The sequence below is a fragment of the Sphingomonas yabuuchiae genome (assembly GCF_001477495.1).
Classification (GTDB): domain Bacteria; phylum Pseudomonadota; class Alphaproteobacteria; order Sphingomonadales; family Sphingomonadaceae; genus Sphingomonas; species Sphingomonas yabuuchiae_A.
The window spans coordinates 1-42,150 of the sequence record NZ_LDTF01000016.1 but is presented as its reverse complement, the minus strand read 5'-3'; the positions used below and the strand labels follow the sequence as shown (position 1 = coordinate 42,150).

The 42,150-nt window shown below is 66.4% G+C and carries 33 protein-coding genes; 20 read left to right on the top strand and 13 right to left on the bottom strand.

Annotation, left to right across the window (positions count from 1 at the left end; translation table 11 throughout):
• Both NS355_RS04990 and rnr read right to left on the bottom strand, forming a co-directional pair.
• On the bottom strand, nt 1-326 hold a 326-nt coding region (locus NS355_RS04990), incomplete at its 3' end, for a transposase (RefSeq protein ID WP_167345403.1).
• Nucleotides 327-408: 82 nt separating this feature from the next.
• Nucleotides 409-2,607: a ribonuclease R gene (gene rnr, locus NS355_RS04985; protein ID WP_058744689.1), complete on the bottom strand. Its 2,199-nt coding sequence runs from the start codon at nt 2,605-2,607 to the stop codon at nt 409-411.
• A gap of 244 nt (nt 2,608-2,851) precedes the next feature.
• Between rnr and NS355_RS04980 the strand changes: the two genes are divergently transcribed.
• Nucleotides 2,852-5,344 (top strand): family 20 glycosylhydrolase, encoded by a 2,493-nt coding sequence (locus tag NS355_RS04980; RefSeq protein WP_244489561.1) that lies wholly within the window; start codon nt 2,852-2,854, stop codon nt 5,342-5,344.
• Here NS355_RS04980 and NS355_RS04975 read toward each other — a convergent pair.
• Together NS355_RS04975 and NS355_RS04970 are read right to left on the bottom strand one after the other, a co-directional pair.
• Nucleotides 5,328-7,253: a beta-N-acetylglucosaminidase domain-containing protein gene (locus NS355_RS04975; RefSeq protein ID WP_244489560.1), complete on the bottom strand. Its 1,926-nt coding sequence runs from the start codon at nt 7,251-7,253 to the stop codon at nt 5,328-5,330. The two genes, NS355_RS04980 and NS355_RS04975, sit on opposite strands and share 17 nt — an antisense overlap.
• A 256-nt stretch (nt 7,254-7,509) precedes the next feature.
• Complete coding sequence (locus tag NS355_RS04970) at nt 7,510-9,303, bottom strand: ABC transporter transmembrane domain-containing protein (protein ID WP_058744686.1); 1,794 nt, start codon at nt 9,301-9,303, stop codon at nt 7,510-7,512.
• 225 nt (nt 9,304-9,528) lie between these two features.
• On the opposite strand from NS355_RS04970, the gene NS355_RS04965 reads away from it, so the two are divergent.
• Complete coding sequence (locus NS355_RS04965) at nt 9,529-10,761, top strand: polyhydroxyalkanoate depolymerase (protein WP_058744685.1); 1,233 nt, start codon at nt 9,529-9,531, stop codon at nt 10,759-10,761.
• Between the two features lie 194 nt (nt 10,762-10,955).
• Here the strand turns inward: NS355_RS04965 and NS355_RS04960 are convergent, their stop codons facing one another.
• A complete protein-coding gene (locus NS355_RS04960; protein WP_058744684.1) occupies nt 10,956-11,435 on the bottom strand; it encodes a pyridoxamine 5'-phosphate oxidase family protein in 480 nt (159 codons plus the stop codon).
• Between the two features lie 576 nt (nt 11,436-12,011).
• On the opposite strand from NS355_RS04960, the gene NS355_RS04955 reads away from it, so the two are divergent.
• Complete coding sequence (locus NS355_RS04955; RefSeq protein ID WP_084787536.1) at nt 12,012-14,942, top strand: L-glutamate gamma-semialdehyde dehydrogenase; 2,931 nt, start codon at nt 12,012-12,014, stop codon at nt 14,940-14,942.
• 125 nt (nt 14,943-15,067) lie between these two features.
• On the opposite strand, the gene NS355_RS04950 is transcribed toward NS355_RS04955, so the two are convergent.
• Both NS355_RS04950 and NS355_RS04945 read right to left on the bottom strand, forming a co-directional pair.
• A complete protein-coding gene (locus NS355_RS04950; RefSeq protein ID WP_058744682.1) occupies nt 15,068-16,234 on the bottom strand; it encodes a mechanosensitive ion channel family protein in 1,167 nt (388 codons plus the stop codon).
• A 26-nt stretch (nt 16,235-16,260) separates the two neighbouring features.
• The gene (locus NS355_RS04945; RefSeq protein ID WP_058744681.1) at nt 16,261-17,262 is read right to left on the bottom strand and encodes a DNA topoisomerase IB; all 1,002 of its coding nucleotides are present in this window, start codon (nt 17,260-17,262) and stop codon (nt 16,261-16,263) included.
• 124 nt (nt 17,263-17,386) lie between these two features.
• Between NS355_RS04945 and NS355_RS04940 the strand changes: the two genes are divergently transcribed.
• Together NS355_RS04940 and NS355_RS04935 are read left to right on the top strand one after the other, a co-directional pair.
• The gene (locus NS355_RS04940) at nt 17,387-17,959 is read left to right on the top strand and encodes a type 1 glutamine amidotransferase domain-containing protein (protein WP_058744680.1); all 573 of its coding nucleotides are present in this window, start codon (nt 17,387-17,389) and stop codon (nt 17,957-17,959) included.
• A gap of 131 nt (nt 17,960-18,090) precedes the next feature.
• The gene (locus NS355_RS04935) at nt 18,091-19,017 is read left to right on the top strand and encodes a hypothetical protein (protein WP_058744679.1); all 927 of its coding nucleotides are present in this window, start codon (nt 18,091-18,093) and stop codon (nt 19,015-19,017) included.
• On the opposite strand, the gene NS355_RS04930 is transcribed toward NS355_RS04935, so the two are convergent.
• A complete protein-coding gene (locus NS355_RS04930; protein WP_058744678.1) occupies nt 18,992-20,377 on the bottom strand; it encodes a putative O-glycosylation ligase, exosortase A system-associated in 1,386 nt (461 codons plus the stop codon). The genes NS355_RS04935 and NS355_RS04930 overlap by 26 nt on opposite strands.
• Complete coding sequence (locus NS355_RS04925; RefSeq protein ID WP_058744677.1) at nt 20,370-20,615, bottom strand: hypothetical protein; 246 nt, start codon at nt 20,613-20,615, stop codon at nt 20,370-20,372. Before NS355_RS04925 ends, NS355_RS04930 begins: the two co-directional genes overlap by 8 nt.
• A 97-nt stretch (nt 20,616-20,712) precedes the next feature.
• Between NS355_RS04925 and NS355_RS04920 the strand changes: the two genes are divergently transcribed.
• Both NS355_RS04920 and NS355_RS04915 read left to right on the top strand, forming a co-directional pair.
• On the top strand, nt 20,713-21,915 hold the full coding sequence (locus NS355_RS04920; protein WP_058744676.1) for a TIGR04063 family PEP-CTERM/XrtA system glycosyltransferase: 1,203 nt from the start codon (nt 20,713-20,715) through the stop codon (nt 21,913-21,915).
• A gap of 4 nt (nt 21,916-21,919) precedes the next feature.
• Nucleotides 21,920-22,600, top strand: a complete 681-nt coding sequence (locus tag NS355_RS04915; RefSeq protein ID WP_058744675.1) for a hypothetical protein — start codon at nt 21,920-21,922, stop codon at nt 22,598-22,600.
• 246 nt (nt 22,601-22,846) lie between these two features.
• Here the strand turns inward: NS355_RS04915 and acnA are convergent, their stop codons facing one another.
• Nucleotides 22,847-25,534, bottom strand: coding sequence for an aconitate hydratase AcnA (gene acnA / locus NS355_RS04910; RefSeq protein ID WP_058744674.1), 2,688 nt, complete (start codon nt 25,532-25,534; stop codon nt 22,847-22,849).
• 392 nt (nt 25,535-25,926) lie between these two features.
• On the opposite strand from acnA, the gene NS355_RS04905 reads away from it, so the two are divergent.
• The 6 genes from NS355_RS04905 (at nt 25,927) to NS355_RS04880 (ending at nt 28,684) form a co-directional block, all read left to right on the top strand.
• A complete protein-coding gene (locus NS355_RS04905; RefSeq protein WP_058744673.1) occupies nt 25,927-26,127 on the top strand; it encodes a hypothetical protein in 201 nt (66 codons plus the stop codon).
• Between the two features lie 152 nt (nt 26,128-26,279).
• Nucleotides 26,280-26,840, top strand: coding sequence for a helix-turn-helix domain-containing protein (locus tag NS355_RS04900; RefSeq protein WP_084787538.1), 561 nt, complete (start codon nt 26,280-26,282; stop codon nt 26,838-26,840).
• Between the two features lie 51 nt (nt 26,841-26,891).
• Nucleotides 26,892-27,239 carry a hypothetical protein gene (locus NS355_RS04895; protein WP_056434369.1) on the top strand — a complete coding sequence of 116 codons (348 nt, stop codon included), beginning with the start codon at nt 26,892-26,894 and terminating at the stop codon, nt 27,237-27,239.
• A 52-nt stretch (nt 27,240-27,291) separates the two neighbouring features.
• Entirely contained in the window at nt 27,292-27,750 is a 459-nt protein-coding gene (locus NS355_RS04890) for a hypothetical protein (RefSeq protein WP_058744670.1), read from the top strand.
• Nucleotides 27,747-28,205 (top strand): hypothetical protein, encoded by a 459-nt coding sequence (locus tag NS355_RS04885; RefSeq protein WP_058744669.1) that lies wholly within the window; start codon nt 27,747-27,749, stop codon nt 28,203-28,205. The genes NS355_RS04890 and NS355_RS04885 overlap by 4 nt, the downstream gene beginning before the upstream one ends.
• A gap of 110 nt (nt 28,206-28,315) precedes the next feature.
• The gene (locus tag NS355_RS04880) at nt 28,316-28,684 is read left to right on the top strand and encodes a phasin family protein (RefSeq protein ID WP_056434363.1); all 369 of its coding nucleotides are present in this window, start codon (nt 28,316-28,318) and stop codon (nt 28,682-28,684) included.
• Nucleotides 28,685-28,741: 57 nt separating this feature from the next.
• Here NS355_RS04880 and NS355_RS04875 read toward each other — a convergent pair whose 3' ends face one another.
• From NS355_RS04875 to NS355_RS04865, 3 genes are read right to left on the bottom strand one after another with little or no spacing between them, the layout of a single operon-like run.
• Complete coding sequence (locus tag NS355_RS04875) at nt 28,742-30,343, bottom strand: efflux transporter outer membrane subunit (protein ID WP_084787534.1); 1,602 nt, start codon at nt 30,341-30,343, stop codon at nt 28,742-28,744.
• Nucleotides 30,343-33,570, bottom strand: a complete 3,228-nt coding sequence (locus NS355_RS04870) for an efflux RND transporter permease subunit (RefSeq protein WP_058744667.1) — start codon at nt 33,568-33,570, stop codon at nt 30,343-30,345. Before NS355_RS04870 ends, NS355_RS04875 begins: the two co-directional genes overlap by 1 nt.
• Before the next feature lie 7 nt (nt 33,571-33,577).
• On the bottom strand, nt 33,578-34,762 hold the full coding sequence (locus tag NS355_RS04865; RefSeq protein ID WP_058744666.1) for an efflux RND transporter periplasmic adaptor subunit: 1,185 nt from the start codon (nt 34,760-34,762) through the stop codon (nt 33,578-33,580).
• Between the two features lie 264 nt (nt 34,763-35,026).
• On the opposite strand from NS355_RS04865, the gene rpiA reads away from it, so the two are divergent.
• The 7 genes from rpiA (at nt 35,027) to NS355_RS04830 (ending at nt 42,103) form a co-directional block, all read left to right on the top strand.
• On the top strand, nt 35,027-35,698 hold the full coding sequence (gene rpiA, locus NS355_RS04860) for a ribose-5-phosphate isomerase RpiA (RefSeq protein ID WP_058744665.1): 672 nt from the start codon (nt 35,027-35,029) through the stop codon (nt 35,696-35,698).
• Nucleotides 35,699-35,770: 72 nt separating this feature from the next.
• Nucleotides 35,771-37,858, top strand: coding sequence for a transketolase (gene tkt / locus NS355_RS04855; protein ID WP_058744664.1), 2,088 nt, complete (start codon nt 35,771-35,773; stop codon nt 37,856-37,858).
• Nucleotides 37,858-38,979: a transaldolase gene (gene tal, locus NS355_RS04850; protein ID WP_058744690.1), complete on the top strand. Its 1,122-nt coding sequence runs from the start codon at nt 37,858-37,860 to the stop codon at nt 38,977-38,979. The genes tkt and tal overlap by 1 nt, the downstream gene beginning before the upstream one ends.
• Nucleotides 38,980-39,052: 73 nt before the next feature.
• A complete protein-coding gene (gnd, locus tag NS355_RS04845) occupies nt 39,053-40,036 on the top strand; it encodes a phosphogluconate dehydrogenase (NAD(+)-dependent, decarboxylating) (RefSeq protein ID WP_058744663.1) in 984 nt (327 codons plus the stop codon).
• Nucleotides 40,033-40,854 carry a Cof-type HAD-IIB family hydrolase gene (locus NS355_RS04840; RefSeq protein WP_058744662.1) on the top strand — a complete coding sequence of 274 codons (822 nt, stop codon included), beginning with the start codon at nt 40,033-40,035 and terminating at the stop codon, nt 40,852-40,854. The genes gnd and NS355_RS04840 overlap by 4 nt, the downstream gene beginning before the upstream one ends.
• Nucleotides 40,851-41,597, top strand: a complete 747-nt coding sequence (locus tag NS355_RS04835) for an HAD-IIB family hydrolase (protein WP_058744661.1) — start codon at nt 40,851-40,853, stop codon at nt 41,595-41,597. The genes NS355_RS04840 and NS355_RS04835 overlap by 4 nt, the downstream gene beginning before the upstream one ends.
• A 53-nt stretch (nt 41,598-41,650) precedes the next feature.
• Nucleotides 41,651-42,103, top strand: a complete 453-nt coding sequence (locus NS355_RS04830; RefSeq protein WP_244489559.1) for a biliverdin-producing heme oxygenase — start codon at nt 41,651-41,653, stop codon at nt 42,101-42,103.
• The last annotated feature ends 47 nt before the right edge of the window (nt 42,104-42,150 follow it).

Sequence of the window (42,150 nt, the reverse complement as noted above, 5' to 3'; positions counted from 1 at the left end):
CCCAGTTGCCGTTTTCGAAACCGGCAGACTGTGCGTGTGTCGACCGGCGTATTCTCCTGCGACAGCCGGCCAGAGCGGGGAAACGACACCCGGTCGTCCAGCGCTTCCTCCAGCCCATGGTCCGACAGCGCATAGATACGCTGCAACACCAACGCCTTGACCATCAGCAGCGCATCATAGGGCGGGCGACCGCCCCGCTCGGCACGCAGCGGCGACAACAGCGACCCCAGATCGGCCCAGTCCACTTCCCGCGCCAACCGCTCCAGCCGGACATTGCGACCCAGACGCGGCGACACCAGCCCATCCACCAGGCAACCCTGATCCATCGCTAACGCCCCCCACCAGCTCGCGATAATGAATCACCCGCGCAGGTTTTTTGCAATAATCCCCTTACAGGGGAGGAATGAATTAACGTCGTTTGCCGTTGTGGCGGATGTTCGCCGGCCGTCCGCGCCGTTTCAGCACCCGGCGCGGCTCCGGAGCCGCACCCTTGCCGTCGGGCAGTTCGAAGCGCAGCGCGCCCGATACCGGGTTCGCCTCGGCGAGGCGCAGCGGCAGGCGCTGGCCCAGCTTGTAGATTTCGCGCGTCTTCTCGCCGAGCAATTGCTGCGACGACTCGTCATAGTGGAAATAGTCGCCGCCCAGATCGCGGATCGGCATCAGCCCATCACCGCCCACCCCGTCGACGGTGGCGAAGAAGCCGAAATTGGTGACGCCGGTGATCCGCGTCTCGACCACCTGGCCGACATGCTCGGACAGATAGGCCGCGACGTAACGATCGATCGTCTCGCGCTCCGCCTCCATCGCGCGGCGCTCATATTGGCTGATCGACGTGCCCAGCCGCTCCATCTCTTCGCCCTCGGGCAGCAGGCCTCCGTCACCCAGCTTGTACGCCCCGACCAGCGCGCGGTGGACGACGAGGTCGGCATAGCGCCGGATCGGCGAGGTGAAATGGGCGTAGGAGCCTAGCGACAGGCCGAAATGCCCCTGGTTGACCGGCGCATAATAGGCCTGGGTCTGCGAGCGCAGGATCTGCTCCATCACCTGCGGCTTGAAATCGGCATCACCGATCTTGTCGATGATCCGGTTGAAGGTCGCCGGGCGGATCACCTGGCCCATGGCGAAGGGGATGTCGAAGGTTTCGAGATATTCCTTCAGCGCGACCAGCTTGGTGCGGCTGGGCACCTCATGGACGCGGTACATGACCGGGGCCTTCTTCGCCTCCAGCGCCTTGGCGGCGGCGACGTTGGCGGCGATCATGTAATCCTCGATTAGCCGGTGCGCATCCAGCCGCGCGCGCGGCGCGACCGACAGGATGCGGCCATTCTGGTCGAGCACCACCCGCCGTTCGGGCAGGTCGAGGTCGAGCGGCTCGCGATCGTCGCGCGCCTTGGCCAGTGCTGCCCAACAGTCCCAGAGCGGGCGCAGCGCCGTCTCTGTCAGCGGGTGCGACAACTCGCCATCGATCGCGGCCTGCGCATCCTCATAGGCAATATTCGCCGCCAGCCGCACGACCGCGCGGGTGAAGCGGAAAGACTTGAGCTTGCCATCCTTCGTCAACTGGAGGTGGCAGGCGAGCGCGGCGCGGTCCTCGCCCTCCTTCAACGAACAGACATCGGCCGACAGGATTTCGGGCAGCATCGGCACCACCCGGTCGGGGAAATAGACCGAATTGCCCCGCCGCCGCGCATCCTTGTCGATGGCCGAACCGGGGCGGACATAGAAGCTGACGTCCGCAATGGCGACGATGGCGCGCCAGCCTTCGGGATTGGCGGGATCGTCGTCGGGCGCGGCCCAGACCGCGTCGTCATGGTCGCGTGCGTCGACGGGATCGATCGCGACGATGGGCAGGTCGCGCAAATCCTCGCGGTCGTCGCCCAAAGGCTGGCGCGCGACGCGCGCGGCCTCTTCCAGCGTTTCGGGCTGGAAGCGATCCGGAATCTCGAACTTGTGGATCGCGATCAGCGAGAAGCTGCGCGGGGCGAAGGGATCGCCCAGCCGCTCGACCACACGCGCGGTGATGCGCGGCGGGCGGCCCGCCTTTTCGGCCAGCACCAGGTCGCCCGCTTCGGCGCCGCCGGTGTCCGACACCATCATCTCGCGCCGGTCCTTCTTGTCGACGCTGGTCAACCAGAAACGCCCCGCCTCCTCGCGCAGCACGCCCAGCACCTGTTCGGAGGCGGGCGCGATCGTCTTCATGACATGCGCGATCCAGCCGCCGCCCGCTTCCTCGGTGCGCGCCAGCACCCGCTGGCCGATACCGAGGCTCCCGCGCTTGCGCTCGCGGATGCGCAGCCGGGGGATGGGCACGCCGTCCGCTTCCCAGCGTTCGGGCTGGCCCCAGACATTGCCGCCGTCATCGACATCGACGACGCGCAGCACCGTCACCTTGGGCAGGCCGCCCATCTTGTGAAAGGCGCGGCCGGGCGCGCTGTCGATCAGCCCTTCATCGGCCATATCCTTGAGCAGCGCCTTCAGCCCGATCTTCTCCTGCGCGGAGAGACCGAAAGCCCGCGCGATCTCGCGCTTGCCAGCGGGCTGGTCCGACTGTTCGATGAAGGCGAGGATTTGCTCACGGGTCGGCAGACCCGGCTTGGGTTTTTTCATGGGCTTGAGATAGGGGGTAGGGGCGGCGGCGTCACCCCCGGACGTCTATTCCTCCCCTGCAAGGGGAGGGGGACCAGCGAAGCTGGTGGAGGGGTGTCACCCGTGGGAAGGGTAGGCCAAACTCGCCGAGCGGGACACCCCTCCGTCAGGCCCTCGGCCTGCCACCTCCCCTTGCAAGGGGAGGAATATCATGGTCATGATCCAATGTAATACCAGTACGGCGTAGCGGGACGGGCAGAACATGATGACATTATGGGCTTCGGCCGCGATCCTGGCAGCGGCGCCGAGCGCGCAGGCCGATCTCGACCGGCTCGCGGCGACGCTCGGCTATCGCTATACCATCCTGACCAATCGTCCCGTATCCTGCCCGACCGGCACGCCGCGCTGTTTCGAGGCGGATATCGCCATCGCGGTGCCCGAAGGCGCGCCGAGCCTGCCGGTCGAGATTCGCTACAGCCTGGTCAACCCGGTGCTGAAGATCGACAGCGACATTTTCGACAATCGCACGATCAATGGCGATCTGAACGTCCTGACACTGAAGCCCGGCCAGCAGTTGAAGCCGGGCCAGACCTATCATGTGAAGCTGACCGGCCTGGGTGCGTTCTTTTCGCGCAATCACATGATGCCCAACGCGATGCTGGCGGTCGAGGGCCTTACCCCGCGCGTGATCGCCGCGACCCGGACGGGGACCGACGCCGAGACCGGGCTGGAGACGCTGCCCTTCGTCGCACCGATGACCGACGAAGCCGCGCTCGCCCGCAGCGCCCCCGACGACCAGACTGTCTGGCGCACGCCCGAGCGCGCCTTTGCGCTCTATGCCGAGCGGGGGGGCGCGACGCCGGTCGATGTCGCAATCCTGCCCCGACCTGCAAAGGCAGAGCGCCCTGCCGGTGCGCCGGTCGATCTGTCCAAGGGAATGCGCGTCACGACGCAAGGCTTCACCCGCGCCGCCATCGCGCCCGCGCTGGCCGGATTGCCGATGGGGACGGTTCCGCTGACGATCCGCAAGCAGGCGGGGATCGCACCTGAGGGCTATCGCCTGAGCATCGGGCAGGGTGGCGTAACCGTCGCGGCGGCGGATGCGGCGGGGGCCTCCTATGCGCTTCGCTCGCTGGCGCAGCAGCTGGCGGCGGAGGGGGCGACGCTTCGCCCGCTGATCGTGGAGGATGCGCCACGCTACGGCTTTCGCGGGCTGCACATCGATCTCGCGCGCAACTTCCACAGCAAGGCCGAGATATTGAAGCTGATCGAGCAGATGGCGGTGTACAAGCTGAACACGCTGCACTTGCATCTGGGCGATGACGAGGGCTGGCGGTTGCAGATCGCTGGCTTGCCCGAACTCACCGAGATCGGGGCCTATCGCTGCACCGACCTGTCCGAGAAGACCTGCCTGTCGCCGCAATTGGGGGCAGACCCCGCCAGGGATGCGGCCACCAACGGCTATCTGACCGCCGCCGACTATACCGACATCCTGCGTGCCGCCGCCGCGCGCCAGATCGATGTCATTCCGTCCTTCGACATGCCCGGCCATTCGCGCGCGGCCATCCGATCGATGGAGGTGCGCTATCAGCGGTTGATGGCCAAGGGCGACACGGCGGGGGCCGAGCGTTTCCGGCTGGTCGAGCCGGGCGACACCACCCGCTATTCCAGCGTCCAACATTATGACGACAACACGCTGAACGTCTGTATCCCCAGCACCTATCGCTTCATCGACACGGTGATCGACGCCATTGCCGGGCTGCACAAGGCGGCGGGGGTACCGTTGACGACCTATCATATCGGCGCGGACGAGACGGCAGGCGCCTGGGTCGAATCGCCCGCCTGCAAGGTGATGATGGGCAAGACGGGCCTGCAGCCCAAGCAGCTGGGGGCTTATTTCATCGAACGGATTTCCGCCGACCTCGCCAAGCGCGGCATCGCGGTCGCCGGATGGAGCGACGGCCTGGCTCATACCGACCCGGCCAAGATGCCACCCAAGGTCCAGACCAACATCTGGAGCAAGCTGCACGCGGGCGGCGTCGCCGAGGCGCATGGCCAAGCCAATCGCGGGTGGAAGACCGTGTTGTCGATCCCCGATCTCGGCTATTTCGACATGCCCTATGCCGCCGATCCCAACGAGACCGGCTATGACTGGGCCTCGCGCGGGGTGGATAGCTTCCAGGTGTTTGGCTTCATGCCGGGCAATTTGGCCGCGAACGCCGCGCTGATCCCCAATATCCTCGCCCAGCCCAAGGCCATTGCCGACACCGTGCCGCTCCAGCCGGGCCGCGGCATCGCCGGAATACAGGCGCAGTTGTGGAGCGAGACGGTGCGCCGCGACAGCCAGGTGGATTACATGCTCTTCCCCCGCCTGCTGGCGCTGGCCGAGCGGGCGTGGAGCAAGCCGAACTGGGAGCCCGCCTATGTCGCGGGCACCGGCTATCAGCCGAACGATCCCCGTGTCGACCGGACGAAGCTGTCGGCCGGGTGGCAGGATTTCGCAGGCCGGATGGGCGCGCAGATGCGGCTGCTCGATCGGGCGGGCGTGACCTATCGCCTTGCGCCACCGGGGGCGCGGATCGTGGGCGGCAGGCTGGAGGCGAACACCGAGTTCGCCGGAACGCCGATCGAGTATCGCAGCGGCGGCTCCGCCTGGACCCGCTATACCGGGCCGGTGGCGGTGACGGGGGCAGTCGAGCTTCGCACCCGCACCCCCGATGGCCGCCGCGCCAGCCGGACGGTTACGGTTTCGCCGTAACCGCGATCAGGCCGGGCGCGTCGGCGATGAAGCGGTCGAGTACGCCATCGGCGATCTTGATCGGTCCGTCGAAGCGCACCGCACCCTTGATGCTCTGAACGGCGGCCGCCTGATCCGCGATGCGCTTGGCATCGGCGAAGTAGCGCGTCGCCGCCGCATTGCCCTGCTCGGCGGCGTCCAGTCCGGCGGCCGTCTGCTGCAGCGCGCGGCCCCAGAGCTGCATCGCCTCCAGCCAGGGGGCGGCCTGTTCGGCAAAGGCCGGATCGACCACGCCCGCGCGGATCGTGTCGGGCGCGTCGGCCAGCGAATCGGCCTTGGCATGGAGGTCGGCCAGAGCCGCACGGCGTTCGGCCTCGTCACCATTTGCCAGCGCCTCGCGCACGTGGTCGAGCAGCGCCTTCAGCTTGGGGGCCTGTTCCTGCCAGGGCTGGCTGCCGAAGGTGGGGGCAAGATGCTGGGTGTCGAACATTTCCAGCAGCGCCGCCGTTGCGCGGGCATCTCCTCCGACCAGATCGCGCGCCGCGTAGTGCCAGGTGCGGTCGGCGTCATAGCCCTTGTCGTTCCAGCCGAACGCCAGCACGCCCGTCACCGCGACCCGGCTGGGCGCTTCCTGGTTCATCGGGTTGGACAGGATGCCGGTCAGCTCGGACGACAGCCCCGCCTCGCGCTTGGCATAGGGGGCAAGCAGCAGCCGCCCGGCCGAACTCGCATAGTCGTTGACCGGATAATTGTCCCACAGCAGCGTCTTGCGCCCGAACGCCTTGGTCGCGGCCTTGGCATCGGGGACGGAAATGGCGGGCGGCACGACGTCGGTGCCGGTCCATTGCACGACGATGCGCGGGTTCAGGTTGGCGCGCAGGGCCGCCTTGTAGGGGCTTTCCTTCGCATCATAATATTCGGTCGGCACCATGATCAGCGGACGCGAGGCGGGGTCCTGTTTCAGCAGGTCGGACTGCACCGCATTCAGCAACTTGGACTGGGCGACACCCGCCGCCTGTGCGCCCGAGGGGCCGAACGCCGTCTTGTCGGCCTCGCAATTCCACTTCTGATATTCGATGTCGTCCAGCGCGACATAGAAGCTGTGTACGCCGATCCCGCGCAACGCCGCGAACTTGCGCAGCAGCGCCTGCTCGTCCGCCGGATCGGAGAAGCAGATGCTCGGCCCCGGCGAGATGGCGTAGACGAAATCGACATGGTTCGCCCTGGCGCGCGCCGCGAGCGTACCCAGCGCGCTCAGCGTCGCGGCGGGATAGGGATCGCGCCACTTGTCGCGCGCGAAGGGATCGTCCTTCGGGCTGTAGACATAGGTGTTGGCCTTCATCTGGCCGAGGAAGTCCAGATGCTTCGTCCGGTCGGTCATCGACCAGGGCTTGCCGTAGAAACCTTCGATCGTGCCGCGGATCGGCATGGCGGGATGATCGCGGATGGTCAGCGCCGGGATGGTCTGGCGGGCCAGCAACTGGCGGAGGGTTTGCGCCGCGTGGAACAGTCCATCCGCGTCATGCCCGGCCAGCGTGATGAGGCCGCTCCGACCCGTGGCGAGGACGGTCAGCGTATAGCCTTCGCGGGCGTCGTCGGCGCTGGCGTCGCTACGCGACAGGGCCTCGCGGACCGGGGCGGCGCTGTCCGGGCCGATCACGATGGTCGGTCGGTCGGGTGAGGCGGGCAGGCGCTTCGCCGTGGCGATGTCGGTGACACCGGCCTTTGCCAGCAGGTCGCGGACCAGCGCGGCCGTTTCCGGCTCGGTGCCGGGTGCGACGATCAGCGTGACCGCGCGGCCCAGCGTCATCTCACCGTCGCCCAGCGTCATCGCAACAGGAACGGGGAAGATCGCGGGCAGGGTGGCGGGGTTCGCCTGAGCCGCCGGGGTCAGCGTCGCCAGCGCGATCGCCGCCAGGGCCGCCCCCATTCCCTTATTTGCCGCCCTCGTCATCCTCAATCTCCGGTATTGAACTGGTATTGTCGAAGCCTAGGGGAGTGGGGGGCGGGCTGCAAGCGCGATTGCGGGTTGCATTTCAATGACTTGCGGAGAGGTGAAGCGTGGCCTTCGACTTCGCTCAGGCAGAACGGTGTAACGGATGCCTTGGTGCCCGCGCCCGTTCAGCATGAGCGAAGTCGAAGGCAAAGAAAACCCTCACGCCAAAACTGGTACTAAACCGGCTATATCAATCATGAAATTGCAGGCTCGCCAGCCGCGCATAGAGCCCGCCGCCCGCGATCAATTCGGCATGACGCCCCTGTTCGACGATTCGGCCGCCGTCCATCACCACGATCCGTTCGGCCGCGCGGACCGTCGCCAGCCGGTGCGCGATGACCAGGGTGGTCCGGTTCGCCATCAGCCGTTCCAGCGCCTGTTGCACCAGTTGCTCGCTCTCGGCATCGAGCGCACTTGTCGCCTCGTCCAGCAATAGGATCGGCGCATCGCGCAGCAGCGCGCGGGCGATGGTGATCCGCTGGCGTTGTCCGCCCGACAGTCGCGCACCGCCCTCACCCAGGAAGGTGTCCAGTCCCTGCGGCAGCGCGCGCAGGAAATCGGCGGCGTTGGCCGCTTCGGCGGCGGCCCAGAGCTCGTCGTCGCTCGCCTCCCAGCGGCCATAGCGCAAATTGTCGCGCGCCGAGGCGCCGAAGATTACCGTCTCCTGCGGCACCATCGCGATACGTGCGCGGATCGCCGCCGGATCGGCATCGCGCAAGGACACGCCATCGAGCGAGATGCTGCCGCCCTGCGGATCGTAGAATCGCTCGGCCAGCTGGAACAAGGTCGATTTGCCCGCACCCGACGGGCCGACCACCGCCACCGTCTCGCCGGGGCGGATGTCGAGCGAGAAGTCGTTCAGCGCAGCAACCTCGGGCCGGGTCGGATAGTGGAAGACGACATGGTCGAACCGCAGCGCACCCATCGGGATGACCGGCAGGACAGCGGGGGCGGGGGGCGGTGCGATCTCCGGCTCTTCGGCCAGCAGCTCGGCCAACCGCTGCGCCGCGCCCGAAGCGCGCAATATGTCGCCCCAGACCTCGGTCAGCGCCTGAAACGAGCCCGCGACCAGCATGCCCGTCACGACGAAAGCGGTCAGCGATCCGCCCGACAGCCGCCCGCTGGCGACATCGGCGACCGCTTCCCACAGCAGCAGCGTCAGGCCGCCGAAGAACAACCCGATCACCATCGCCGTCATGATGGCGCGCAGCAGGAAGCGCTTGCGCGAGGTCGCGAAGCCGTTGCTGACCGCCAGTTCGAAACGCTCGGCCTCGCGGCGTTCCTGGCCGAAGGCCTGCACGACCTTCATCGCGCCCAGCGTCTCCACGGCGGTCGCGCCGATATCGGCCAGCCGGTCCTGGCTGTCGCGCGAATAGCTGCGCACCTTCTTGCCCAGCACCACGATCGGCAGGACGATGAGCGGGATGCATACCAGCAGCGACAGGGTCAGCTTGGGCGACAGCGCGAACAGATAGATGGTGCCGCCGATGCCGATCACCGTGTTGCGCAGCGCGATCGATACGGTCGAGCCGACGACCTGTTCGATGATCGCGGTGTCGGCGGTCAACCGGCTGGCGATCTCGGACGGGCGGTTCTCCTCGAAATAGCGGGGGGCGAGGCGCAACAGATTGGCCTGCACCGCGATGCGGATGTCGGCGACCGTCCGCTCGCCCAGCCACGACACGAAATAGAATCGGAACGCGGTGGCGATCGCCAGCATCAGGACGACCGCCAGCAGCCCCTGGAAATAGGGCGCGATATCGCCAGTGTCGGCGATATTGCCGAAGCCGTGGTCGATCACCTTCTGGAAGGTGCGCGGGATGAACAGCGTGGCCAGCGCCGCGACCGCCAGCGACACGGTGGCAGCGGCCAGATGCCCCGGATAGCGCAGCGTATAGCGCCAGACCATCTTTAAGTTGCTCAGGCGGCGGCTGGCCGGGACGGGGGGCTCGGCGGATTTGCGGGACGCGGCGGATCTGGCCATGCCGGGGGCCTAGCAGCGCGGGCGCATCGGCTCAACGCCGGGCGAAGCGCCGGACGCATCGTTTGGGCGCTTTGGTGCGTTCAGGGGATGTAATGGAGATCATGAACCTGTCATCGGTTCGGCACTATGACCGATCGGCCATATTCCGGTCATCATGCGCAAACGGTTTCGTGATAGATAGACGCCAATCACGGCTCCGTCCGGCGGAGCGCAGGGGAATCGACGATGTTGTACGACGCCTATGAAATGCAGCGCTCGATGCTGGCGGGCGCAAGCGCGCTGGCCAATTTTGGCGCGGGGCTGCTCCAGAATCCGGCCAATCCCTTCGCCTATCTGGGCGGCGGCGCGATCATGGGATCGGCGCTGGAGGTCTTCGCCCATGCCGCCGCGCCGCGCGGCAAACCCGCTTTCGGCCTCACCAAGACCGAGATCGACGGGCGCGAGGTGGCGGTCCATGAGGAGATCGTGCTCCGCAAGCCCTTCGGCCAGCTGAAGCGCTTTCGCCGCGAAGGCGTCGAGGGCAGCCCCAAGCTGCTGATCATCGCGCCGATGTCGGGCCATTATGCCACGCTGCTGCGCGGCACCGTGCAGCGGATGCTGCCGACCTGCGAGGTGTACATCACCGACTGGCGCGACGCGAAGCTGGTGCCGCTGTCCGATGGGCGATTCGATTTCGACGATTATGTCGATTACATCATCGACTTCCTGACCGAGATCGGGCCCAATAAAAATGGAGGGGGCGCCCATGCGCTGGCCGTGTGCCAGCCCTCCGTGCCGTCCTATGTCGCCGCAGCGGTGATGAGCGCGGAAAAGCATCCCTGCACCCCGCGCACGCTGACGCTGATGGGCGGGCCGGTCGACACGCGCGAGGCGCCGACGGCGGTAAACCTGCTGGCGACCGATCGTCCGCACGCCTGGTTCGAGCAGAATGCGATCGCCACCGTGCCCATGACCTATCCGGGTGCCGGGCGGCGGGTCTATCCGGGCTTTCTGCAGTTGGCCGGGTTCATGTCGATGAACTTGGGCAACCACATGATTTCGCACTGGGAAATGTTCAAGCATCTGGTCCAGGGCGACGGCGAAAGCGCCGACTCCACCAAGCGATTCTATGACGAGTATCGCGCGGTCTGCGACATGACGGCGGAATTCTATCTCCAGACCGTCGAGCTGGTGTTCCAGCGCCATGCCCTCCCCAAGGGCGAGATGCTGCATCATGGCAAGCGGGTCGATCCGGGCGCGATCACCGATATCGGCATCCTGGCGATCGAGGGCGAGCGCGACGATATTTCGGGCCTCGGCCAGACGCGCGCGGCGCTGACGCTGGCGACCAATCTGCCGGACGAGAAGAAGCGTTATTACATGGCCGAGAAGGTCGGCCATTACGGTATCTTCAACGGCTCCAAATGGCGCAACAAGATCGCGCCGGTGGTCGAGGATTGGATCAAGGCCAACGGGTAGGGGACTTCCTCCCTTCCCTCCGTTCAGCCTGAGCGAAGTCGAAGGCCACGCGGTACCCTTTGCCCAATGCGTGGCTGATGTTTTTCCTTAGCCTTCGACTGCCCTCAGGCTGAACGGCGTGGGGGGGGGACGGAAATAGAAAAACGCCCGGAAGCCCGAGGCCTCCGGGCGTTTCGCTTTACGATGACCGTGCGTTACGCGACCGAGCCGACCACCGCATGGCTGGACGACTCGTCCGAGCGGATCGTGCCGCCGAACAGCATCTTCACCCGACCCGACAGCGAGATGTCGGTTTCCCACAGCTCGGCCGAATTGATGTCGAAGCGCAGCAGCGTCAGGTTCGGGTCCGACTTGCCCTGCGGGAACCAGGCCTCGACCTGATTGCTCCACAGCTTGTCGATCTGCGCCGGGTCGTTGTCCTTCGACACATGGCCCGCAAGGCAGGCGAAGAAGTCGTGGCCCTTGCCGACGAACTGCGCCATCGCCTCGCCACCGCTCGCAATGCGGTTGTCGCGACCGGCGAAGAAGAACAGCGTGTTGGGCTGATCGTCATCGATCTGCGCCGTCATCGGTTCGGAATGCTGGCCGTCGTTCAGGCCGATCATGACGAACGGGCTGCTCTTCAGCTTGTCGAGGAACTTGGCGGCGATTTCCTGGGGGCTGTCATCGGCCATCACGGCTCTCCTTTCAGTGGTTTGGCTGGAGAACGACGCGGGGGCAGGGATGGTTGCGAATAAGATCTCCTGTAATCGAACGCCGATTTGACATGATCTTGTATGGCCGTTCGAGTTAGTGATCGCTCGACGGCAATTCCGCCGTCACTCACAGAAAGGACCACGGATGTCCGTAGCCGATCTGTGCCTGATCCTGGGCGTCATCATCGCCTTCGCGACCTTGGTCGTGAAGATCGTTGAGGTACGCAACAGGTAAGGTGCCCGGCGGGGCTCGGGTAGCAGCCTGAGCCCCAAAGGATTTGAGCCCCGGCCGTAGCAGCGACCGGGGCTCTACAGAAAGGCGGATGTCCTCGCCTGCGAGTCATATACGCCAATGCCGTCAAAATTTCAATTCTGATGGCAATCGCGAACCGTGCCCCACATCGTATCAAACGATACCCATTCCCCAGATTTCCCGCTAAGCGCTGGTCCATCACCGCATAGCCATGCGACCCGCCAGCGCATCGTCGCGCGCCGGGCCGCCCGACCGGACGAAGACCTATGACCTCTGCCGTTACCGCCGATGCGCGCAAGACCATGAAATCGCTGTACCGCGCGCCCGAACCCGATGTCCTGAAGCCGCTGCTCGACCGCGCCGCCGCGACGCCGGAAGCGCGGGAGCGGATCATGGGCCATGCCTCCGGGCTGCTCGCCGATCTGCGGGCGGCGCAGAATCGCGGCTGGGTGAACCAGTTCCTCCAGGAATATCGCCTCAACTCGTCCGAGGGCGTCGCGCTGCTCAGCCTCGCCGAGGCGTTCCTGCGCGTGCCGGACCCCGAGACCGCCGACCTGCTGATCGCCGACAAGCTGGGCGAGGCGGATTGGCGCGCGCATACCGGGCGGTCGGCGTCAAAGCTGGTCAACTCGGCCACCTGGGGCCTGGTCGTCGGCCGCGCTTTGGTGGGTGAGGGTGAGGCGGGGCCGCTGAAGCGCCTCCTGTCGCGCGCGGGCGAGCCGTTCGTCCGCCAGGCGGTCGGTGCCGCGATGCGGATGATGGGCGAAATCTTTGTGATGGGTCGCACCATCGAGGAAGCGATGCGCCGCATGAAGAAGCCCGAGAACAAGGGCTTCACCGCCAGCTTCGACATGCTGGGCGAGGCGGCGCGGACGCATGAGGATGCCGAGCGTTATTTCCAGGCCTATGTGAAGGCGATCGACGCGGTGGGTTCGGACCCGGCGGCGGGCCATTCGATTTCGGTCAAGCTGTCGGCGCTCCACCCGCGCTACGAACTGCCGCGCGCCTATGAATGTGTGCCCGCGCTGACCGACATGCTGGCGCAGCTGGCGCGGCAGGCGGCGGACAAGGGCATCGCGCTGACCGTCGATGCCGAGGAATCCGAGCGGCTGGAGATGAGCCTCGACATTATCGGCGGCGTCGCGGCGCTCCCGGCGCTGAAGGGCTGGGACGGCTTCGGTATGGCGGTGCAGGCCTATGGCAAGCGCGCCCGCGCGGTCATTGCCTGGGCCAATGGCCTCGACCGGATCATGAACGTGCGTCTGGTCAAGGGTGCCTATTGGGACAGCGAGATCAAGCGCACCCAGGTCGAGGGGCTGGCCGATTATCCGCTCTTCACCCGCAAGGCGGCGACCGACGTGTCCTATCTGGCGGTCGCCAAGGACATGCTGGCGGCCGAGAATATCCGCCCCGCTTTCGCCAGCCACAATGCGCTGACCGTCGCGACCATCCTGGAATGGGCGGGCAACAGCCACGACTTCGAGTTCCAGCGGCTACACGGCATGGGCGACGGCCTGTACGAGCGGCTGGTGCGCGAGCATGGTCACAAGTGCCGCATCTATGCGCCCGTCGGCGGGCACCGTGACCTGCTGGCCTATCTGGTCCGCCGCTTGCTGGAGAATGGCGCGAACTCCAGCTTCGTGCACCAGCTGGCCGATGCGCGGCTGACCGAGGCGGAGATCCTCGCCGATCCGGTCGCCAAGATCGCCGCCATCGGCGGCGCGCGTCACCCGAGCATCCCGCTGCCCGTCGACCTGTTCGCGCCGGGCCATCGCAACTCGACCGGCATCGACCTGAGCGACATCGCGACGCTCGATGCGACGGTGAAGGCGGTCAACGCCCCCGCCGTGCAGCCCATCGCCGCCACCGCCGATGTCGCGTCGCTGGTCGCGCGCGCCCATGCGGCCTTCCCCGCCTGGAACGCGACGCCGCTCGACACCCGCGCGACCGTGCTGGAGAAGCTGGCCGATCTGCTGGAGGCGGACCGCGAGCGGCTGATGGCAATCCTGGTGCAGGAAGCGTTCAAGACCATTCCCGACGCGATCGGTGAGGTTCGCGAGGCGGCCGATTTCTGTCGTTACTATGCGCAACAGGCGCGGGCGCGGCTCGGTTCGGTCGAACTGCCGGGGCCGACGGGCGAGCGCAATACGCTGCACCTCGAAGGGCGTGGCGTCTGGGCGACGGTCGCGCCGTGGAACTTCCCGCTGGCGATCTTCCTTGGCCAGACGGTCGCGGCGCTCGTCACCGGCAACACCGTCGTCGCCAAGCCCGCGCCGCAGACGCCCGCCATCGCACAGGCGGCGGTCGAACTGGCCTATCGCGCAGGCGTGCCGCGCGACGCGCTGCTGCTCGCGGTCGGTGGGCCGGACGTCGGCCAGAAGCTGACCGAGGATCATCGGATCGCGGGCGTCGCCTTCACCGGCTCGACCGCCACCGCCAAGCGGATCGCGCGGACTTTGGTGGCGGACGACGACCGTCCGATCGTGCCGTTGATCGCCGAAACCGGCGGCATCAACGCGATGATTGTCGATTCGACCGCGCTGCCCGAACAGGTGGTGGCGGACGTCATCACCTCGTCCTTCCGCTCGGCGGGGCAGCGTTGCTCGGCGCTGCGGCTGCTGCTGGTGCAGGCGGATGTCGCCGACAACGTCGTCGAAATGCTGAAGGGTGCGATGGAGACGCTGGTGCTGGGCTCCACCGGCAATCCGGCGACCGATGTCGGCCCGGTGATCGACCGGGCGGCTTATGACAAGCTGATGGCCTACCGCGCGTCGATGGTGACGCAGACGATCAAGACGCTCGACGCGCCTGCGGACGGGCTGTTCGTGCCGCCGACGCTGATCCGGCTCGACCGGGTAGAGGACCTGACCCAGGAATGGTTCGGCCCGATCCTGCATGTCGCGACCTGGGAAGCAGGCACGCTGTCCGAGACGATCGCGAAGGTGAATGCCAAGGGTTACGGCCTGACCATGGGCCTGCACAGCCGCATCGCGCGGGCGGGCGAAGTGATCGAGGCGGAAGCGGCGGTCGGCAACCTTTATATCAACCGCTCGATGATCGGCGCGGTGGTCGGAAGCCAGCCATTCGGCGGCGAGGGCCTGTCGGGCACCGGGCCGAAGGCGGGCGGGCCGCATTACCTGTACCGCTTCTGCGCGGAGCGGGCGGTGTCGGTCGACACGACCTCGGCGGGCGGCAACGCCACGCTGTTGTCACTGGACGAAGGCGGGATCTGATCCGACCTGTTCCTCCCCTGCAAGGGGAGGGGGACCATGCGTAGCATGGTGGAGGGGTGTCCACGCCGGCCGTTACACCCCTCCGTCAGTCCTTCGGCCTGCCACCTCCCCTTGCAGGGGAGGATTTAGCTGGCCCGGTGCACCTCGACCGGCTGGACCTGCGGATAGGGCATGACCAGCGTGCCATCCGGCGCGGCAGTGTAGGTCGTCTGGGTCGGGTAGGGGATCACGATCCCCTCCGCTGCGAAACGCTTCATCAGCGTCACCAGCACCCGGTTGCGCAGGTCGTGCGCGGTGGCCCAGTCGTCGCCGGGCACGTCGAACTGCAAGGCGAAGTCCAGGCTCGACGCGCCGAAGCTCTCGAACCCGGCCCGCGCCACCTTGCCGCCTTCGCCCTCGACGATCTCGGTCAACAGGGCGGGGATACGCGCCAGTGTCTCCGGCAGCGTTTCATAGGCCACGCCGATCATGAACGACAGGCGGACATGCTGGCGCACCGTCTGGTTCTGGATTTCCTTATCGAGCAGCTGGCGGTTGGAGATGATGCGCAACTCGCCGGTAAAGGCGCGGATACGGGTGGATTTCAGGCCGATCGCCTCGATGATGCCGGTGGTGTTGTCATAGGCGATCTTGTCGCCGCGCCGGAACGGCCGGTCGAAGATGATGGCGAGCGCGGCGAACAGGTCGCCGAAAATCCCCTGCGCCGCCAGACCGATGGCGATGCCGCCGACACCCAGACCCGCGACCAGGCCGGTGACGTTGACCCCCAGATTGTCGAGCACCACGACCAAGGCGACCGCAAACAGCACCGCCGTCACCAGCAACCGGATCAGTCCCATGGCCGACAGCAGGGCCTCGCCCGAATAATGTTCGGACTGGGTGCGATGCTCGATCGCACCCAGGATCAACTCCCGCGCCCAGATCGCCGCCTGGAAGGTGCTGGCGATGGTGAACAGGAAGCTGATTGTCCGGGCCACCTCGCCCGGCGCACCGGCATAGCCCGACACCAGTTGCGCGGCGAGCGTGACGATGAAGAACATGTTGGTCCGCGCGACGGCATGGCCCAGGATCACGCCCCAGCCGCCTGCGAAACCGGGGCGGCTGCACAATTTGTCGCCCAGCTTGCGCACCCAGAGCAGCGCCAGCACGATGACCGCGCCGAAGCCGATCGCGATCAGCACCTTCAGCCAGTAATGTTGCACCCACCAGGAGGTGGCGTCGATAATGCCGCCGACCTGGTCGGGAATGCGGGAGCCGTCGAAGATCGGCGCCTTGGGCGAGGATTTCGCCATGGGGACTCCTTGAGAAATCGGGGCGGTCAGGCCGCCTTGCTGGCCGGGGTTCCGGCCTCCAGAAATGCGATCAGCCCGCACTCGATGCGGGACAGTCCGGCACGGGCGCGGGGCAGGCGCAGCGATTGTCGAAACGCTGCCTGCCCGTCCTTCACCAGTGCGATCAGCGTGGGGTGGACATAGGATTTGCGGGCGATGGCGGGGGTGTTGCCGAGCTTCTCGACGACCGGCTCCAGCATCGCCTTCAGGCTGAGGTCCGCCTCGGCCAAAGCGAGCGCCTCGAACGCGGCGACGCTCGCGGCCCAGGTGCGGAAATGCTTGGCGGTGAAGTCGCAGCCCGTGGCTTCGCGGATATAGGCATTGACGTCGGAGGACGTGACCGGATTGGCCTCGCCCTCGTCATCGACCCAGGCGAAGAGATGCTGCTCGTCCAGATCCTGGCATCGCTTGACGAAGCTGGCGAGCGAGCGGTCGGTCAGTGTCATGTCGCGCATCTTGCCCGACTTGCCCCGGTAGCGCAGCCGCAGCGTGGTGCCCTTCACCTGGCCATGGCGTTTGCGCAGCGTCGTTGCGCCGAAACTCTTGTTGGTCGCGGCATAGGCTTCGTTGCCAACGCGCAAATGGCCGTTGTCGAGCAGCCGGACGACGGCGGCGACAGCGCGCTCCTTGCACAGGCCGCGCTTCTTCAAATCTGCCTCCACCCGTTTGCGGAGCGCGGGGAGGGCGTGGCCGAACGCGGCGCAGCGCTCATATTTGGCGGCGTCCTGTGCCTCGCGGAAATCGGCGTGATAGCGATATTGCTTCCGCCCCTTCTCGTCCCAGCCGACCGCCTGGATATGGCCGTTGGCGCGCGGGCAGAACCAGGCATCTTTATAGGCGGGGGGCAGGCCGATACGGTTCAGCCGGTCGATCTCGTCCGCGTCGGTGATCCGCTCGCCCTTGGGCGTCCAATAGGCCCATTTGCCGCGAACCTTGGTCCGGGTGATGCCGGGCTTGCTGTCATCGCAATAGACTAGACGGGTGGCCATCGCTCTCTCTCGGGTCATCTCTGCAAATGCGCCGCCGGTCGCTTCGTTCCGGAACGGCCGATGCGGTCACGGGTTCTGGATGAGCCTTTCCCCCCGAGGTATTTCCCGACAGGAGTTTTCCATCATGGCCGATCTTTCCCAGGCACGCGTCCTGATGCTCGCCGCCGACGGCTTCGAAACCGTCGAGCTTTTCGAACCGCGCAAGGCGCTGGAGGCGGCAGGCGCAAAGGTGCAACTCGCCTCGCTCAAGTCCGACCCGATCCAGGGTATGGAAGGCGACATCAACAAGGCCGAAACCGCGACGCCGGACCTGACCGTCGATGAGGTCGACACCGACGATTACGACGCGCTGGTCATCCCCGGCGGCACCTGCAACCCCGACAAGCTGCGGCTGAACGAGCGCGCGGTCGAAATCGTCACCGAGTTCATGGAGGACGACAAGATCGTCGCCGCCATCTGCCACGGTCCCTGGCTGCTCGCCGAGGCCGACGTGATCGACGGCCGTCGCCTGACCAGCTATCCCTCGATCCGCACCGACCTGTCCAATGCGGGCGCGGATGTGGTGGACGAGGAGGTCGTCGTTCACGGCAACCTGATCACCAGCCGCAAGCCCGACGACATCCCCGCCTTCAACAAGGCGATCCTGGCCGCGCTAGAAGAAGAACTGGCCGACGAGGAAGAGACGGAAGAAGCGTAATCCCCAAGCCTCCCCATCGCAGATGGGGAGGCCTTGGTTTTGTGTTCCCTTCCCGGGACGATCACGGGCGTCGCATCCTGTTCCCATGCGTGGCAGGATGAGACGCCCGTTCGCTTTTTCAGGATGACCCCATGCGTCTGGTTCCGCTCCTAATCCTCGGCATGACGTCGGCGGCCGCGCTTGCGCAGGGCAGTGGGCAACCCTTCATGGTCGGCACCCGCGGCTTCGCCACGTTGCAGGCGGCGGTGAGCGCGATCGGCGATGGAGAGGGGACGATCCGCATCGCGCCGGGCACCTATCGCGAATGCGCGATCCAGGGGGCGGGGCGGATCAGCTATGTCGCGACCGAGCCGGGCAAAGTCGTCTTCACCCGCATCGCCTGCGAGGGCAAGGCGGCACTGGTCCTGCGCGGGCGCGGCGCTTCGGTCCAGGGCATCGTCTTCAGCCATATCGAGGTCGGCGACGGCAACGGCGCGGGCATCCGCATCGAAAAGGGGCCGCTGGCGGTCAGCAACGCGATGTTCCTCGACAGCCAGTCGGGCATCCTGTCGGCCGAGGACCCCAATGGCACCGTCACCGTCGACCATTCGACCTTTTCCGGCCTGGGCAACGACCCGACCGGCAACGGCGCGCACGGCATCTATATGGGCCGCTACAAATCCTTACGCGTCACCGCATGCCGCTTCGAGCGCGGGCAGGGCGGGCATTACGTCAAGACGCGGGCACCCTATGTCGAGGTTTTGGACAGCAGCTTCGACGACAGCCACGGCCATTCGACCAACTATATGATCGACCTGTCCAACGGCGCGAAGGGGCGGATCGCGGGGAACGAGTTCGTCTTCGGTCGCGACAAGGACAATCACTCGACGCTGATCACCGTCGCGCCGGAGGGAGCGAAGAACGACTCGTCGGGCCTGGTGGTCGAGAACAACCGAGCCCGCCTGGCGCCCGGCGTCGATTTCAAGCCGGTCTTCGTCGGCAACTGGTCGGGCGAGCCGCTGGTGATCCGGGGCAACATCCTCGGGGCCGGGATCACGCCGACGGCGCGACGGTTCTGAGCGGGCCGGGTTCGGGCGGCGGACGACGACCGGGCACCTGTTTCACCCGCGCCTCGCGGGACTTGCGGGTCAGATAGGTGTCCAGCCCGATCTGCGCGGCGATCAGCTGGTAGAGAAAGGGATTATACGCGATCCCGACAAAGGCCGCGCCGAGCAGATAGATCATATGCCCATGCTGGAGCGCGCCCGCCAGTTGGCCGCCCCAGTGCAGCGGGTCCTCGACACTGCGATAACGCCGCCGCAGCGCCTCCATCCGCAACAGCCCCGCGATGTTGATGCCCAGCCACAGGAACAGGCCCGGCCAGCCCTGTTCGCCCAGCATCTCGAAATAGCTGGAGTGATAGGCGCGGGCGCGATCGGTCGTGACCTTTCGCTGGACCTTGCTGTCATGCGCGGAGCCCTCGACGACGGTCAGGTCATAGCGGAAGCTGTTCTGAAGATAGGCCTCGAACCCGCCGCCGAACGGGTGGGAAGCGGCATAGTCCAGGGTCCATTTCCACACCGCCAGCCGGGTCGAGGCGGACTCGTCGCCCTGATAGCTGCGGATCGTGTTCATCCGCTCGGTATAGGAAGAGGGGAGCAGCGGCACGACCGCCATGCCTGCGACCGCGAGCGTCCCTATATAGAGCAGCCGCCGCTTCACGTCGCGCAGCATCAGGACCGCGAGCAAGCCGATACAGAGCAGGCCCGTCCGTGCCGAGGTGCCGACCGGGATCAGCAGGCAGGCGAAGATCAGCCCGAGGGCGAAGGCCCGCACCCGCCAGTCGGGCGGATAGACCGTGCCGTAGCGCATGAACCAGAGGATGATCGGGATGACCGCGATCGCGGCGGTCGAGATGATGCTGCCTTCGTACAGCCCGGCATTGTTGCTGACCATCAGGTTCAGCTCGCCATAGCCGCCGCCGGAAAACAGCGTCTTGACCCCGCCGACGATCACGATCGATGCGACCGACAGCATCATGAACAGCAGCAGCGCCTCGATCCTGAGCCGGGTGCGCAGGGTCAGCGGCAGGAAGACGGCAAAGGCCAGCGCCTTCCACACCCAGTCCCATTTCTCCTTCGCCTCGGTGGGGAAGTCGGCGCCGAAAAAGGTCGTGATCGCGCAATAGGCCAGCAGCAGCAGGATCGCGCCCTGCCGCATGGTGAAGCGGCTGTCGCGCTTGTCGTCGAACAAGGCCCAGCCGCCAACCGCCGCGATCACCGCCATCAGCGAGATGGGCACCGTGTTGAGCAGGAAATAGGTCAGCCGCTGCGGCGAGACGATGTCGATATAGATATAGGCCAGCACCATCAGGAACGGCCGCCGCAGCCCCAACGCGAACAGGCTGAACAGAAATCCTATCAGGAACAGGTCACGCATTGTCGAGACGCCGCTTTGCGTCGGGGTCGAGACGCCGCTTTGCGTCGGGGTCGAGACGCCGCTTTGCGTCGGGGTCGAGACGCCGCTTTGCGTCGGGGTCGAGACGCCGCTTCGTACCGGGCTTCGAGGCGGTCTGGCGGGCATCGTCCTCTTGGTCCAGATCGCGTCGTCCGACCAGCCGCCATGCGGCGATCAGCATCAGGCCATGGGTGAGAAGAAGGGCAAAGCTGTCGATCATCGCCCGTGTCCCCAAACCCTTAACGCCACTTCCGGGACCTGCTTATAATCCGGCGGTTGACGCGGCGTTAAGGGCTGGCATGACAGGTCGTAAGCTGATGCGTATCCTGCATATCCTAGACCATGGGCTGCCGCTGCAAAGCGGTTACACCTTTCGCACCCGCGCCATCCTGAAGGCGCAGGAGGGGGCGGGGCATGACGTCGCGGCGGTGACGGGCGTTCGGCAGGGGGCAGGAGATGCCGCGGTCGAGACGCTCGACGGCCTGACCTTCTATCGCACGCCGGTTGCGATGCGCGGGGGACTGGTCGGCGAGGCGACCGGACTGGCTGCGCACATCCGGGCGATCGACCGGGCGGTGACGGCTTTCAAGCCCGATATCCTGCACGCCCATTCGCCGGTACTCGATGCGCTGGCTGGGCTTGCCGTGGCGCGGCGGCGGCGATTGCCGCTGGTCTATGAAATCCGCGCTTTTTGGGAGGATGCGGCGGTCGGCAACGGCACCGGCACGGCGGGCAGCGCCCGTTACCGCGTGACACGCGCAATGGAAAGCTGGGCCTGTCGACGCGCCGATGCGATCGCGGTGATCTGCGAAGGCTTGCGCGGCGACCTGATCGCGCGGGGGCTGCCGGGGGACAAGATCATCGTGTCTCCCAATGGCGTCGATCTGGGGCTGTTCGGCCAGCCGCTCGCCCGCGATGAAGCGCTGGCCGAGGAACTGGGACTGGCCGATGCCGAGGTGATCGGCTTCATCGGCAGCTTCTATGATTATGAAGGCCTGGACGACCTGATCGCCGCCATGCCGCGACTGGTGGCCGCACGACCCAAGGCGCGGCTGCTGCTGGTCGGTGGCGGGCCGATGGAGACGGCGTTGCGGGCACAGGCGGACCGCTCGCCCGTGGCGGCGGCGATCCGCTTCGTCGGGCGGGTGCCGCACCAGCAGGTCGAGCGTTATTACAGCATGGTCGATATCCTGGCCTATCCGCGTAAGAAGATGCGGCTGACCGATCTCGTCACGCCGCTGAAACCCTTGGAGGCCATGGCGCAGGGCAAGCTGGTCGCTGCCTCGGATGTCGGCGGGCATCGCGAACTGATTGAGGACGGGCGGACGGGCACGTTGTTCGCGCCCGACGATCCGGCGGCGATCGCCGATGCGGTGGCCGCCCTGCTGGCGGATCGCGGCGGCTGGGATGCGCGGCGCGCGGCGGGCCGGGCGTTCGTCGAAAAGGAACGGAATTGGGCGTCGAATATCCGGCGTTACGAACCTGTTTACCAACGATTGTTAGACGGGGCGAAGACGTAAGATCATGACCTTCACCGCCATGCCCCCTCAACGACGCTTCGGACCCGCCTGGATCGGCGGGGCCGTCGGACTGTTCGCGATCCTGCTTGTCATGATCGCGCCCGATTGGCGGCTCGAGTCGCTGGTTTCGAGCCTGAGCCTTGGTGATTTCCTCGCTGCCGCCCGGCCGCCGCTGGGCATGAAGGCGCGGATGCTGCTCGCGCTGGTCGCCGGGTTGGGGGCGGGGGCGGTGACCTGGGCCGTCGTCTATCTGCTCTGGGGACCGGGAGGTTTGCTCGCGCGCCGTGCCAAGCCGGTGCGCGATGACGATGACGAGGATTATGTGCCCGCCGTACGCCGTTCCGACCGCCACCCGGACGCGCCGCCGCGCCGTCCGCTGAACGCCGCCGAACTCGGCGCTCCGCCGCCCCCACTCGAGGAAGATATCGTCGAGCGTACTCTGCCCGCCGATCTGGACCAGCCGCTGTCGGCCTATGACCCGGAGGCGATCCTGTCGACGCCGCGCGAGCCCATGCGCCCGGCTGCGGCCGAACCCATGCCGATCCCGCCAATGCGGGAGCCTGCGCCGGAGGAACAGGGCGCCGCCCTGCCGCTTCCCGATCGACAGGACGAATCGATCGAGACCATTCTCGACCGGCTGGAGCGCGAGACCGCCCTGCGTAAGGCGCAGCAGCGCAAGATTTGACGGCAAGGGAGGTTGCCCCTCCACCACCCGGCTGCGCCGGGCGGTCCCCCTCCCCGTGCTTCGCACAGGGAGGAACGGGGGGCGCCAAATCCTCCCCAAGCTCTGCTTGGGGAGGGGGACCGCTCGCGCCAGCGAGTGGTGGAGGGGCAAGATACCACTCATGAAAAAGGCCCGCCCGGATCGCTCCGGGCGGGCCTTTTTGCGTAACCGTGGAGGCGGACCTTTCGGCCCGCCCCCATCGGCGACTTATGCCGCCAAGTTGCGCAGCACGTACTGCAGGATGCCGCCGTTCAGGAAATATTCCAGCTCGTTGACGGTATCGATGCGGCACTTGGTCAGGAAGGTCTCGGTCGAGCCATCCTTGCGGGCCAGGATCACTTCGACATCCTGACGCGGGCGCAGGCCTGCGACGTTCTGGATGGTGAAGCTCTCGGAGCCGTCCAGCTTCAGCGTCTCGCGGGTCACGCCCTCGGCGAACTGCAGCGGCAGGACGCCCATGCCGACCAGGTTCGAACGGTGGATACGCTCGAAGCTCTCGGTGATGACCGCGCGCACGCCGAGCAGGTTGGTGCCCTTCGCCGCCCAGTCGCGCGACGAACCGGTGCCGTACTCCTTGCCCGCAACGATGACGAGCGGCGTGCCGTCGGCCTTGTGACGCATCGCGGCGTCGTAGATCGGCATCACTTCGCCGTCATACTGGGTCATGCCGCCTTCGACGCCGGGGACCATCTCGTTCTTGATGCGGATGTTGGCAAAGGTGCCACGCATCATCACGTCATGGTTACCACGACGCGCGCCGTACGAGTTGAAGTCCTTCTTGGCGACCTGATGCTCCTGCAGGAAGGTGCCTGCGGGGCTGTCCGCCTTGATCGAACCGGCCGGGCTGATGTGGTCGGTCGTGATCGAGTCGCCCAGGATGGCGAGCGGCTTGGCCTCGATGATGTCGGTGACGGGCTTCGGCGTCATCTCCATGCCCTCGAAATAGGGCGGGTTGGCGACATAGGTCGAGGCCGCAGGCCAGGCATAGGTGTCCGAGCCGGTTACCTCGATCGCCGACCACTTCGCGTCGCCCGCATAGACATTGCCGTAGCGCGAACGGAACATCTCGTCGTCGATGTTCGCATCCATCAGGCTGCGGACTTCGTCGTTCGAGGGCCAGATGTCCTTTAGATAGACGTCCTGGCCGTCCTTGCCCTGGCCGATCGGGGTTTCACGCATGTCCTGCGTGACCGTGCCCTTCAGCGCATAGGCGACGACGAGCGGCGGCGAGGCGAGGAAGTTGGCGCGCACGTCGGGCGACACGCGGCCCTCGAAGTTGCGGTTGCCCGACAGGACCGAGGCCGCGACGATGTCGTTGCCGTTGATCGCCTTCGAGATCGGCTCGGCGAGCGGACCCGAATTGCCGATGCAGGTGGTGCAGCCATAGCCGACCAGGTTGAAGCCGATCGCATCGAGATCGGCGGTCAGGCCCGCCTTGTCGAGGTAATCGGTGACGACCTGCGAACCGGGGGCGAGCGAGGTCTTGACCCAGGGCTTGGGCTTCAGGCCCAGCGCGTTCGCCTTGCGGGCGACCAGACCGGCAGCGACCAGCACGCTCGGGTTCGAGGTGTTGGTGCAGCTGGTGATCGCGGCGATCACGACGTCGCCGTCGCCGATGTCATGGCCACGGTCATCGACCGAGACGCGCGCGGGGGCGTCCTTCTTGTACACCTTGGCGAGGTCGGCGTTGAACACGTCGTCGACTTCGGTGAGGACGACCTTGTCCTGCGGACGCTTCGGACCCGCCAGCGACGGCACGACCGTCGACATGTCGAGTTCCAGCGTGTCGGTGAAGACGGGGTCGGCGGCATCGTCATGACGCCAGAAGCCGTTCGCCTTGGCATAAGCCTCGACCAGGGCGACATTGTCGTCCGAACGCGCGGTCAGGCGCATATAGTCGAGCGTCTTGTCGTCGATCGGGAAGAAGCCGCAGGTCGCGCCGTACTCGGGCGCCATGTTGGCGATCGTCGCACGGTCGGCGAGCGTCATCGACGACAGGCCGGGGCCGTAGAATTCGACGAAGCGGCCGACCACGCCCTTGGCGCGTAGCATCTGGGTGATGGTCAGCACCAGGTCGGTGGCGGTGATGCCTTCCTGGAGCTTGCCGGTCAGTTTGAAGCCGACGACTTCGGGGATCAGCATCGACACGGGCTGGCCGAGCATCGCGGCTTCCGCCTCGATCCCGCCGACCCCCCAGCCGAGCACGCCCAGGCCGTTGATCATCGTGGTGTGGCTGTCGGTGCCGACCAGCGTATCCGGGTATGCGATCGTCGCGCCGCCTTTGGCGTGCTCGCCGCTCTCGGTCGAGGACCAGATGGCCTGGCCGATATATTCCAGGTTGACCTGGTGGCAGATGCCGGTGCCCGGCGGAACGACCGAGAAATTGTCGAGCGCCTTGGAGCCCCACTTCAGGAACTCATAGCGTTCCATGTTGCGCTGATATTCGAGGTCGACGTTATCCTCGAACGCCTGCGGCGTGCCGAACTCGTCGACCATGACCGAGTGGTCGATGACGAGGTGGACGGGGACCTGCGGATTGATCTTGGCCGCGTCGCCGCCCAGCTTGGTGATCGCGTCGCGCATCGCGGCGAGGTCGACCACGCAAGGCACGCCGGTGAAGTCCTGCATCAGCACGCGGGCCGGACGATACTGGATTTCGCGGTCCGAACGCTGCGTCTTCTGCCAGTCGACGATCGCCTGGATGTCCTCGCGCGTGACGGTCTTGCCGTCCTCGAAGCGCAGCAGGTTCTCCAGCAGCACCTTCATCGAGAAGGGCAGGCGGCTGATGTCGCCGAGCTGCTCGGAAGCCTTGGCGAGGCTGTAATAATCATAGCTCTTGCCGTCGACGTCGAGGGTCGAGCGGGTGTTCAGGCTGTCCTGGCCTATCGCAGTCATGGGCGTCCCTTCATGGTCGAGCCGGGCACGCCCAGTGGGACACGGCAGCATGCAGCCGCGAGCGGGCGCGCCGGGGAAATCTCCGGTTGACGCCAGCGGCCTTAGCAAGGGGTTGCCCGACAGGGAAGGGTGCAGCGCAGTGAAAGCCATTCGCAACTTCCGCGCGTGCCGAAGCGCGTCCCGGCCCGGCACGGGCTGCGGCGGACGGCTTGTCGCAAGCGTGAAAATGCGTGGAACAGCCTTGGTCGATAGCGGGTTCAGATGGTCATGGTTGGAGTTTGGACAATGCATGCCCTGAAGAATGATCGGTCGGTTACCTCACATAGTCCTGCGGGACACGCGGGGTCGACGGCCGGGCGTGCGTGCGCCGTTCAGCGCCGACGGTGGCGGAAATGACCGGAAACCCGCCGCGCAAGGATATCCGCCGTCCCGACCCGATCGTCGCGGTCGGCCTGCTGACCCAGCGCGATCTGGACGTGCTGGGTTCGGGATTTCGCCGTTCTTTTCCGGTCGAGGAGGACACGGCGTTTGACGATCTGCTGCAGGCCCTCGATTCGATCGAGGCGATTCATGTGCCGCATCGGAAGGATTGAGCAGCCGGGAATCATCGCCGGGAGCGGTGGACCTTGCTGACGAATGGCCCATCTCCCCCGCATTGGAGACGGAACAGCTTGGCGAGGCCCCGTCCGTCCGGCTAGGGCAGCGTCATGGCTGGACCGATTATCCGGCGCGACCGGAAAATGAGATGACGCCCGAACGCTTCGCCCTGCTCACCCGCCGCCATCGCGAATGTCTTCGCGGGGTCAAGGCACTCAAGGGCTCGAAGGAAATCGCCACCGAACTCGGCTTGGGAAAGTCGACCGTCGACAGCTATCTGGCCGAGGCGGTGCGGTTGCTCGGCGCGCGCAACCGGCGTGACGCGGCGATGGCGCTGGACGAGTATGAGGCCCGAACAGACGCTCAGGCAAGCGACCAAGTTCTTGAAAAACGGGAAGAAGTAACCCCGCACAAAATCATACCCGATTTTACGGGGCTAGATGCCGAACCGTCGCCCGTGCCACTTCCGATGGCACCGGATGGGAGTACGGTCGGTGGGGCGGTGCAGGACGGCCATGTCCACGCATCGCCCCGCTTGTCCCTTCCCGTTCGGCGGCAGGGGCAGACACACAACGACATGAGCATGGCCGAAAGGCTGCTCTGGGTTCCCACGATCGCCGTCGCACTCGCCATCGGCTTCGGCATGCTGGCGACGGGACTCGACGTGATGACCCGGGTGATCGGACGTTTGACGCACCTTGCCGGATGACCATCCTCCATGTCGCCGGGGGCGCATGGACCAGATCAGGGGGCACAGGCGATGACGACGGAACATGAAGCGGCTCTTCAGGTGACCCAGCTCCTGTGGAAGCTGGAGAATGAACTCGACACGGCGTTCGCCACGGCGGGCGAACTGGCGATGGCGCTGCCCCGCGCGCGGGCCGAAGCGCGACTGTCGGCGGTGGTCGGCCAGCACGCCTTCGAAATGCTGGGCCAGGCGATGATGGCGATCGGCCAGGCCCGCGGCCATGCGGTGCAGAGCCACCGCATCTTGGAAAAGGTCGGCCAGACCATCGGCTTCGATGCGGACGAATATGGCGACAACCGCCCCAAGCCGCCCCAGACGACCGGCATCGTCGAGGCCCTGCCGCTGCGCGCGGCCGCCTGATCCCGGGGCGGCGCGGCGTGTCCTTCTTCCATTCTGGCCAGCGGGGCACGCCGTGACGCACATCTATGTCTTCAACATCCTTCAGGCGCTGGTCTGCCTCTATGCGCTGACGCTGGGCGGCTGGCCGGAACGGGCGACGGCGGTCATCCTGCTTTGCGCCTCGGTGGCGACCATCGTGCTGCCCTTCGATCCCTCAACCAGTTTCCGCAGCGTCGAGACGCTGGAACTGGTCATCGACGTGACGTTGATGGGCGGGTTGATGGCGGTCGCGCTGCTCGCCAACCGCTTCTGGCCGCTCTGGCTGGCCGCGCTGCATCTGCTGGCGGTCGGGATCCATGGGGTCAAGGGGTTCGACCCTGCGCTGATGCCGTGGATGTATGCCCAGGCGGGCGGCAAGCTGGCCTATCCCATGCTCGTGCTGCTGGCGGCCGGGGTGCTGCGGCACCGGCTCAGGCTGGCACGATACGGCTCGGACCCCGACTGGTCGCTGCCTTGGCGGAATATCCGATGAATTGTGATCTGCAATTGCTGCACTGGCCCGCCGAGGATCGGGCGAGCTTCGGGCGCTTCATCGCCGTGATGGCGGATGTGCAGGCGCGTATCCAGGCTATTTCCGGCGAGGCGAGCGGCGTGCCGGTGCCGCGTCCGCCGCGCGTGCCGACGCCGCGCGAATGCGCCGCGATGATCCTGAAGCGCCGCCGGGATGTCCGCGCGATCGCCGGGGGCGATGCCGACATGTTCGGCGATCCGGCCTGGGAGATCGCGCTCGCCGTCTTTCATGCCGAAGGGAACGAGAGTGACGCCGCGCTGCTGGAAATGGCGGGATTGTCGCCGAGCGGTCAGGTCGGCGAACGCTGGATCAGGCTGCTGCTGGCGCGTGACTGGGTCGAGCGGCGTGACGACGGCCACCTCCACGCGACCGAGAAGATGCTCACCATCCTGAATGGCTATTTCACGCGCCCTTGAGCCGCCTTCGGGCCGGATTGTGAACTTTCATGTCACGGCGGGAACGCCGTGCAACTCCTGAACCCTCCGGGGGTTCAACCGACACGGGCATAATCACAGGAGAAGATGACATGGCCGAGGATATCGGAACGGGTGGCGGCGCGGGTGCGATCGGCGGCGATATGGGCGCGGGCGCCTTTACCGACCGGATGAAGGGCGCGGGCGAGGCGATGCAGGCGACCGGTCAGAAAATGGCCGAGGGCGGTTCGCAGGTCACGCTCAAGATGCTCGAACAGGCCGAGACCAACACCCGCGAGGCCTTTGCCGCGATGCGCTCGGCAGCGTCGGCGAAGGACCTCGGCGATGTCATGCGCATCCAGACCGAGTTCCTTCGCGAGCAGGGCAACCGCTCCATGTCGCAGGCGCGCGAGATCGGCGAGATGATCGTCCAGTTCGGTCGCGACGCGGTCGGCGCCGCGCGCGGACCGAAGCAGGACTGATCCCACAAGACCCTCACCCTTCCAGGCCAATGGGAAGGGTGAGGGCAGCCCTGTCGCTTAATTGCCGGGGCTGAGCGCCACCGGTCCGTTGGCGGTGGCCTCCAGAAGCGAGTCCCCGCCGAGCACCCGATAGAGCGTCACCCGATTGCTCGCCGCCGTCAGCTGCGTCGCGATCACCGTCCGCTGCGCCGAATAGAGCGAGCGCTGCGCATCCAGCGTGTTCAGGAACGGCGTCACCCCGCCGCGATAGCTCGCCTCGGTCAAGCGATAGGTATCGCTCGCCGCGTTCAGGAAGCGGCGATTGGCGCCGAGCTGATCGTCGATCGTGCCCTGCCGCGCCAGGGCATCGGCGGTTTCCTGGAAAGCGGTCTGGATCGCCTTTTCATAGGTTGCGAGCGCCGCGTCGCGCTGGGCCTGCGAATATTGCACGTTCGCGATCCCCGCTCCCGCCTGGAAGATCGGGTAGCTGACCGAGGGCGCGACCGAATAGTTGAAGCTGCCGCCCGAGAAGAGCGAGGTCAGCGCGGTGCTGGCAAAGCCGACCAGCCCGGTCAGCGAGATGCGCGGGAACAGGGCCGCGCGCGCCGCGCCGATCTGACCATTGGTGGCGCGCAGCAGATATTCGGCCTGCACCACGTCCGGACGACGCAGCAGGATGCCCGAATCGAGCCCGGCGGGCAGCGTCGCGACCGTCGGCGCGGCCTCCTCGATGGAACGGGGGAGGAGCGTGGTGTCGATGGGCGCGCCGATCAGCAGTTGCAGCGCGTTGACGTCCTGCGCCACGGCGGTCTTCTGGAGCGCTAGGTCCGCCTGTGCGGTCGCCAGCACCTGTTCGGCCTGACGCAGGTCGGTCCGCGGCGAGATGCCGCCCTGGAGCCGCGCACGGGTGAGCGTGACGCTGCGCTCGGCGCTGGCGGCGGTCTGCTGGGCGATGGCGAGCAGGCTCTGGTCCGCGCCGTAATTCAGCCAGGCATCGGCGATGTCACCGACCAGCGTCAGTCGGGTCGCGCGCGCCGCCGCCTCGGTCGCGAAATAACGGTCGAGCGCCGCGCCGGTCAGCGAGCGGATGCGGCCGAACAGATCGAGTTCGAAGGCGTTGACGCCCAGATTCACCGACCAGGCGCTGCCGCCGCCATTCGCGCCGGTGACGATGCCGCCGGTCCCGCCCGTATCGACGCCGCCATTGCCGACGCCGGTCCCCGTGCCGCCATCGACGGTGCCGTTGCCGGTCCCGGTGCCCGTTCCTCCGTTGTTGCCGGTACCGACACCCGTGCCCCCGCCACCAACCGCGCTCGATCCTGCGCCGCCCGACCCGCGATCCGTATAGCTGTATCGGCCCGTCGCACTGACGGCAGGGAACAGGCTGCCGCGCTGGATGCGATATTGCGCACGGGTCGAGGCGATGTTCGCCGCCGCCACGCGCAGGTCGCGATTATTGGCCAGCGCCTGGGTAATCAGCTGCTGCAACCGCGCGTCGCGAAAGATGTCGCTGTAGCGCACCGTGGGCAGGGCCGCTTCCGACTGGCGGAGATAGGCGTCGCCGACCGGCCAGGAGGGCGGCACCGGTGTGGCGGGCCGCTCATATTTCGGGGCCAGCGAACAACCAGACAGCGCGGTGGCAGCGAGCAGCAGGGCAGGGAGGGGGGACAGGATACGCATCAGGCCTTCTCCGCTCCGCCCTCGGGGGCGGGACGATGCCCCGCGCCATGTTCGCTCATCGGCTTGCCCCGCAGGCGCGCGAGCGCGTTGCGGACCGAACGGCGGACCAGCACGAAGAACAGCGGGATGTAGAAGATCGCGAGCACCGTCGCGGTCAGCATGCCTCCGATCACGGCGGTGCCGATGGCGATACGGCTGTTCGCCCCCGCGCCGGTCGAGATGGCGAGCGGCAGCACGCCGAAGATGAAGGCGAAGCTGGTCATCAGGATCGGCCGCAGACGAATCTTGGCGGCCTCCAGCGCGGCGTCGATGACGCGCTTGCCCTGTTTCTCCGCCTGCTCGGCAAACTCGATCATCAGGATCGCGTTCTTCGCCGCCAGCCCCATGGTCGTCAGCAGACCGATCTGGAGATAGACGTCGTTGGTCAGGCCGCGCAGCGTGACGAAGGCGACCGCCCCGATCAGGCCCAGCGGAATGACCAGCAGCACCGCGAACGGGATCGACCAGCTTTCATACAGCGCGGCGAGGCACAGGAAGACGACCAGGATCGACAGCCCGTACAGGATCGGCGCCTGTCCGCCCGACAGCCGTTCCTGATAGGACAGGCCCGCCCAGGCGATCGAGGTGCCGGGGATCTCGGCGGCCAGTTCGGTCATCCGCTTCATCGCATCGCCCGAGCTGTAGCCGGACGCGGCCGATCCCTGGAATTCATAGGAGGGGATGCCGTTGAAGCGCGACAGGGTGGTCGGCGCCACGCCCCAGTTGATCGTCGAGAAGGACGAGAAGGGGGCCATCTGTCCGCTCGACCCGCGCACGAACCACTGCTTCAGGTCCTCGGGCTCGGAGCGATAGGGCGCATCGCCCTGAACGAAGACGCGCTTCACGCGGCCGCGATCGATGAAGTCGTTGACATATTGCCCGCCCCAGGCGGTCGACAGGGTCGAGTTCACCTGCTGCTGAGTCAGACCCAGCGTGGACAGCTTCTGCTGGTCCAGATCGACGCGCAGCGTGGCGATATCAGGCAATTCGGTCAGGCGGACCGAGGCCAGCATCGGGTCGGCATTGGCCTTGGCGAGCAGCTGGTCGCGAACCGCCTCGAACTTGTCCAGCGGCATGCCGGAAATGTTCTGAAGCTCCATGGTGAAGCCGTCCGACTGGCCCAGGCCTCGAATGGCGGGGGGCACGAGGGCGAACACCTGCGCATCGCGAAGCCCCCGGAACGCGGCGGAGGCGCGGCCCGTAATGGCGTCGGCGCTGTTCTCCTTGCCCTTGCGGTCGGCCCAGTCGACGAAGTTGATGAAGCCCTGGCCGGTATTCTGGCCGCTGGTGCCGCCACCGCCGCCGCCCGCGACCGAGAACAGGACCTTGACGTTCTTGCCCTCATGCTGGGCGAAATACTGCTCGACCTGCCGCTGCACTTCCATGGTGCGGCCCTGGGTGGCACCGGCGGGCAGGCGGAACTGGACGATGGCCGAACCCTGATCCTCGGTCGGCAGGAAGCCGGTGGGCAGGCGCAGGAACAGGACGGCCAGCAGCGCGACGACGCCCGCATAGATCAGCAGGAACAGCCATTTGCGGTCGACGACGGTACGCACGCCCGAGACGTATTTGTCCACCGTCCAGTCGAAGCGGCGGTTGAACCCGTCCTTCGCGCGTTGCAGCCCATGCGCCACGCGCGGGAATTTGCGGTCCAGCCAGGCACCTTCCTCCCCCTCCTTGGCCTTCTGCTTCAAAAGGCTGGCGGTGAGGGCGGGGGACAGGATGATCGCGACCGCGACCGACAGGATCATCGCCGAGACGATGGTGATCGAGAACTGGCGATAGATGACGCCGGTAGACCCGCCGAAGAACGCCATCGGCAGGAAGACCGCCGACAGGACGAGCGCGATGGCGACGAGCGCTACCGTGATCTCGTTCATCGACTCGATCGTCGCCTCGCGCGGGGTCATGTCGGGATTTTCCTCGAGCAGACGCTCGACATTCTCCACGACCACGATCGCATCGTCGACCAGCAGGCCGATCGCCAGCACCAGCCCGAACAGGGTTAGCGTGTTGATCGAGAACCCGGCCAGATAGAAGATGGCGAAGGTGCCCAGCAGCACGACCGGCACCGCGATCGTCGGGATCAGCGTCGCCCGCCAGCTTTGCAGGAAGACGAACATGACGATCACGACCAGGATGATCGCCTCGATCAGCGTCTTGACCACCTCGTCGATCGACAGCTTGATGAAGGCGGTCGTGTCGTTGGCGTAGGCGATCTTCAACCCTTGCGGAAAGCCCTTGGCGACGCGGGTGATCTCGGCCTTGACCAGCTCGGCGGTTTTCAGCGCGTCGGCGCCCGGTGCCATCAGGACGGCGATACCGGCACCCGGATGCTGGTTGATCCGGCTGACCGCGGCATAGCTTTCGGCGCCAAGCTCGATACGGGCCACGTCGGACAGCTTGACGGTCGCGCCGTTGTTCAGCGTCTTGACGATGATCTCGCGGAACTGCTCGGGCGTCTGGAGCCGCGACTGCGAGGTCACGGTGGCGTTCAGCATCTGGGTCGTTGCCGAGGGCGTACCGCCGACCTCGCCCGCCGCGACCTCGGTATTCTGGTTCTGGATCGCGGTCGTCACGTCCGAGGGCATCAGCTGGTAGGAGGCCAGCTTTTGCGGGTTCAGCCAGATGCGCATCGCATATTGCGAACCGAAGACGTTGGTGTCGCCGACGCCCTGGATACGGCCCAGCGGGTCCTGGAGATTGGAGACGAGATAATCGGCGACGTCCTGGTTCGTCATCCGGTTCGTCTCGTCATAGACGCCCGCGATCAACAGGAAGTCGGGGTTCGACTTGCGGACGACCAGACCCTGTTGCTGCACCTGCTGCGGCAGGCGCGCGACCGATTGCTGGACCTGGTTCTGGACCTGCACCTGCGCGATGTCGGGGTCGGTGCCCTTGGCGAAGGTGGCGGTGATCGTCACCGAGCCGCGGCTGGACGAGGAGGACTGGAAATAGAGCAGGCCGTCGATGCCGGTCAGCTGTTGTTCGATGACCTGGGTGACCGAATTCTGCAGCGTCTGCGCGGATGCGCCGGGGAAGGTGGCGCGGATCGACACCTGGGGCGGCGCGACGTCCGGATATTGCGCGATGGGCAGGCCCATGATCGCGCCGACGCCCGCCAGCATGACGATGATGGCAAGGACCCAGGCGAAGATGGGACGATCGATGAAGACGCGGCTGAGCATGATCCGGTCAGCCCGCCTTGCCCTTGGCGGCCTGCATCTTCTTCAACTGCTCGGGCGAGGGGGGCTGGACCTTTTGCGGGCTGTTGGCGGGCACCGCGCGCACGCTCTGGCCGGGGCGCAGATTGTTCAGACCCTGGGTCACGATCCTGTCGCCGGGCTTCAGCCCGTCGGTGACCACCCAATAGGCGCCTTGCGTCCGCTCGGCCTTGACCGTCTTCTGCAGCACCTTGTCATTCGGGCCGACGACGAACAGCGTCGCATTGCCCTTCGGATCACGCGAGATCGCCTGTTGCGGGACCAGGAAGGCGCTGGTGTCGATCGCCTGCGCAAAGCGCGCCCGCACGAACATGCCGGGCAGCAGCAGCCCTTGCGGATTGGGGAAGCGGGCGCGCAGCGTCACGGTGCCGGTCTGCTGGTCGACGACGGCTTCGGCGAACTCGACCCGACCGGTCTGTCCGTAATCGGTGCCGTCCTCCAGCCGCAGCGTCACATTGGCACTGGCGGGGATCAGGCCGTCGCGCGCCGACAGGCTGCGACGCAGCGACAGCAGGTCGGTCGCCGACTGCTGGATGTCGACGAAGATCGGATCGAGCCGCTGGATTTGCGCCAGCGGATCGGTTTGGCCCGCACTCACCAGCGCGCCGACCGTGAACAGCGAGCGGCCGATGCGGCCCGTAATGGGGGCGGGGACGGTGGTGAATTGCAGGTTCACGCGCGCCGTCTCCAGTGCGGCGCGGGTCTGTGCCACCTGGGCGGCGGCCTGGCGGGCGCTGGCCTGCGCGTTGGTATAGTCCTGCTTTGAGATCGCCTCGATCTGCGCCAGCGGGCGATAGCGTTCGGCGAGCGTGCGCGTTGCCTCGGCATTGGCCTGAGCGCTTTGCAGATTGGCGGCGGCCTGGTTGACCGAGGCACGGTACAGGCGCGGGTCGATTTCGTAGAGCGGCTGGCCGCGCTTGACCAGCGTACCTTCGGTGAAGAAGCGGCGGCGGATGACGCCGGTCACCTGGGGCCGCACGTCCGAGCTTTCAAAGGCGGTGGTGCGCGCGGCGAGTTCGGTCACGATCGGCGCGTCGGTCGGCTGGACGGTCACGTAACCGACGGTCGGGGTCTGCTGCTGTCCGCCTGCTCCGCCCTTCGCCTTGCCCTTGTCTCCGCCGCCACAGGCCGACAAACTGACCAGCGCGAGAGCCATGGCCGTCCCGGCGAGCGCCGGGCGACCGCGAAAACCTGCAAAGTTCAATTCGTTCACCTGCCTGAATTGTGCCGCGGAGCCGGCCCGCGCCTTAATGCACGAGACGGCGGAACGTTGCTGACCTGTGTCAAATTGCACGATCGGGGTTCGAAAAGGCAAGCGATCATGGCCTAAAACGCCCGTCTTAATTGTCGCAATTTGTCGCGGTGCGGCAAAAGCGCGGGCGGCGGGAGCCTTTGGGTTTCCGAAGCATTTTCAACGTACATGATCGATCGTGATGCCGATAAGCGCCTGGCCGCCGCCGCCGCGGTGGATGAGGTATGCGACAATATGCTCGTCGGACTGGGTACCGGGTCGACGGCCGCTCACGTCATCGCCCTTCTTGCCGAGCGGGGTCTGGGCATCGAGACGGTTGCCACCTCGCGAGCCAGCGCGGAGCTGGCCGAACGACTGGGGTTGAAGGTCCGGCCGTTCGATGAGGTAGCGCGGGTCGACCTGGCGATCGATGGCGCGGATGCGATCGACGCCGACTTGTGCGCCGTGAAGGGCGCTGGAGGGGCGATGCTGCGCGAAAAGATCGTCGCGGCAGCCGCCGACCGGATGATCGTCATCGCCGACGGCTCCAAGCGGGTCGAACGGCTGCAAGGCGCCAAGCTGCCGATCGAAATTCTGCCTTTCGCCCGCGCCTTTGCGGTGGAACGGCTTTCCGGTCTTTTTGAGCGGCTTGACGAACGAACCGGTTATCGGACCGACAATGGCAACATCGTGGTCGATGGCCATGGCTGGAACGATGCCGACCTGCCGGGGCTGGCGGCGGCGCTGGCGGCCATTCCGGGCGTCGTCGGACACGGCCTGTTCCTATCCGAGATCGACGCCGCCTATATCGCCGACAATGGGGTCGTTACCCGGCTGGAACGGGGACGGAACCCGCGCTAAGGCGACCCTGCATGGCAACCAGAGCGAGCGCGGAGGCGTTCGATCGCACATAAAGAGGATGAGGCCAGTTTCATGACCGATGCCACCACCAATGCCGTGGCCGACAGCCATCTCCACGAGGACGGGTCGATCGAGCGCCTGACCATCGACACCATCCGCACCCTGTCGATGGATGCGGTGCAGCAGGCCAATTCGGGCCACCCCGGCACGCCGATGGCGCTCGCCCCGGTCGGTCACACCATCTGGTCCAAGTTCCTACGTTACGATCCCGCCCACGCCGACTGGCCCAATCGCGACCGCTTCGTGCTGTCGGTCGGCCATGCCTCGATGCTGCTCTATTCGCTGATCCATCTGGCGGGGATCGAAGAGATCGACGCGGACGGCAACAAGTCGGGCAAGCCCGCTCTCAGCCTCGAAGACCTGAAGGGCTTCCGCCAGCTCAACTCCAAGACGCCGGGCCACCCGGAATATCGCCACACCACCGGCGTCGAGACGACGACCGGCCCACTGGGCGCGGGTTGCGGCAACTCGGTCGGCATGGCGATCGCCGAGCGCTGGCTGGCCGCGCACTTCAACCGCGAGGGTTTCCCGATCTTTGACCATGACGTGTACGTCGTGTGCGGCGATGGCGACATGATGGAGGGCGTCGCGTCCGAGGCCGCGTCGACCGCCGGTCACCTCAAGCTGTCGAACCTGTGCTGGATCTACGACTCCAACCAGATCTCGATTGAGGGCGGCACCGACATCGCGTTCGACGAAGACGTCGCCAAGCGGTTCGAGGCCTATGGCTGGAACGTGCTGCACGTCGACGACGCCAATGACGGCGCCGCGCTGACCGCCGCGCTCGATAATTTCAAGGCGACCACCGACAAGCCGACCTTCATCGTCGTGAAGTCGGTTATCGGCTATGGCAGCCCCAAGGCGGGCAGCGAAAAGGCGCATGGCGAGCCGCTGGGCGAGGATGCGATCCGCGCGACGAAGAAGGCCTATGGCTGGCCCGAGGATGCCAAGTTCCTGGTGCCGGACGGCGTATGCGATGCGTTCCGCAAGGCGATCGAAAGCCGCGGCAAGCCGCTGCGCGACGAATGGGTCGCGATGGTCGACAAGTATCGCGCCGCGCACCCCGACCTCGCAGCCGAGTTGGACGCGATGCTCGCCGACACGCTGCCCGAGGGCTGGGATGCCGACATTCCGGTGTTCGAGGCGGACGCCAAGGGCGTCGCCAGCCGCGACTCGGGTGGCAAGGTGCAGAACGCCATCGCCGCCAAGGTGCCGTGGCTGATAGGCGGTTCGGCCGATCTCGCGCCCTCGACCAAGACGCTGATCAAGGATGGCGGCTCGTTCCAGGCGGGCAGCTATGAAGGCCGCAACATGCACTTCGGCGTGCGTGAGCATTCGATGGGCGCGATCGTCGACGGCATGGCGCTGTCGCACCTGCGCTCCTACGGCGCGACCTTCCTAGTCTTCTCCGACTATATGCGCGCGCCGATCCGCCTCGCGGCGATCATGGAACTGGGCGCGACCTTCGTCTTCACGCACGACTCGATCGGCGTGGGCGAAGACGGCCCGACCCACCAGCCGATCGAGCATCTGGCGACGCTGCGCGCGATCCCCGGCCTCGACACCATCCGCCCCGGCGATGCGAACGAAGTCGCCGAGGCATGGCGCTGCGCAGTCGAGTCGGCCAGCCACCCGACCGCGCTGATCTTCTCGCGTCAGGCATTGCCGACGCTGGATCGCAGCAAATACGCACCGGCTTCGGGCGTGAAGAAGGGCGGCTACGTCCTCGCCGATTGCGATGGCACGCCCGACCTGATCCTGATCGCGACCGGCTCGGAGCTGTCGCTGGTCACCGACGCCTATGAGACGCTGAAGGCCGAGGGCAAGAAGGTCCGGGTCGTCTCGCTGCCCAGCTGGTATCGGTTCGAACTCCAGGACGCGGCGTATAAGGACAGCGTGCTGCCGAAGACCGTGACGAAGCGTCTGGCGGTCGAGCAGGCCGGGTCGATCGGCTGGGACCGTTATGTCGGGTTCGATGGTCGCACGATCACCATGTCGACCTTCGGTGCCTCGGCGCCGCTCGCCAAGTTGCAGGACAAGTATGGCTTCACCCACGACAATATCGTGAAGGTGGCCCGCGAAATGCTGGAGACCAAGTGATGAGCAAGCTGTCGGAACTGGGTGCCAAGGGCTGCGCCCCCTGGCTCGATTTCGTCGATCGCAAGTTCCTCGAGGCGAAGGGGCTCGAAAAGCTCGTCGCCGAGGACGGGCTGACCGGCGTCACCTCCAACCCCTCGATCTTCGAAAAGGCGATGGGGCATGGCGACGCCTATGACGCCACGCTCGCCGCCTTCGACAAGGAAAACCCCGGCGCGGCGACCATCGACCGCTACGAACATCTGGCGATCCAGGACATCAAGGCGGCGGCGGAAACGCTCAAGCCCGTCTATGACAAGCTGGACGCCAAGGACGGCTATGTCAGCCTGGAGGTGTCGCCCTACATTGCCGACGACACCGACGCGACCATCGCCGAGGCCGAAAAGCTGTGGCACGCGGTCGACCGCCCGAACCTGATGATCAAGATCCCGGGCACCGATGCGGGTGCGCCGGCCATCTCGGCGACCATCGCCAAGGGGATCAACGTCAACGTGACGCTGCTCTTCTCGGTCGACGCCTATATCAAGGTGGCCGAGGCGTATGCGTCGGGCCTCGAAGAGCGGGTCAAGGCGGGGCAGCCGATCGACCGGATCGCCAGCGTCGCCAGCTTCTTCATCAGCCGCATCGACTCGGCGATCGACAAGAAGATCGACGAGCGCGTCGCCGCCGGTGATGCGGAAGCGGACGCCCTCAAGGCCGTCCGTGGCAAGGTCGCCATCGCCAACGCCAAGATGGCGTATCAATGGTATCTGGACTTCCTGAAGTCCGACCGCTGGCAGGCGCTGGCCGCCAAGGGTGCGCAGCCGCAGCGTCTGCTCTGGGCCTCGACCGGGACCAAGGACCCGTCCTTCCCCGACACGCTCTATATCGACACGCTGATCGGGCCGGACACGGTCAACACCATGCCGCCCAAGACGATGGACGCCTTCCGCGATCATGGCACGGTGGCCGAGACGCTGACCGCCGATATCGACGACGCCAAGCATGTGCTGGCCGAGGCCGACCGTCTGGGCCTGGATCTGAACGGCGTGACCGACACGCTGGTCGCCGAGGGGGTCGCCTCCTTCGTCAAGGCGTTCGACGATCTGCTCGGCGCGATCGGGCAAAAGCAGCCGGCGGCCTGAGGCCCCGGCGGCCCCCTCCCCAAGCGGGGAGGGGGCCTTTTCATTTCTCATCTCAGTAAATGGAGTTCCCGCGATGAAGATCGGTCTGGTCGGCCTTGGCCGCATGGGTGGCAATATCGCACGCCGCCTGATGCAGGCTGGGCATCAGGTTGTGGCCTGGGATCGCAGCGACGAGGCGGTGCAGACGCTCGCCAAGGACGGCGCGGAAGCCGCCACCGGGCTGGAGGACATGGCGGGAAAGCTCGCCGATAAGGCGATCTGGTGGGTCATGCTGCCCGCCGGTGGCCCGACCGAGGACACGATCGCGGAAATCGCCAAGCTGGCCAAGGACGGCGACGTCGTCATCGATGGCGGCAACAGCTTCTACAAAGACGATATCCGCCGCGCCAAGATGCTGGCCGAGCATGGCATTCATTATGTCGATGTCGGCACCTCGGGCGGCGTCTGGGGCCTGGAGCGCGGCTATTGCATGATGATCGGCGGCGACAAGGAAACGGTCGACCATCTTGACCCGATCTTCGACGCGCTGGCACCGGGCCTGGGCGACATCGTCCGCACGCCGGGCCGCATCGCCGACAAGGTCGATCAGCGCGCCGAAAAGGGCTATATCCATGCCGGGCCTGCGGGCGCCGGCCACTTCGTCAAGATGATCCACAACGGCATCGAGTATGGCCTGATGCAGGCCTATGCCGAGGGCTTCGACATCCTGAAGTCGAAGAACAGCGACAAGCTGCCCGAGGACGAACGGTTCGACCTGAACCTGACCGACATCGCCGAAGTGTGGCGGCGCGGCAGCGTGATCTCGTCCTGGCTGCTCGACCTGACCGCGATCGCGCTGGCCAAGGACGAGATGCTGGAGCAGTTCTCGGGCCATGTCGCGGATTCGGGCGAGGGCCAGTGGACGATCGACGCGGCGATGGAGGAGAAGGTCCCGGCGAACGTCCTGACCGCCTCGCTCTTCGCGCGCTATCGCAGCCGCATCGAGCATACCTATGGCGACAAGGTGTTGTCGGCGATGCGCTTCGGTTTCGGCGGCCACACCGAAATCCCGCAATGACGAAACCCATCCGGCTGGTCGTGTCGGACGTCGACGGCACGCTCGTCGACCCCGACAAGAAGCTGCGCGCCGCCACCATCGCCGCCGTCAAGCGGCTGGAGGCGGCAGGCGTGGGCTTCACCATCATCAGCGCCCGGCCGCGTTCGGGGCTGGGCTGGCTGGCCGATGAGTTGTCCATCGACGCGCCGATCGGGGCGTTCAACGGCGGAACCGTGTTCCGCCGCGACGGCTCGGTCGATGCGCAATTCCGCGTGCCGGTCGCGGTAGTGAACGCCGTGCTGGCGATGGCGGCGGACAAGCCAGCCGCCATCTGGGTGTTCGCCGACGACCGCTGGTATGCGAGCAGCGGCGAGGGCACCCATGTCGATCATGAGCGCAAGGCCTCTGCGCAGGGGCCGGTGGTGACGCAGGACTTCGCGGCGCTGGTCGGCAAGGTCGACAAGATCACCCTGGTCAGCGACGATGCCGACTTGCTGCGCGGCCTGCACGACATGGCGAATGCGGCACATGGGGACGCGGCGACGATCGCCCAGTCACAGACCTATTATCTCGACGTGACCGCGCTCAAGGCCAATAAGGGCGATGGCGTGGCGACGCTGGCCGAGGCTTTCGGCGTGTCGTTGGAGGAGGTGGCGGTGCTGGGCGATCAGGCCAACGACCTTCCCATGTTGGCACGCGCTGGCCTGCCGATCGTGATGGCGAATGCGCCGGAGGCTGTTAGGGAACAGATATCGGTACACACCCGTTCCAACGCGGACGATGGTGTGGCCTATGCCATCGATACCCTAATCCTGCCCAGAATCGGAGTGCCTTCATGAAGCAACTGGTTGCGTTCGACCTCGACGGTACGCTGGCCGAAAGCAAGCAGCCCCTGGGCGAGCCGATGGGGGAGGCGCTGGCCGACCTGCTCGACGTCGCGCATGTCGCGGTGATCTCGGGCGGTGACTGGCCGCAGTTCGACAAGCAGGTGGCGAGCCGCCTGCCCGAGCGCGCCGACCGCACCAAGCTTTGGCTGATGCCGACGACCGGCACCAAGCTCTACACCTATCAGGACGGCCAATGGACCCCGGTCTATGCCGAACTGTTCGACGACGCGACCAAGGCCAAGATCCTGGAGGCGTTCGACGCGTCGCTGGAGGCGACCGGCTTCGTCCCCGAGCAGACCTGGGGTGAGCGGATCGAGGATCGCGGCAGCCAGATCACCTTCTCGGCACTCGGCCAGCAGGCGCCGATCGACGCCAAGGAGCACTGGGACCCCAAGTTCGAGAAGCGCAAGGTCATCCAGGCCGATCTGAAGCAGCGCCTGCCGGGCCTGTCGATCAACATGGGCGGTGCGACCTCGATCGACATCACCCGCGAGGGCGTCGACAAGGCCTATGGCTTGAAGAAACTGCGCGACGCCAGCAACATCCCGCTCGACGCGATGATGTTCATCGGCGACGCGATCTTCCCCGGCGGCAACGACTATCCCGCCAAGGAACTGGGCCTCGACACGGTGCGCGTGCGCGACCCGGAAGAGACGCTGGCGGTGATCGCCGGGATCGTCGCCTGCCTGAAGTAAGCGACAGCGCGTCCGCCGCCCTGCGTGCCCGCACGGGCTCGGCGCATGAGGCGGTGGATGCGGCTTATGGTGCCTATCGGCTGGACGATCGGGAAAGCTACACGGCGTTCCTGATCGCCCATGCCCGTGCGTTGCCCGCCGTCGAGGCGCAACTGGCGGAGCGGAACGTTGCCTTTCCCTGGCGGTCGCGGCGCGACGCGCTGGTGGCGGATTTGGCCGCTCTCGGGCGCGGGATGCCCGAGCCCTTGCCGTTCGATCTGGCCGATGACGAGGCGGCGCGCTGGGGCGCGCTCTACGTGACCGAGGGCTCGCGACTGGGCGGCATGATGCTTGCCCGGCGGGTGGGGGAGGGGCTTCCCCGCACATATCTGGAATCCGGTTTCGGGGCGGGGGAGTGGCGGGATTTTCGCCATGCGCTCGATGCTGCGGCCAGCGATGGGGCATGGGTCGACCGTGCCGTTGCGGCGGCTGAGCAGGTCTTTGGACTATATCGCAGGGCCGCTTAGAGCAGGGCGACATCTAAGCCCCTCTCCTTCAAGGGAGGGGTTGGGGT

Bases quoted from the DNA above. Each gene is read 5' to 3' on its own strand.
- NS355_RS04950 (WP_058744682.1), bottom strand. From the start codon at position 16,234: ATGGCGAAATCCTCGCCCAAGGCGCCGATCTTCGACGGCTCCCGCATT.
- NS355_RS04975 (WP_244489560.1), bottom strand. From the start codon at position 7,253: ATGGGGGCGGCCCTGGCGGCGATCGCGCTGGCGACGCTGACCCCGGCG.
- rpiA (WP_058744665.1), top strand. From the start codon at position 35,027: ATGATCGATCGTGATGCCGATAAGCGCCTGGCCGCCGCCGCCGCGGTG.
- NS355_RS04960 (WP_058744684.1), bottom strand. From the start codon at position 11,435: ATGGCCGATGACAGCCCCCAGGAAATCGCCGCCAAGTTCCTCGACAAG.
- NS355_RS04880 (WP_056434363.1), top strand. From the start codon at position 28,316: ATGGCCGAGGATATCGGAACGGGTGGCGGCGCGGGTGCGATCGGCGGC.
- NS355_RS04965 (WP_058744685.1), top strand. From the start codon at position 9,529: ATGTTGTACGACGCCTATGAAATGCAGCGCTCGATGCTGGCGGGCGCA.
- NS355_RS04875 (WP_084787534.1), bottom strand. From the start codon at position 30,343: ATGCGTATCCTGTCCCCCCTCCCTGCCCTGCTGCTCGCTGCCACCGCG.
- tal (WP_058744690.1), top strand. From the start codon at position 37,858: ATGAGCAAGCTGTCGGAACTGGGTGCCAAGGGCTGCGCCCCCTGGCTC.
- NS355_RS04865 (WP_058744666.1), bottom strand. From the start codon at position 34,762: ATGGCTCTCGCGCTGGTCAGTTTGTCGGCCTGTGGCGGCGGAGACAAG.
- NS355_RS04970 (WP_058744686.1), bottom strand. From the start codon at position 9,303: ATGGCCAGATCCGCCGCGTCCCGCAAATCCGCCGAGCCCCCCGTCCCG.
- NS355_RS04935 (WP_058744679.1), top strand. From the start codon at position 18,091: ATGCGTCTGGTTCCGCTCCTAATCCTCGGCATGACGTCGGCGGCCGCG.
- tkt (WP_058744664.1), top strand. From the start codon at position 35,771: ATGACCGATGCCACCACCAATGCCGTGGCCGACAGCCATCTCCACGAG.
- NS355_RS04940 (WP_058744680.1), top strand. From the start codon at position 17,387: ATGGCCGATCTTTCCCAGGCACGCGTCCTGATGCTCGCCGCCGACGGC.
- acnA (WP_058744674.1), bottom strand. From the start codon at position 25,534: ATGACTGCGATAGGCCAGGACAGCCTGAACACCCGCTCGACCCTCGAC.
- NS355_RS04900 (WP_084787538.1), top strand. From the start codon at position 26,280: ATGACGCCCGAACGCTTCGCCCTGCTCACCCGCCGCCATCGCGAATGT.
- gnd (WP_058744663.1), top strand. From the start codon at position 39,053: ATGAAGATCGGTCTGGTCGGCCTTGGCCGCATGGGTGGCAATATCGCA.
- NS355_RS04885 (WP_058744669.1), top strand. From the start codon at position 27,747: ATGAATTGTGATCTGCAATTGCTGCACTGGCCCGCCGAGGATCGGGCG.
- NS355_RS04955 (WP_084787536.1), top strand. From the start codon at position 12,012: ATGAAATCGCTGTACCGCGCGCCCGAACCCGATGTCCTGAAGCCGCTG.
- NS355_RS04920 (WP_058744676.1), top strand. From the start codon at position 20,713: ATGCGTATCCTGCATATCCTAGACCATGGGCTGCCGCTGCAAAGCGGT.
- NS355_RS04925 (WP_058744677.1), bottom strand. From the start codon at position 20,615: ATGATCGACAGCTTTGCCCTTCTTCTCACCCATGGCCTGATGCTGATC.
- NS355_RS04835 (WP_058744661.1), top strand. From the start codon at position 40,851: ATGAAGCAACTGGTTGCGTTCGACCTCGACGGTACGCTGGCCGAAAGC.
- rnr (WP_058744689.1), bottom strand. From the start codon at position 2,607: ATGAAAAAACCCAAGCCGGGTCTGCCGACCCGTGAGCAAATCCTCGCC.
- NS355_RS04945 (WP_058744681.1), bottom strand. From the start codon at position 17,262: ATGGCCACCCGTCTAGTCTATTGCGATGACAGCAAGCCCGGCATCACC.
- NS355_RS04915 (WP_058744675.1), top strand. From the start codon at position 21,920: ATGACCTTCACCGCCATGCCCCCTCAACGACGCTTCGGACCCGCCTGG.
- NS355_RS04895 (WP_056434369.1), top strand. From the start codon at position 26,892: ATGACGACGGAACATGAAGCGGCTCTTCAGGTGACCCAGCTCCTGTGG.
- NS355_RS04980 (WP_244489561.1), top strand. From the start codon at position 2,852: ATGACATTATGGGCTTCGGCCGCGATCCTGGCAGCGGCGCCGAGCGCG.
- NS355_RS04905 (WP_058744673.1), top strand. From the start codon at position 25,927: ATGACCGGAAACCCGCCGCGCAAGGATATCCGCCGTCCCGACCCGATC.
- NS355_RS04870 (WP_058744667.1), bottom strand. From the start codon at position 33,570: ATGCTCAGCCGCGTCTTCATCGATCGTCCCATCTTCGCCTGGGTCCTT.
- NS355_RS04840 (WP_058744662.1), top strand. From the start codon at position 40,033: ATGACGAAACCCATCCGGCTGGTCGTGTCGGACGTCGACGGCACGCTC.
- NS355_RS04930 (WP_058744678.1), bottom strand. From the start codon at position 20,377: ATGCGTGACCTGTTCCTGATAGGATTTCTGTTCAGCCTGTTCGCGTTG.